The sequence below is a fragment of the Devosia faecipullorum genome, assembly GCF_015158295.1.
In the GTDB taxonomy this organism is placed as follows: domain Bacteria; phylum Pseudomonadota; class Alphaproteobacteria; order Rhizobiales; family Devosiaceae; genus Devosia; species Devosia faecipullorum.
In genome coordinates, this window is record NZ_JACDXV010000001.1 from 111,708 (window position 1) to 169,378 (window position 57,671).

The 57,671-nt window shown below is 60.6% G+C and carries 53 protein-coding genes (1 of these 53 only partly in view); 42 read left to right on the forward strand and 11 right to left on the reverse strand.

The annotated features are described in order from the left end of the window. Window positions 1-144: 144 nt before the first annotated feature. A complete protein-coding gene (locus H0482_RS00585; RefSeq protein ID WP_193728098.1) occupies window positions 145-597 on the reverse strand; it encodes an aldose epimerase family protein in 453 nt (150 codons plus the stop codon). A 34-nt stretch (window positions 598-631) separates the two neighbouring features. Here H0482_RS00585 and H0482_RS00590 point away from each other — a divergent pair, with 34 nt between their 5' ends. Continuing rightward, on the forward strand, window positions 632-1,105 hold the full coding sequence (locus H0482_RS00590; protein WP_193728099.1) for a hypothetical protein: 474 nt from the start codon (window positions 632-634) through the stop codon (window positions 1,103-1,105). A gap of 161 nt (window positions 1,106-1,266) precedes the next feature. On the opposite strand, the gene H0482_RS00595 is transcribed toward H0482_RS00590, so the two are convergent. Together H0482_RS00595 and H0482_RS00600 are read right to left on the reverse strand one after the other, a co-directional pair. After that, window positions 1,267-2,313: a lactonase family protein gene (locus H0482_RS00595; protein WP_193728100.1), complete on the reverse strand. Its 1,047-nt coding sequence runs from the start codon at window positions 2,311-2,313 to the stop codon at window positions 1,267-1,269. A 222-nt stretch (window positions 2,314-2,535) separates the two neighbouring features. Further along, the gene (locus H0482_RS00600) at window positions 2,536-2,721 is read right to left on the reverse strand and encodes a hypothetical protein (protein WP_193728101.1); all 186 of its coding nucleotides are present in this window, start codon (window positions 2,719-2,721) and stop codon (window positions 2,536-2,538) included. 30 nt (window positions 2,722-2,751) lie between these two features. On the opposite strand from H0482_RS00600, the gene H0482_RS00605 reads away from it, so the two are divergent. Then, window positions 2,752-3,084, forward strand: a complete 333-nt coding sequence (locus tag H0482_RS00605) for an SDR family oxidoreductase (RefSeq protein ID WP_230989405.1) — start codon at window positions 2,752-2,754, stop codon at window positions 3,082-3,084. Window positions 3,085-3,204: 120 nt separating this feature from the next. On the opposite strand, the gene H0482_RS00610 is transcribed toward H0482_RS00605, so the two are convergent. Beyond that, window positions 3,205-3,552: a DUF4326 domain-containing protein gene (locus tag H0482_RS00610; protein WP_193728102.1), complete on the reverse strand. Its 348-nt coding sequence runs from the start codon at window positions 3,550-3,552 to the stop codon at window positions 3,205-3,207. Between H0482_RS00610 and H0482_RS00615 the strand changes: the two genes are divergently transcribed. The 38 genes from H0482_RS00615 to H0482_RS00800 all read left to right on the forward strand — a co-directional run bounded on the left by H0482_RS00615 (window position 3,536) and on the right by H0482_RS00800 (window position 44,903). After that, entirely contained in the window at window positions 3,536-3,739 is a 204-nt protein-coding gene (locus H0482_RS00615; RefSeq protein ID WP_193729108.1) for a hypothetical protein, read from the forward strand. The two genes, H0482_RS00610 and H0482_RS00615, sit on opposite strands and share 17 nt — an antisense overlap. Before the next feature lie 68 nt (window positions 3,740-3,807). After that, window positions 3,808-4,533 (forward strand): peptide-methionine (S)-S-oxide reductase MsrA, encoded by a 726-nt coding sequence (gene msrA / locus H0482_RS00620; RefSeq protein WP_193728103.1) that lies wholly within the window; start codon window positions 3,808-3,810, stop codon window positions 4,531-4,533. Between the two features lie 99 nt (window positions 4,534-4,632). Next, window positions 4,633-5,181, forward strand: coding sequence for an outer membrane protein (locus tag H0482_RS00625; RefSeq protein WP_193728104.1), 549 nt, complete (start codon window positions 4,633-4,635; stop codon window positions 5,179-5,181). 393 nt (window positions 5,182-5,574) lie between these two features. After that, the gene (locus H0482_RS00630) at window positions 5,575-6,165 is read left to right on the forward strand and encodes an outer membrane protein (RefSeq protein WP_193728105.1); all 591 of its coding nucleotides are present in this window, start codon (window positions 5,575-5,577) and stop codon (window positions 6,163-6,165) included. Between the two features lie 407 nt (window positions 6,166-6,572). Further along, window positions 6,573-6,938 carry an NADH-quinone oxidoreductase subunit A gene (locus tag H0482_RS00635; protein WP_193728106.1) on the forward strand — a complete coding sequence of 122 codons (366 nt, stop codon included), beginning with the start codon at window positions 6,573-6,575 and terminating at the stop codon, window positions 6,936-6,938. After that, on the forward strand, window positions 6,929-7,510 hold the full coding sequence (locus tag H0482_RS00640) for a NuoB/complex I 20 kDa subunit family protein (protein WP_193728107.1): 582 nt from the start codon (window positions 6,929-6,931) through the stop codon (window positions 7,508-7,510). Before H0482_RS00635 ends, H0482_RS00640 begins: the two co-directional genes overlap by 10 nt. A 9-nt stretch (window positions 7,511-7,519) precedes the next feature. Continuing rightward, entirely contained in the window at window positions 7,520-8,137 is a 618-nt protein-coding gene (locus tag H0482_RS00645; protein ID WP_193728108.1) for an NADH-quinone oxidoreductase subunit C, read from the forward strand. Further along, window positions 8,137-9,327 (forward strand): NADH-quinone oxidoreductase subunit D, encoded by a 1,191-nt coding sequence (locus H0482_RS00650; protein WP_193728109.1) that lies wholly within the window; start codon window positions 8,137-8,139, stop codon window positions 9,325-9,327. The genes H0482_RS00645 and H0482_RS00650 overlap by 1 nt, the downstream gene beginning before the upstream one ends. Beyond that, on the forward strand, window positions 9,327-10,637 hold the full coding sequence (nuoE, locus tag H0482_RS00655; protein ID WP_193728110.1) for an NADH-quinone oxidoreductase subunit NuoE: 1,311 nt from the start codon (window positions 9,327-9,329) through the stop codon (window positions 10,635-10,637). Before H0482_RS00650 ends, nuoE begins: the two co-directional genes overlap by 1 nt. Next, window positions 10,638-10,841: a hypothetical protein gene (locus H0482_RS00660; protein WP_193728111.1), complete on the forward strand. Its 204-nt coding sequence runs from the start codon at window positions 10,638-10,640 to the stop codon at window positions 10,839-10,841. Between the two features lie 2 nt (window positions 10,842-10,843). Beyond that, window positions 10,844-12,157: an NADH-quinone oxidoreductase subunit NuoF gene (nuoF, locus tag H0482_RS00665; RefSeq protein WP_193728112.1), complete on the forward strand. Its 1,314-nt coding sequence runs from the start codon at window positions 10,844-10,846 to the stop codon at window positions 12,155-12,157. Between the two features lie 4 nt (window positions 12,158-12,161). Next, on the forward strand, window positions 12,162-14,264 hold the full coding sequence (nuoG, locus tag H0482_RS00670; protein WP_193728113.1) for an NADH-quinone oxidoreductase subunit NuoG: 2,103 nt from the start codon (window positions 12,162-12,164) through the stop codon (window positions 14,262-14,264). 9 nt (window positions 14,265-14,273) lie between these two features. Further along, window positions 14,274-15,371 (forward strand): NADH-quinone oxidoreductase subunit NuoH, encoded by a 1,098-nt coding sequence (gene nuoH / locus H0482_RS00675; protein WP_193728114.1) that lies wholly within the window; start codon window positions 14,274-14,276, stop codon window positions 15,369-15,371. Continuing rightward, window positions 15,371-15,862, forward strand: coding sequence for an NADH-quinone oxidoreductase subunit NuoI (gene nuoI / locus H0482_RS00680; RefSeq protein WP_193728115.1), 492 nt, complete (start codon window positions 15,371-15,373; stop codon window positions 15,860-15,862). Before nuoH ends, nuoI begins: the two co-directional genes overlap by 1 nt. A gap of 11 nt (window positions 15,863-15,873) precedes the next feature. Further along, window positions 15,874-16,482 carry an NADH-quinone oxidoreductase subunit J gene (locus H0482_RS00685; protein ID WP_193728116.1) on the forward strand — a complete coding sequence of 203 codons (609 nt, stop codon included), beginning with the start codon at window positions 15,874-15,876 and terminating at the stop codon, window positions 16,480-16,482. A gap of 15 nt (window positions 16,483-16,497) precedes the next feature. After that, window positions 16,498-16,806 (forward strand): NADH-quinone oxidoreductase subunit NuoK, encoded by a 309-nt coding sequence (gene nuoK, locus H0482_RS00690; RefSeq protein ID WP_193729041.1) that lies wholly within the window; start codon window positions 16,498-16,500, stop codon window positions 16,804-16,806. An 11-nt stretch (window positions 16,807-16,817) separates the two neighbouring features. Further along, a complete protein-coding gene (gene nuoL / locus H0482_RS00695) occupies window positions 16,818-18,851 on the forward strand; it encodes an NADH-quinone oxidoreductase subunit L (RefSeq protein WP_193728117.1) in 2,034 nt (677 codons plus the stop codon). Beyond that, window positions 18,851-20,419, forward strand: coding sequence for an NADH-quinone oxidoreductase subunit M (locus H0482_RS00700; RefSeq protein ID WP_193728118.1), 1,569 nt, complete (start codon window positions 18,851-18,853; stop codon window positions 20,417-20,419). The genes nuoL and H0482_RS00700 overlap by 1 nt, the downstream gene beginning before the upstream one ends. A gap of 9 nt (window positions 20,420-20,428) precedes the next feature. Further along, on the forward strand, window positions 20,429-21,874 hold the full coding sequence (gene nuoN / locus H0482_RS00705) for an NADH-quinone oxidoreductase subunit NuoN (protein ID WP_193728119.1): 1,446 nt from the start codon (window positions 20,429-20,431) through the stop codon (window positions 21,872-21,874). Then, window positions 21,875-22,705 carry a biotin--[acetyl-CoA-carboxylase] ligase gene (locus H0482_RS00710; protein WP_330998147.1) on the forward strand — a complete coding sequence of 277 codons (831 nt, stop codon included), beginning with the start codon at window positions 21,875-21,877 and terminating at the stop codon, window positions 22,703-22,705. 71 nt (window positions 22,706-22,776) lie between these two features. Then, the gene (locus H0482_RS00715; protein ID WP_193728120.1) at window positions 22,777-24,450 is read left to right on the forward strand and encodes a ribonuclease J; all 1,674 of its coding nucleotides are present in this window, start codon (window positions 22,777-22,779) and stop codon (window positions 24,448-24,450) included. Window positions 24,451-24,582: 132 nt separating this feature from the next. Continuing rightward, complete coding sequence (locus H0482_RS00720) at window positions 24,583-24,834, forward strand: DUF1467 family protein (protein ID WP_193728121.1); 252 nt, start codon at window positions 24,583-24,585, stop codon at window positions 24,832-24,834. 486 nt (window positions 24,835-25,320) lie between these two features. Beyond that, complete coding sequence (gene proS / locus H0482_RS00725) at window positions 25,321-26,670, forward strand: proline--tRNA ligase (RefSeq protein ID WP_193728122.1); 1,350 nt, start codon at window positions 25,321-25,323, stop codon at window positions 26,668-26,670. Window positions 26,671-26,678: 8 nt separating this feature from the next. Continuing rightward, entirely contained in the window at window positions 26,679-28,037 is a 1,359-nt protein-coding gene (locus H0482_RS00730; RefSeq protein WP_193728123.1) for an ABC transporter permease, read from the forward strand. Next, window positions 28,030-28,716, forward strand: coding sequence for an ABC transporter ATP-binding protein (locus H0482_RS00735; protein ID WP_193728124.1), 687 nt, complete (start codon window positions 28,030-28,032; stop codon window positions 28,714-28,716). The genes H0482_RS00730 and H0482_RS00735 overlap by 8 nt, the downstream gene beginning before the upstream one ends. Window positions 28,717-29,162: 446 nt before the next feature. Then, complete coding sequence (dnaE, locus tag H0482_RS00740) at window positions 29,163-32,618, forward strand: DNA polymerase III subunit alpha (RefSeq protein ID WP_193728125.1); 3,456 nt, start codon at window positions 29,163-29,165, stop codon at window positions 32,616-32,618. 210 nt (window positions 32,619-32,828) lie between these two features. Beyond that, window positions 32,829-33,602 carry a 30S ribosomal protein S2 gene (gene rpsB / locus H0482_RS00745; RefSeq protein WP_193728126.1) on the forward strand — a complete coding sequence of 258 codons (774 nt, stop codon included), beginning with the start codon at window positions 32,829-32,831 and terminating at the stop codon, window positions 33,600-33,602. Window positions 33,603-33,731: 129 nt separating this feature from the next. After that, complete coding sequence (gene tsf / locus H0482_RS00750) at window positions 33,732-34,658, forward strand: translation elongation factor Ts (protein WP_193728127.1); 927 nt, start codon at window positions 33,732-33,734, stop codon at window positions 34,656-34,658. A 184-nt stretch (window positions 34,659-34,842) separates the two neighbouring features. Further along, window positions 34,843-35,571: a UMP kinase gene (gene pyrH / locus H0482_RS00755; RefSeq protein ID WP_193728128.1), complete on the forward strand. Its 729-nt coding sequence runs from the start codon at window positions 34,843-34,845 to the stop codon at window positions 35,569-35,571. 96 nt (window positions 35,572-35,667) lie between these two features. Next, window positions 35,668-36,225 carry a ribosome recycling factor gene (frr, locus tag H0482_RS00760; protein WP_193728129.1) on the forward strand — a complete coding sequence of 186 codons (558 nt, stop codon included), beginning with the start codon at window positions 35,668-35,670 and terminating at the stop codon, window positions 36,223-36,225. Window positions 36,226-36,258: 33 nt separating this feature from the next. Further along, window positions 36,259-37,011: an isoprenyl transferase gene (locus H0482_RS00765; protein ID WP_193728130.1), complete on the forward strand. Its 753-nt coding sequence runs from the start codon at window positions 36,259-36,261 to the stop codon at window positions 37,009-37,011. Between the two features lie 5 nt (window positions 37,012-37,016). Next, window positions 37,017-37,877, forward strand: coding sequence for a phosphatidate cytidylyltransferase (locus H0482_RS00770; RefSeq protein WP_193728131.1), 861 nt, complete (start codon window positions 37,017-37,019; stop codon window positions 37,875-37,877). Between the two features lie 30 nt (window positions 37,878-37,907). Next, window positions 37,908-39,044: an RIP metalloprotease RseP gene (rseP, locus tag H0482_RS00775; protein ID WP_193728132.1), complete on the forward strand. Its 1,137-nt coding sequence runs from the start codon at window positions 37,908-37,910 to the stop codon at window positions 39,042-39,044. Between the two features lie 143 nt (window positions 39,045-39,187). After that, window positions 39,188-41,380 (forward strand): outer membrane protein assembly factor BamA, encoded by a 2,193-nt coding sequence (gene bamA, locus H0482_RS00780; RefSeq protein ID WP_193728133.1) that lies wholly within the window; start codon window positions 39,188-39,190, stop codon window positions 41,378-41,380. Window positions 41,381-41,452: 72 nt separating this feature from the next. After that, window positions 41,453-42,481, forward strand: coding sequence for a UDP-3-O-(3-hydroxymyristoyl)glucosamine N-acyltransferase (gene lpxD / locus H0482_RS00785; protein ID WP_193728134.1), 1,029 nt, complete (start codon window positions 41,453-41,455; stop codon window positions 42,479-42,481). Continuing rightward, the gene (fabZ, locus tag H0482_RS00790; RefSeq protein WP_230989408.1) at window positions 42,478-42,954 is read left to right on the forward strand and encodes a 3-hydroxyacyl-ACP dehydratase FabZ; all 477 of its coding nucleotides are present in this window, start codon (window positions 42,478-42,480) and stop codon (window positions 42,952-42,954) included. The genes lpxD and fabZ overlap by 4 nt, the downstream gene beginning before the upstream one ends. Continuing rightward, complete coding sequence (gene lpxA, locus H0482_RS00795) at window positions 42,951-43,760, forward strand: acyl-ACP--UDP-N-acetylglucosamine O-acyltransferase (RefSeq protein ID WP_193728135.1); 810 nt, start codon at window positions 42,951-42,953, stop codon at window positions 43,758-43,760. Before fabZ ends, lpxA begins: the two co-directional genes overlap by 4 nt. Before the next feature lie 15 nt (window positions 43,761-43,775). Next, complete coding sequence (locus H0482_RS00800; RefSeq protein ID WP_193728136.1) at window positions 43,776-44,903, forward strand: lipid-A-disaccharide synthase; 1,128 nt, start codon at window positions 43,776-43,778, stop codon at window positions 44,901-44,903. On the opposite strand, the gene gltA is transcribed toward H0482_RS00800, so the two are convergent. Next, window positions 44,900-46,189, reverse strand: coding sequence for a citrate synthase (gene gltA / locus H0482_RS00805; protein ID WP_193728137.1), 1,290 nt, complete (start codon window positions 46,187-46,189; stop codon window positions 44,900-44,902). The genes H0482_RS00800 and gltA overlap by 4 nt on opposite strands. Before the next feature lie 183 nt (window positions 46,190-46,372). Next, entirely contained in the window at window positions 46,373-47,788 is a 1,416-nt protein-coding gene (gene gltX / locus H0482_RS00810) for a glutamate--tRNA ligase (RefSeq protein ID WP_193728138.1), read from the reverse strand. Between the two features lie 51 nt (window positions 47,789-47,839). Here gltX and H0482_RS00815 point away from each other — a divergent pair, with 51 nt between their 5' ends. Continuing rightward, on the forward strand, window positions 47,840-49,993 hold the full coding sequence (locus H0482_RS00815) for a ComEC/Rec2 family competence protein (RefSeq protein WP_193728139.1): 2,154 nt from the start codon (window positions 47,840-47,842) through the stop codon (window positions 49,991-49,993). Here the strand turns inward: H0482_RS00815 and H0482_RS00820 are convergent. The 4 genes from H0482_RS00820 to H0482_RS00835 are packed head-to-tail and all read right to left on the reverse strand — an operon-like array spanning window position 49,962 to window position 54,329. Then, window positions 49,962-51,917, reverse strand: coding sequence for a beta-galactosidase (locus H0482_RS00820; protein ID WP_193728140.1), 1,956 nt, complete (start codon window positions 51,915-51,917; stop codon window positions 49,962-49,964). The genes H0482_RS00815 and H0482_RS00820 overlap by 32 nt on opposite strands. Window positions 51,918-51,927: 10 nt before the next feature. Continuing rightward, window positions 51,928-52,803 carry an SMP-30/gluconolactonase/LRE family protein gene (locus H0482_RS00825; RefSeq protein WP_193728141.1) on the reverse strand — a complete coding sequence of 292 codons (876 nt, stop codon included), beginning with the start codon at window positions 52,801-52,803 and terminating at the stop codon, window positions 51,928-51,930. After that, on the reverse strand, window positions 52,800-53,411 hold the full coding sequence (locus H0482_RS00830) for a 2-dehydro-3-deoxy-6-phosphogalactonate aldolase (protein WP_193728142.1): 612 nt from the start codon (window positions 53,409-53,411) through the stop codon (window positions 52,800-52,802). Before H0482_RS00830 ends, H0482_RS00825 begins: the two co-directional genes overlap by 4 nt. A 12-nt stretch (window positions 53,412-53,423) precedes the next feature. Next, window positions 53,424-54,329 (reverse strand): 2-dehydro-3-deoxygalactonokinase, encoded by a 906-nt coding sequence (locus tag H0482_RS00835; protein WP_330998204.1) that lies wholly within the window; start codon window positions 54,327-54,329, stop codon window positions 53,424-53,426. A 303-nt stretch (window positions 54,330-54,632) separates the two neighbouring features. Between H0482_RS00835 and H0482_RS00840 the strand changes: the two genes are divergently transcribed. Then, the gene (locus H0482_RS00840; RefSeq protein ID WP_193728144.1) at window positions 54,633-56,441 is read left to right on the forward strand and encodes an IlvD/Edd family dehydratase; all 1,809 of its coding nucleotides are present in this window, start codon (window positions 54,633-54,635) and stop codon (window positions 56,439-56,441) included. An 804-nt stretch (window positions 56,442-57,245) separates the two neighbouring features. On the opposite strand, the gene lexA is transcribed toward H0482_RS00840, so the two are convergent. Next, window positions 57,246-57,671, reverse strand: the 3' portion of a protein-coding gene (lexA, locus tag H0482_RS00845; protein WP_193729044.1) for a transcriptional repressor LexA. 288 nt of this gene lie beyond the right edge of the window; the window shows 426 of its 714 coding nt (coding positions 289-714); its start codon lies off the right edge, out of view; the stop codon is at window positions 57,246-57,248.

Consider the following 57,671-nt stretch of genomic DNA (forward strand, 5'->3'; position numbering starts at 1 on the left):
GCCCCATGAGAGGCACTAGCTGCGCTCGTTGGGCCGCCTAATCCATACTGCGATCGAGTTGCCTGAGATCCTTTGTAATTTGAATCGCGGTCGAGACACCCGCAAGGGCAGCGACCCAGTCAACCATGACCATCCTCCGAAACCCTAGACATGAGCGCTTCGCCCTGGCGCTCGCCAAGGGCAGCCGTCTGCTCCGGCGGGCAAGGTCAGCGTCTTTACAATTTCGGGTTCCACCCATTCGTACATGCCGACTTGGCGGTGTTGACTGAAGTCTGCGCAGGCCCGCTCATGCCAGTCATGGGCGCTTTGCGGCGTCGTGCTCGGCTGTGGAGGCTTGGTCAAGGTGTAGGTTGCGCCGGTCGCGGTATCGATCGGCACAGCGCCGGAACCGGGCGCAAAATTGACGTGACCAAGATACATGCAGGGCATGTGGTCGCCGCCTACATTTTCGACTGAAATCGTGCATTCGACTTCTGCACGCTGTTCGAAAAATCTTAGGCTGGGTGCGAATTCAACGGCATGCGAAAAAGCTTCGCGATCATTGGCAGTTCCGCCCAATTCGGCAGAATGCTCGCCATCGCTGATCGCCAGGCCCAATGCGCGCGATCGAACGGGATATTGGGGAGTTCTCATGCGGCCGATGATCTTCGCCCGCCTGTGGAGAGCCCATTGCGGTGCCGCCGCAATGGACGAAGAAGGCGCCGTAGGTTTTGCGGAAGGAGCGCGTATCGAGCGGCGCGTCAAACACCGATCGCATCGTCAGCCGCCTTTCACCCACCCAGGCATCCCAGATCTGCTGTCCTTGAGCGGCAACAGGATGAAGCGAGCCATTCCGGTGGAGAGCTCAAGCGCCTCAACGCCGGAAGCGTATCTGAAGGCGAGAACACGGACTGCACCGTGCTCGATGAACCGCTTCCTCGGTCGTGGCGGCAAGGCTGTTGATGATCGGCTGAGCGACATCCACCGCCGGCGGAAAGGCGGAAAGCAGGTCGCCAGACCATTGAGCTGCGTCGAGAGCACCAGCGGCTCGGTGCCCGGCGGTCGCACTAAATATCCCCTTGCCTCGAGGACATCGAGCGCCTGTTCCCGCGCTGGAACAGAGTAAGACGATTCCAGGCTTCTGCCGCGGGTTCTGGCCGCAGCATTATTCGACCTATGAGAACCGATCCTGCCCTGTTCCGATGCCGCTTGATTGCTCCGCCCTATAGCTTCCGTCGAACTTTCTATGGCCTTAGCTTGGCCGTTGTCCGCTTGGCGAGCCCGGCGTCAGCGCATGCGGTGGACGTGCAACCAGCTAGCGCCCGCGCAGTCAAAAATCGGCACTGCCTGCTGGGGACTGCCCTTCTCTAGCGGCAGCATGACAACGCGGGAGGAATCCCAACCGGCAACGAGCACGCAATCGGGCCGCACAGCGATGTGCTGTGGCCAATGCACGCCCGTATCGACTTCGCCGATCAGTTTCGGCTCTTCCGCGCTCACATCGAAGGTGGCGAGTGTATCGTAGGAGCGATTGGCCAAATACACATGCCGGCCATCGGCGCTGCGCCGGATGTCGCCGGGGTAGTTGCGTTCCCAGCGCGATTTCGCAGGGCCGGTGCACTGGGTGCTGCGGATATTCGCCCAGTCCCCAGCCGTTCCGCCAAGATGTCCGGTGATCAGGATTTCGCCCAGTTCACCACTTACGGCGAGGCGGCCATCTTCCAGAATGACGCCGTGGCGCGGACCTGTACCTGGCGGCACGGGCGTCGTCCGCACTTCGGTGAGGATTTCGGAATTGTCCTTGGTGAGGTCCAGGGTGAACTCGCGCACGCAATCTGCGCCCAGATCGATGACAATGAGCGTTTCGCCCTTGAAAAAGGCCTGATGGGGATGGGCGTCCTCCTGCCGGGACGCGTCGGGTCCGCTGCCGGACAGTTTGACCAGCGAAACGGGACCATCGAATGTCCCGTCCGGGCCGAGCTTTTGTAGCGTCAGCGTGCTGGTAGTGTAATTGACTGCAATCAGCAGGCGACCGCTGGGATCGACGGTGAGATCGCAGGGCTCGACCCCCATGCTCAGCGTGGCGGCGATGCGTTCCTCGCGGCTGGAATCGATATGCCACGCAAAAAGCCGACCTTCTTCGACGCCTGCGGTGCCATAAATCACGGGAATTGAGGGATGTGCGGCAAGTGAGGATAACTGCCCCACAGTGTCGATCTGGTGGCCGGACCAACCCGCATCGCCTTCCGTCCACAGCCAGAGACCATGTTCGTCCCCCACGCCGCGAGAGGCGACAAGCAGAACTTCATTCGATTCGAAAACTTTGCCACTCATGCTTTTACTCCGATGAGCCTGCCCCGAAACCTTCCCAGGTTGCCACGATTTCGCCCTTGGCGAGGATTGAAGCTTTTCTCAGCAAAGCGAAGGGCATGCAAACATGATTTGGATGATCTCGAGCCGGCATCCCACCGGCAGCGGTGGTGGCTCACCTCTGGCTCGATAACGCGGCCTGCCGCGCTCTTCCGACATGCGTTTCAGAACTCACCCTGGGCGCGTTCACCAAATGCCATGGCCGGGATAATCATCGCGATGGGGGCCGGCGGGAGCAAGGTCCGTCGACAAGGACTTCGAGCCTGCATCGATGCAGGCACGGTGGGGGTCGGGATGGCTGGTGACGGTGGCAATGACCCGCACGGCGGTGTTGAGCGTGGCATTTGCAGTAGATTCACCGTAAGGGCGCATGTGCGGACGAAAAGACACGTTCTGCGGCAAATGCTTGAGCGCCGGGACGGCAGAAGCATCAACATGGCGACGGTGGCGTCTTCGCTGAAGATCGTCCCCAGCCTGGCCGCCGATCCCATCTCAGAGGCCGCTGTCGTCGGACTGACCAAGTCGCTCGCAGCGGATTATACGGCCAGCAATATTCGCGTAAACGCGATCTGCACCGGTACTGTGGACAGCCCCAGACTGCACGAGAGATGGCACATCACCGTCGACTTCGAAGCGGCAAGGCGGGCGTTCATCGGCCGGCAGCCGACCGGTCCATCGCGCGGGCGGGAGAGGGTGCTGATATCGCCGTTTATCTGGCTGACGCAACCTATATGACCGGCCAGGCCCACATCATCGACAGCGGCTGGACCGCCTGAGGTCCGGCTTGCCGGAAGCCGTACGCGGCGTTGCCGGGTGCAGCGGCATGTGCTGGCACGTTCATATGTTCGGCTATGATCACGTTGAGGCATCTGAGCTGTTGGCAATTTCCAGCAGCGCGTCGGCATGGCATGGGCCTCCCAGCGGGCACCAGCAGGCAAGGTTCTTGCCCGACAGAGCCGCGCGTATCTCGGCGTCGCTCGGGTATCCGGCGGCCTCTCGCATCTTGGCGTCGGCCAGCATGGCCCTGAACATCCCAACGGAGCTGGCCCGGTCGGGAGCCACCTTTCCCAATGCGCCCGCTTTGCCGATGGGAAAGGGATTGCCCCATTTGCTCGGCCGGCAGACCTTCAATGTGTGCTCAGGCATTCGCCATCCCTTGTGGCGGGAGAGTTGAACACGGACTGGCTTGGATTCTCTCGACATGCAAGGCTCCGAGGCTGCGCTGACGACGACAAGCACGATAAACCCACCCGTCGCGACCTGTCTCGAATTCTATTGGCTCGAATTCGAGCGGCGCGCTGTGCAAGTTTTTGCGGATAAAAACCCTCCTGCCGAACCGGAGGCCATCGGTTTCGCGCGTTCGATCGCCAGAGGCTTCATTTCGTTGTGAACCGGGTGATCTGGTCCCGGAGCAGGATCATATTAGACAAGTGGTTCCCGATCTCATGAGGTGTCGCAATGCCCCGAACGCTTGCCGCTCCAGTCGATCGCCTCCGTCGCCGCTTGCTGGCAGCGATTGCTGTCACGCCCGTGCTCGCATTGCAGCTACCGGCGCAAGGACAGGAGGCGCCCGTGGTGATCCCGCCACCACAATCCGATTTGGACGAAAGCGGCGACAATGCCGTGGCCGTTTTGGCCGGGGGATGCTTCTGGGGTGTGCAGGGGGTATTCCAGCGGGTGAGGGGCGTGAAGAGCGCTGTTTCCGGCTATGCCGGCGGATCGGCCGAAACCGCCACCTATGACTTGACCACACGCGGCGATACCGGCCATGCCGAGGCGGTCGAGATCACCTACGATCCCCGAGAAGTCAGCTTTGGCACGCTTCTGCAAGTCTATTTTTCTGTCGCGCATAACCCCACGCAACTGAATTTTCAGGGACCGGATCGCGGCACGCAATATCGCTCCGCAATTTTCGTGCTTGATCAGGCGCAGGAGAAAATCGCCCGTGCCTATATTGCCCAACTCGACGATGAGGGTCTGTTCGATGGGCCGATCGTCACCACGCTCGAGCCCTTGGACGTGTTCTATCCGGCCGAACAATATCATCAGGATTTTTTGACCCTGAATCCGACCTGGCCCTATATTGTCATCCACGATCTTCCCAAGATCCAGGCGCTGGAGCGGCTATTTCCCTCCCTGTTTCGGGCCGAGCCGATATTGGTGGGCATGCTGCCGCCGGCTTAGGGCTGCAGCCGTGAGGAGCGGACGACGGCAATACCCTTCCGGAACCGGTCGCACGGATGAACGTTGCCATTTTTGAGACCCTGAAATGGGAGAGACGGCATGCGCATGACCGGCACGATCGTTTTCGTCAGTGTGGTTTCCGGACTGCCCATCGGCGCGGTCGGCGCGGCCGACATCATAACCGTTCCAGTTTCGACCCAGTCGGCGCTGCCTCTATACCAGGACGCCGCATTCGACTGGGGCGGCTTTTATGCCGGAATTTATGGCGGGATTCAGAACAGTGGGGCTGGAGGGCAGCAATTTGGCGCGGGGCTCAATGCCGGCGTTAACGCCCAATTCGACTTCTATCTCTTCGGCGCCGAGGTGGCGGTAACCGGTTTGGCCGATAACGGGGCCGGCGAAACAGCCTATGGCCAGATCCTTGGCCGGGCAGGGCTCGTCGTAACCGATGACGTGTTGCTTTACGCCGCCGGAGGTTACGGCATCGATCTGGGTCCGCCTGCCGAAGAAGACGTGCTGATCGGCGGAGGTGTCGAATTCGCGGTAGCCGATTCCGTGTCGGTGCGCGCCCAATACCTGCATGGCTTCCCGACCCTGGGCGGAAATCCCAAGGACCAAGTGGCCATTGGCGCGAACTTTCACTTTTAACGCCCTGTCCCGTGCCGATGAAGGAAGTTGCTACCGAATGGCGGCGTCCAATGGCCTGATTCCCATTCGCACGCGAGTTGAGGTCTCGATTCGCTTAGGCTGGGCGGTGGAAGGCCTTGCCGATTGCGTTTGCGGCCGGAATGTGGCAGCGTCCGCCTCATTCCGGCGACAGGATTGACTGCCACGATCGCAATTTGCTCAATGAAAGACGCCTGGAAGCTGGCTTTTGTATCAAATTGAACCAATTCCGGGGCATTCCTGCAACAGGTGCCTGAAAATGGTCATCAAATTTTATCCGCACTTCTCAATTTGAGAGGTGGTGGGGTTGTCAGCCCCGCGCCTGTGGGGCATTTATCGGATCGACTACGGTTAACTCTATTGGGAGTGCAAGATATGTTTGTACGTTCTCTCGCTATCGGCGTTTCCGCCGCAGCTCTTATGGTTGGTGGCGCTCAGGCCGCTGACCTGATCATCCCGACCACCCCGCAGCCGGTTTACACCGCTGCTGGTTTTGACTGGGAAGGCCTCTATGCTGGTGTCCGTCTGGGCGGCCAGTTCATTGGTGCCAACGCAGGTCAGTATGCTGGCGCCTCCAACAGCACCACCTATGGTGTTATCGGTGCCGCCGTCGGCGTGAACTTCATCCCGGTCGACCCGGTCCTGCTCGGTATCGAAGTTACCGGCGACTACAACTGGAACAGCGCTGCAGCTGTGACCTCCACCAGCGAATTCTTCGCGAACCTGCGCGTTGGTGCCATCGTCACCGATAACGCCATGGTCTATGCACTGGGCGGCGTTGGTATCTCCAATGACGGCGTCACTTCTCAGGGCGTGTACCAGCTGGGTGGTGGTGTTGAGTTTGCCGTTACCGACGCTGTCACCGTCCGCGGTGAAGTCGTTGGCCAGGGCGACTTCCGCTCGGAAGTCGGCGACACCTTCTTTGAATCCGCCAAGGCAACTGTCGGCGTGTTCTACCACTTCTAAGAACGTTGCGTGGCGGGGCGACATCGCCCCGCTGCCAGTTTCTTGCAGCCCATTTCGGCGGACCGATCATATCGGGCCGCCGTTTTGGTTTTTTGGCGAGAATCACGGGATGCACGGGAGGCGGGCTGTCGGCGCATTCGGCTGGACCTGGGGAACTGCTGTGCGGTTACCAGAACTCCCGATTGATGTGGAAAATCTGATCGTCTCCTGCAAATTGCCGGGTAAGTCAGTGCAGAAGTGCCGCCTTTGTTACATGATAATTTTTATCATATTTTCTTTCCCTTGAAACGTTTTGGGGGAAGGTCTAAGCCCTTCGGCATCACCTGTGCGTCGGCTGGTTTGCCCCAATTGCAGACGAGCCCGCGCCCATCACGGCCGCCTCGGCCGCTTGAACTTTAGGCTGCCGCATGACCGATCTGCTCAGCAATTATCTGCCCATCGTCATCTTTATTGCACTTGCGGCAATTATTGGCGGTGCGCTTCTGGTTGCGCCTTTCCTCGTGTCGCTGAAGCGCCCCGACCCCGAGAAGCTCTCCGCATTCGAAGCGGGCTTCGAGGCGTTTGGCGATGCGCGCATGAAGGTGGATGTGCGCTTTTATCTGGTCGCTATCCTGTTCATCATCTTCGACCTGGAAGTGGCGTTCCTCTTCCCCTGGGCCGTCGCCTTCCGTGAAGTGGGCTGGTTCGGTTTCTGGTCGATGATGATCTTTCTCGGCGTGCTGACCATCGGCTTTATCTATGAATGGCGTAAGGGAGCTCTGGAATGGGATTGACCCCGTCCAGTTCGACACTGGTTACCCCGCGTCCCTCGGGCGCGCTCGATCCTGCGACCGGCAAGCCTGTTGGCGCCGATGATCCGTTCTTCGCCGGCGTCAATAACGAGCTTGCTGACAAGGGTTTTCTCGTCACGACCGTGTCACAGCTCATCACTTGGGCGCGCACCGGTTCGTTGATGTGGATGCAGACGGGTCTGGCCTGCTGCGCCGTGGAAATGATGCAGATGTCGATGCCGCGCTACGACATCGAACGTTTCGGTACGGCACCGCGCGCTTCGCCGCGCCAGTCTGACGTGCTGATCGTCGCGGGAACGCTGACCAACAAAATGGCTCCGGCCCTGCGCAAGGTCTATGACCAGATGCCGGAGCCGCGCTACGTCATCTCCATGGGCTCCTGCGCCAATGGCGGTGGCTATTATCACTATTCCTATTCCGTGGTGCGGGGCTGTGACCGCGTGCTGCCGGTGGACGTCTACGTTCCTGGCTGCCCGCCGACGGCCGAAGCGCTTCTCTACGGCATTTTGTTGCTGCAGAAGAAAATCCGCCGCGACGGCACGATCGAACGATAGGGCAGGGGCATGGACGAGACAATTGTTATCGACCCGCTCGTGGCGCTCGGCGAACACATCACCACGTCCCTGGGTGACGCGGTCCTGGGCTTCGAAGTGGCGTTCGGCGATCTGGCGGTCACCGTGCAGCGCGATTCGATCGTCAATGTGGCGACATTCCTGCGCGATGATCCGAAATGTCGTTTTATCGGCTTCGTCGATGTCTGCGGTGCCGACTACCCGGCGCGGGAATTCCGCTTCGACGTGGTCTATCATCTGCTGAGCCCGCATCTGAACCAGCGCATCCGCGTCAAGCTCGAAACCGACGAGGCCACTCCCGTGCCCTCTATCTGCGACGTGTTCTCCGGTGCGGACTGGTTCGAACGCGAAACCTACGACCTATATGGCGTGCAATTCTCGGGTCACCCCGACCTGCGGCGCATCCTCACCGATTATGGCTTTGACGGGCACCCGCTGCGCAAGGACTTCCCGCTCACCGGCTTCGTGGAAGTCCGTTACGACGAAGAACGCAAGCGCGTGGTCTACGAGCCCGTCAAGCTGACGCAGGAATTCCGCTCGTTCGATTACCTGTCGCCTTGGGAAGGCACCGACTATGTGCTGCCCGGCGACGAGAAGGCGAAGAACTGATGTCTGAAGTCGAAGTCCGCAACTTCACGCTCAATTTTGGTCCGGTTCATCCGTCGGCGCACGGCGTGCTGCGCATGATTCTGGAGCTGGACGGCGAACTGGTCCAGCGCGTAGATCCGCATGTCGGCCTGTTGCATCGCGGCACAGAGAAGCTGATCGAATCCAAGACCTACCTTCAAGCGGTGCCTTATTTCGATCGCCTCGATTATGTGGCTCCGATGAACCAGGAGCATGCTTTCGCGCTGGCCGTGGAGCGAATGCTGGGGATCGACGTGCCGCGTCGCGGCCAACTCATCCGCGTGCTCTACTCCGAAATCGGGCGCCTCTTGGCCCACCTGATGAACGTCACGACGCAAGCCATGGATATTGGCGCGCTGACCCCGCCGCTCTGGGGATTCGAACAGCGTGAAAAGCTCATGGTGTTTTATGAGCGCGCTTCAGGTGCCCGCATGCATGCTGCCTATTTCCGCCCCGGTGGTGTCCATCAGGACTTGCCGCAAGCGTTGATCGACGACATTGCGGCGTTCTGCGAGGAATTTCCCAAGGCACTGGACGATATTGATACGCTGCTGACCGAAAACCGCATCTTCAAGCAGCGCAACGTCGATATTGGCGTCGTGAGCCTTGAAGAGGCATGGGGGCAGGGCTTCTCCGGAACGATGGTGCGCAGTGCCGGCGCGGCGTGGGACTTGCGCAAGGCGCAGCCCTATGACTGCTATGCCGAAATGGAGTTCGACGTTCCGGTCGGTTCCAGTGGCGATTGCTATGACCGCTACCTGATCCGCATGGAAGAAATGCGCCAGGCGAACCGCATCATGCAGCAATGCATCGCCAAGCTGAATGCGGCAGACGGCAAGGGGCCGGTCGCGTCCACTGACGGCAAGGTCGTTCCGCCCAAGCGCGGCGAGATGAAGCGCTCGATGGAAGCGCTGATCCATCACTTCAAGCTCTATACCGAGGGCTACAAGGTGCCGGCCGGCGAGATCTATGCCGCCGTGGAAGCCCCCAAGGGCGAATTCGGGGTCTATCTGGTGGCCGACGGCACCAACAAGCCCTATCGCTGCCATATCCGTGCTCCGGGCTTCGCGCACCTGAGCGCCATGGATCGTCTGTGCCGCGGCCACATGCTGGCCGACGTGACGGCGATCCTGGGTTCGATTGATATTGTGTTCGGAGAGGTTGATCGCTGATGGCTACGCGACGCCTTGCAGACGAGTCGGTGCAACCGGCAAGTTTTGCCTTTACCGCAGAAAATCAGGCCTGGGCTGAAAAGCGCATCGGGCTCTATCCGCCCGGCCGGCAGCAATCGGCTGTCATTCCGCTGCTGATGCGTGCGCAGGATCAGGAAGGCTGGGTCACTCGCGCGACCATCGAGACAATCGCGGAAATGCTGGGCATGCCATATATCCGCGTGCTGGAAGTGGCCACCTTCTACACCCAGTTCCAATTGGTGCCGGTGGGTAAGCGGGCCCATATCCAGGTCTGCGGCACGACGCCTTGCATGTTGCGAGGCGCCGAAGGGCTGATCGATGTTTGCAAGAACAAGATTCACCCCGAACCGCATCACCTCAATGAAGATGGCTCGATGAGCTGGGAAGAAGTGGAATGTGCCGGCGCCTGCGTGAATGCGCCCATGGTTGCCATTTTCCACGACACCTATGAGGATCTGACACCGGAACGCCTGGAAGAAATCATCGACGCTTTCCAGTCCGGAAACGGCGCCAGCATCAAGCCAGGACCGCAGGTCGATCGGCAATTTGCTGCGGCGGAAGGCGGCCAGACGACATTGCTGGAACAGCCCAGCGCCAAGCGGGAGAAGTTCGTGCCGCCGCCGGCTGCCGACGCACCCGCCGTGGCCGCACCTGCCGCACCAGCACCTACTACAGCAGGCAAGCCCAAGGATGTCGCCGAGGAAAACGCTCCGGCGCTCAAGGGAACGCCGGCGGATGCCAAGGTGTCCGTCGCCAAGGCCGAAGGCGAACGCAAAGCCGCCGCGCGCTCTGCCAAGGCGGAAAGTGGCGAGCCGAACAAGGCCATGCGCGAAGATGCCGTGGGCGCCGAAGTGCCTGGCGGCAAAGTTGATGGTGGCAAGGCGGTCGGCAAGGCCAGCGCGGTCGCACCCGCCGAGGGTGGCACCTCGACTTCGGCCAAGAAGGCCAAGAATGCTGCCAAGCCGGTAGAGGCCAGCCCAAGGGAAGTGACGCCGACCGCCGAGAAGGGCGGGCCTGCACAGCCTCTATTCGAGCGCCCCGCTGGCGAGCCCGACGACCTCAAGCTCATTTCAGGCGTCGGTCCCGTGCTGGAAGGCCGGTTGCATGCTTTGGGCATTACCACCTATGCGCAGATCGCCGGATTCAAGCAGACCGATATCGCCCGTGTCGATGAGGTGCTGAATTTCCGAGGCCGTATCGAGCGCGACGAATGGGTCAAGCAGGCCAAGGCGCTCGCCAAGGGCGGCGTCGAGGAATACCGCAAGGTGTTCGGGAAGGACCCGCGCTAAATGGCCAGTCGCAAGATCAACTTTGGCACGCTGACCCTGATGGACTACGCGATCGGCGTGATCCTGACGCTGGTCGCCACTGCCATGGTGACGGGTCTTGAGATGGCTGCAAATCTCACCCTGCCGAGCTTTATGGCTTCGGCAGCCGGGGCGGCGATCGGTATTGCCGCCTGGTTCACTTATCTGTTGAAGCGGAAAAGCTGATCATGCTCGCTGACAAGGATCGCATTTTCACCAATCTCTACGGCCGTCACGACTGGACGCTCGAAGGCGCGCGCCAACGCGGCGCTTGGGATGGGACCAAGGGATTCATCGACAACGGCCGGGACTGGATCGTCAACGAGGTCAAGGCCTCGGGCCTGCGTGGTCGCGGCGGCGCGGGGTTCCCCACAGCGCTCAAATGGACCTTCATGCCCAAGGAAGGCGCCGGCGACGGCCGTCCCTGCCAGCTTCTGGTCAATGCCGACGAATCCGAGCCCGGCACCTGCAAGGACCGCGAGATTTTGCGGCACGATCCGCACCATCTGGTCGAGGGTTGCCTCTTGGCCGGCCGCGCCATGGGCGCGCACATTGCCTATATCTACGTGCGCGGCGAGTTCATCCGTGAGCGGCAGAACTTGGAAGCAGCCGTTCAGCAGGCCTATGATGCCAGGCTGATCGGCAAGAACAATATCCATGGCTGGGACTTCGACATCGTCGTTCATCATGGCGCCGGCGCCTATATCTGCGGCGAAGAGACCGCGCTGATGGAAAGCCTGGAAGGCAAGAAGGGCCAGCCGCGCCTCAAGCCGCCATTCCCGGCCGCCATGGGCGTCTATGGCAATCCCACAACCGTCAACAACGTCGAATCCATCGCCGTTGTGCCGGAAATTCTGCGCCGCTCTGGCGCCTGGTTCGCCTCCATTGGCCGCGCCAACAATACCGGCACCAAGTTGATGTGTGTGTCGGGCCATGTGAACAGGCCCGCTACCTTCGAAGAAGCCATGGGCCTTACCTTCGAGGAAATCATCGAAAAGCATTGCGGCGGTATTCGCGGTGGCTGGGATAACCTGCTGGCTGTGATCCCCGGCGGCTCTTCGGTGCCTTGCGTGCCGGGCGAGAAAATCCGCAATGCCGTCTACGACTTTGATGGCTTGCGCGACGTCGGCTCCTCAATGGGCACGGCTGCGATCATCGTCATGGACAAGTCCACCGATATCATCAAGGCCATCTGGCGCCTGTCGGTTTTCTACAAGCATGAAAGCTGCGGCCAGTGTACGCCCTGTCGCGAAGGCACCGGCTGGATGATGCGCGTCATGGAGCGCATGGTGCAGGGCCGCGCGCAGAAGCGCGAGATCGACATGCTGTTCGAAGTGACCAAGCAGATCGAAGGCCACACCATCTGCGCGCTGGGTGACGCCGCTGCCTGGCCGATCCAGGGATTGATCCGCAACTTCCGTCATGTGATCGAAGAGCGGATTGATCAATATACCTATTCGTCCACCAGCGACGGCGCCGTGCCGTCGATCGCTGCGGAGTAAGTCGATGGCTTCCATCAAGGTTGACGGCCTGCTCGTCGAAGTTCCAGACCATTATACCCTCATGCAGGCCGCCGAAGCAGCCGGCGCTGAAATTCCGCGTTTCTGCTACCATGAACGCCTGTCCGTGGCCGGAAATTGCCGCATGTGCTTGGTGGAAGTGAAGGGCGGCCCGCCCAAGCCGCAGGCCAGCTGCGCCATGGCCGTACGCGACCTGCGCCCCGGTCCGAACGGCGAACCGCCCGAAATGTTCACCAACACGCCCATGGTCAAGAAGGCCCGCGAAGGCGTGATGGAATTCCTGCTGATCAACCATCCGCTCGATTGCCCGATCTGCGATCAGGGCGGTGAATGCGATTTGCAGGACCAGGCCATGGCCTATGGCGTCTCCGGCTCGCGCTTTTTCGAGAACAAGCGCGCCGTCGAAGACAAATATATGGGCCCGCTGATCAAGACCTCGATGAACCGCTGCATTCACTGCACGCGCTGCGTCCGCTTCACCACCGAGGTCGCCGGCATTTCCGAACTCGGCCTGATCGGTCGTGGCGAGGACGCCGAGATTACCCCTTATCTGGAACGGGCGCTGACCAGCGAATTGCAGGGCAATGTCATCGACCTCTGCCCGGTCGGCGCACTGACCTCCAAGCCCTATGCGTTCAACGCGCGTCCCTGGGAATTGACCAAGACCGAGAGCATCGATGTGATGGACGCCGTTGGTTCGGCCATTCGCGTCGATAGCCGTGGCCGCGAAGTCATGCGCGTTCTGCCCCGGATCAATGAGGCCATCAACGAGGAATGGATCTCGGACAAGACCCGGTTCATCTGGGATGGTCTCAAGAGCCAGCGCCTCGATCGCCCCTATATCCGCAAGGCCGGCAAGCTCCAGTCGGCGAGCTGGGACGAGGCGCTTGCCGCCGTCGCCACCCGCATCAAGAAGGCCGGTAACAAGGTTGGCGCCATTGCCGGCGATCTTGCTGCCGTCGAGGAAATGTATGCGCTCAAGGCGCTGCTGGCCTCGATCGGCTCAGGCATGACCGACGTTCGCCCCGCCATGTCGGGGATCGACCCATCCATGCCGCGCTCGGCCTACATCTTCAATCCCACCATTGCCGGTATCGAAGAAGCCGACGCCATTCTCATCGTCGGTTCCAATCCGCGCAAGGAAGCGTCGCTGATCAATGCCCGCATCCGCAAGTCCTGGCGCGCAAAGGGATTGCCGATTGCACTGATCGGCGAACAGGCCGACCTCACCTATGATTATGCCTATCTCGGTTCGGGCTTCGAAACCCTGGCCGATCTGGCCGCTGGCAATGGTGATTTCGCAGACGTGTTGAAGAATGCCCAGCGCCCGCTGATCATCGTCGGCGAGGGTGCAGTTTCCCATGCTGCGCTCGGCAAGCAGGCGGGTCGCGACACTATCGCCCTGTCGGCCAAGCTGGCGACGGGCGCCAATGTCGCCGAAGGCTGGAATGGCTTTGCGCTGCTGCACAATGCGGCGAGCCGCGTCGGCGGCCTCGACATCGGCTTCGTGCCGCATGACGGTGGTGTCTGCTCGGCCGACCAGATCGCTCTGGCCGGCAAGGGGGAACTCGACGTTCTGTTCCTGCTCGGAGCCGACGAATACGACACCGCTGCCATGGGCAAGGCTTTCGTGGTTTATATCGGTTCGCATGGCGACAGGGGTGCTCACCGCGCCGACGTCATTCTGCCGGGCGCGACCTATACCGAGAAGTCGGGCACTTATGTGAATACTGAAGGCCGGGTGCAGGTCACCAATCGTGCTGTGTTCCCTCCGGGCGACGCCAAGGAAGACTGGGCCATCGTTCGCGCGTTGAGCGGCGCTATGGGTCAGGCTCTGCCCTATGGCTCATTGGCCCAGCTGCGGTCGGCGCTTTACGCTGACTTCCCGCATCTGGCCCGCATCGATGAGATCAGCGCCGGATCCGTCACTGATGTCGCCAAGCTGGCCAAGGCTGGCATCAAGACCAAGAGCGCGCCCTATGCGTCGCCGGTCGCCGATTTCTATCTCAGCAATCCGATTGCGCGCGCTTCCGCCGTCATGGGCGAATGTGCCGCAATGGCCGCCGGCCTCCAGCAGGCCGCGGAATAGGGGAGCATTATGGACTTCATTCTCGCTGCCCTCGATTATCTGCTCGGCATCCCGTTCCTTGGCTGGGGCGTGCAAGTCGGGTTCATCTACAAGGCGCTTGCGCTTCTCGTATTCCTGCTGCTGTTCACTGCCTTCATCCTGCTGGCCGACCGCAAGGTCTGGGCAGCGGTGCAGATGCGTCGCGGTCCAAACGTCGTCGGCCCGTTCGGCCTGCTCCAGAGCTTTGCCGACTTGCTGAAATTTGCAGTGAAAGAGCCGATCATTCCTGCGGGCGCCGACAAGGTATTGTTTCTTGCCGCGCCGCTGATCACGGCAACCCTTGCCTTGGCGGGCTGGGCCGTCGTGCCGGTCTTCGATGGCTGGGCCATGGCCAATATCAATGTGGGTATTCTTTACCTGCTGGCGATTTCCTCGCTTGGCGTCTATGGCGTCATCATCGGCGGTTGGGCCTCGAACTCGAAATATCCGTTCTTCGGCTCGATCCGTGCTGCCGCGCAGATGGTTTCCTATGAGGTCTCCATCGGTCTCGTCATCATCACCGTGCTGCTCTGCGTCGGGTCGTTGAACCTCAACGACATCGTCATTGCGCAGCGGGAAATGGGTCTGGCTCACGCCCTGGGCGTGCCGTGGCTCAGCTTCCTCAACTGGTTCTGGTTGCCGCTCTTCCCGATGTTCGTGGTGTTCTACATTTCGGCCCTGGCCGAAACCAACCGCCCGCCTTTCGACTTCGCCGAAGGTGAATCCGAACTCGTCGCCGGCTTCATGACAGAATATTCGGCCACGCCCTACATGCTGTTCATGCTGGGTGAATACATCTCCATCCTGTTGATGTGCGCCATGACCACGATCCTGTTCCTGGGTGGCTGGGCCGCGCCCGTCGACCTGCCGCCCTTCACCTGGATTCCGGGCGTCGTCTGGTTCTTCCTGAAGGTCAGTCTTGTCTTCTTCATGATCGCCATGGCCAAGGCCATCGTGCCTCGCTACCGCTATGACCAACTCATGCGCATTGGTTGGAAACTGTTCCTGCCACTGTCGCTGCTGATGGTCGTGATCGTTGCTTTCGTTCTCCAGCTCACCGGCTGGGGCTGGCACGGAGGAATCGCCTGATGCGCACCGCCGGACAAATCCTCAATACCCTGCTGCTGCGCGAATTCGTTTCGGCCTTTTTCCTGGCCATGCGCTATTTCTTCGCGCCCAAACCCACGGTGAACTATCCGTTCGAAAAGGGGCCGGTGTCTCCGCGCTTTCGGGGAGAGCATGCCCTGCGCCGCTATCCCAATGGCGAAGAGCGCTGCATTGCCTGCAAGCTCTGCGAAGCTATCTGCCCGGCCCAAGCCATCACCATCGAAGCTGGCCCGCGCCAGAATGACGGTACTCGCCGCACGATCCGCTACGACATCGACATGGTGAAGTGCATCTATTGCGGCTTCTGCCAGGAAGCTTGCCCGGTGGACGCCATCGTCGAGGGGCCGAACTTCGAATTCGCAACCGAAACGCGTGAGGAATTGTACTTCTCCAAGGAGAAGCTCCTCAGCAATGGTGATCGTTGGGAGCGTGAAATTGCTGCCAACCTCGCCGCCGACGCGCCCTATCGCTGAGAGGGAAGAGCATGACCCTTCCACTGTTCTTCTTCTATGTGTTCTCGGCAGTCGCCGTCGCCGCGGCCTTCATGGTCATTTCGGCGCGCAATCCGGTCCACGCCGTACTGTTCCTCATCCTGACTTTCGTCAATGCGGCGGGCCTGTTCATGCTGGCCGGCGCGGAATTCCTCGCGCTGCTGCTGATCGTGGTCTATGTCGGCGCGGTCGCGGTTCTGTTCCTCTTTGTCGTCATGATGCTGGACGTCGATTTCGCCGAACTGAAATCGGGTCTGCTGCAATATGCGCCCATCGGTATTCTGGTCGGCCTCGTCCTGCTGCTCGAACTGCTTCTGGTGGCTGGCAGTACCTTCATCTCTCCGGAGATTGGTGGCGGAGCCGCTCTGCCGATCGACAATACGATCGAGAACACAAGGGCGCTCGGACAGGTCCTCTACACGCGTTACGTCTTCCTGTTCCAGGGTGCTGCAGCAGTACTGCTGGTGGCCATGATCGGCGCCATCGTTCTGACATTGCGGCATCGGCCCGGCATCAAGCGGCAGAGCACTGCCGCCCAGATCGGCCGCAAGCCCAGCGAGACGCTCAAGGTCGTCAAGGTCAAATCGGGTCAGGGGCTATAGGGGGTTATCATGGGTCTGGACATCGGGCTCGGTCATTACCTGACCGTCGCAGCTATCCTGTTCACGCTTGGCGTGGTCGGCATCTTCATCAACCGCAAGAACGTCATCGTCATCCTGATGTCGGTGGAGTTGATCCTCTTGGCCGTGAATCTCAATCTGGTGGCCTTCAGTGCCCAACTCAATGACCTTCAAGGTCAGGTCTTCGCGCTGATGATCCTCACCGTTGCTGCCGCCGAGGCCGCTATCGGTCTCGCCATCCTCGTTATTTTCTACCGCAACCGTGGCTCCATCGCGGTTGAGGACGTCAACATGATGAAGGGCTAGGGGCACCCGCTATGATCATTCAGGCGATTGTTTTCCTGCCCCTTATCGGGGCGCTTATTGCCGGTCTGCTCGGCCGCTCGATCGGTCACCGGCCCAGTGAGTTCATCACGACGGGTCTGCTGATCGTTGCGGCGGTGCTGAGCTGGGTCGTTTTCATCCCCGTGGCATTTGGCGACGGGTTGGCCGGTGCTGTGGGCGACGGCAATGCCGCCGTCCTCAAGATCGAGGTCATGCGTTGGATTCAGGTCGGCGACATGGACCTGCGCTGGATCCTGCGTGTCGATACGCTCACTGCCATCATGCTGGTGGTGGTGAACACGGTGTCGGCGCTCGTCCACGTCTATTCCATCGGCTACATGAACGAAGATCCGCATCGTGCGCGGTTCTTCGCCTATCTCTCGCTTTTCACCTTCGCCATGCTGATGCTGGTGACCGCCGACAACTTCCTCCAGATGTTCTTCGGCTGGGAGGGCGTGGGCCTCGCTTCTTATCTGCTGATCGGGTTCTGGTACACCAAGCCCTCGGCCAGCGCGGCGGCGATGAAAGCCTTCGTGGTCAACCGCGTCGGTGACTTCGGTTTCCTGTTGGGCATTTTCGGCTCGTTTCTGGTGCTGGGCCAGATCGGTTTCGACGGCGCTTTTGCCGCCGTGGACGAATTCGCCAATAGCGGCATGCCGACCATCCAGTTCCTGGCCTGGAACGTGGATGCCATGACAGTAATCTGCCTCCTGCTGTTCATGGGCGCCATGGGCAAGTCGGCGCAGTTCCTGCTGCACACCTGGCTTCCGGACGCCATGGAAGGCCCGACCCCCGTGTCGGCGCTGATCCACGCCGCGACCATGGTGACGGCCGGTGTGTTCATGGTGGCGCGCCTGTCGCCGCTGTTTGAAACTTCGCCTTTCGCGCTCAATGTCATCATTGTCATCGGCGCCATCACGGCCTTCTTTGCGGCAACAGTCGGTCTCGTGCAGAACGACATCAAGCGCGTCATTGCCTATTCGACCTGTTCGCAGCTCGGTTACATGTTCGTGGCGCTTGGGGCAGGGGCCTATTCGGCCGGTGTGTTCCATCTCTTCACCCACGCCTTCTTCAAGGCCCTGCTGTTCCTGGGCGCGGGCTCGGTCATCCACGCGATGCACCACGAGCAGGATATGCGGAACATGGGCGGGCTGCGCAAAAAGATCCCCATCACCTATGCGATGATGATGATCGGCACGCTCGCACTTACGGGTGTTGGTATTCCGGGCACGAATTTCGGCTTTGCCGGTTTCTTCTCCAAGGACGCCATCATCGAAAGCGCCTATGCCTTTGGTGGCAATATCGGCTCATTCGCCTTCTGGATGCTGGTCATCGCGGCCCTGTTCACCAGCTTCTATTCCTGGCGTCTGGTCCACCTGACATTCCACGGTTCGCCGCGCGAGCCGCAGCACGCCGACGACCACGGCCATCATGACCATCACGGTTCGGCCTATGACAACGCTCATGAATCGCCCAATGTCATGCTCGTGCCGCTCTACGTGCTGGCTGTTGGTGCGGTCCTGGCGGGCGTGGTGTTCTACGGCATGTTCTTCCACGACGTGGAGCATATCGAGCATTTCTTCGCGGGTTCGATCTTCGTGGATCACCAGATCATCGAGGACGCGCACCACGTGCCGACCTGGGTGAAGTGGAGCGCCACGGTCTCGATGGTTCTGGGCTTAGTCGCCGCCTGGTACATGTATATCAGGCGCCCCGACATGCCGGGCCGGCTGGCGGCGTCCAATCCGGGACTCTACCAGTTCCTGCTCAACAAGTGGTATTTCGACGAGCTCTACAACACGATCTTCGTGCGTCCCGCGCTCTGGATCGGCAATGCCATCTGGAAGGGTTTCGACGACTGGTTAGTTGACGACAAGATTGCCGGTGGCCTTGGCCGTCGCGTTCAGAATGTCACGAGCTGGATGGTCAAATTGCAGTCCGGTTATCTCTATCACTATGCCTTCGCCATGCTGATCGGCATTGCGGCGCTGCTGACCTGGGCCATTACGGCCGGGGGGCTCCTCTAATGACCTTTGATAATTCAATTCTGACGATTGTTACTTGGCTGCCGCTGCTGGGAGCCGCAATCCTGCTGGCCACGCCGAAAAATGCCATTGGCGCTATCCGCTGGATTTCGCTGGTGGTGACCCTATCGGTCTTCGGGCTGTCGCTTGCACTCTGGCAGGCCTTCGATCCATCCAATGCCGGCTTCCAGTTCGTCGTCAACATGCCCTGGATCGGCGATTCCATCGGCTATCGCGTCGGCGTGGACGGTATTTCGGTGCTGTTCGTGGTGCTGACCGCGCTGCTCATGCCGGCGGTCGTGGTGGCGAGTTGGGAGGTGGAGACGCGCCTCAAGGAATACATGATCGTGTTCCTGGTGCTCGAAACGCTGATGATCGGCGTCTTCACCACTCTCGACCTGGCCATGTTCTACGTCTTCTTCGAAGGCACGTTGCTGCCGATGTTCCTGATCATCGGAATCTGGGGCGGTTCGGCGCGTATCCAGGCGGCATACAAGTTCTTCTTCTATACCTTCATCGGCTCGGTGCTGATGCTGCTGGCCATGATGGCGATGTATTGGGATGCCGGCACGACCGACATCACGCGCCTTCTGGGTCATGAATTCCCGGTGGGCATGCAGACCTGGCTGTGGCTGGCCTTCTTTGCCTCGCTGGCCGTCAAGATGCCGATGTGGCCTTTTCATCGCTGGTTGCCGGAAGCGCACGTGCAGGCTCCGACGGCGGGTTCCGTAGTGCTGGCCGCCATCCTGCTCAAGCTCGGCGGTTATGGTTTCCTGCGCTTCTCGCTGCCGATGTTCCCCGATGCCTCGGCTCAGTTCGCCAATTTCATCTTCGTGCTTTCGGTCGCGGCGATCATCCTGACTTCGCTGGTGGCCCTGGTGCAGACGGACATGAAGAAGCTGATTGCCTATTCGTCCGTCGCCCATATGGGTTTCGTGACCATGGGCATCTTCGCGGGCAATGCGCTGGGCATTCAGGGCGCCATGTTCCAGATGATTTCGCACGGTATTGTTTCTGGCGCGCTCTTCCTCTGCGTTGGCGTCATCTATGACCGCATGCATACGCGCGACATCGACGCCTATGGCGGATTGGTGGAACGCATGCCGCAATATGCCTTTGCGTTCATGGTCTTCACCATGGCCAATGTCGGCCTTCCTGGCACGTCGGGCTTCGTGGGTGAATTCCTCACCATGATCGGCGTGTTCCAGGTCAATACGTGGGCCGCTTTCGGTGCCGCCTTCGGCGTGATCTTCTCGGCCTGTTATGCGCTCTGGCTTTATCGCCGGATCATTTTCGGCGCGTTGACCAAGGAAAGCCTGAAATCCATACTCGATCTCAACCTGCGTGAGAGGGTTGTCCTCTATCCGCTCCTGGTGCTGACCTTGGTGTTCGGTTTCTACCCGGCTCCGATCCTCGACACGACGGCCGCTGCAGTGGACAATCTGGTGTCGCATTATTCGGCCGCCATCGGTCGCGATCCCTTGGTCGATCTTGCCGAACAGCGCATCCAACTCGAATACACCGCGCCCTCGGGCGAGGTACAGCCGGCCACCGCGCCAGCGTCGCACTAGGAGAGACTCGTGAACTCTGACATTACCGATTTTGCGAGCCTGGCTCCGGCCTATCCCGAACTGCTCATGGCGGCGGGTGCTCTGGTGCTTCTGCTCGTCGGCATTATCGTCAACAAGGAAAAGTCGAGCCTGGTCAGTTGGCTGGCCATCATCCTCGTCGCCGCTGCAGGTGTGCTCGTCGTGATGCAGCCCACCGACGGCGTGATTTTCAACGGCCTCTTCATCGCGGACGGCTTTGCCCGCTACATGAAGGTGCTGGTGCTGGGCGGTGCGGCCTTGGCCTTGATCCTCAGCCTCTCCAATGCTGAAGAAAACGGGCTGCATAAGTACGAATATTCCATCCTCGCCGTTCTTGCGACTTTGGGCATGATGGTCATGGTTTCGGCCAATGACCTGATGAGCCTTTATGTCGGCCTCGAATTGCAGTCGCTCGCCCTTTATGTGATGGCGGCGATCAAGCGCGATGATAGCCGTGCAACGGAAGCTGGTCTCAAGTACTTCGTACTCGGCGCACTCTCCTCGGGCATGCTGCTCTATGGCGCCTCGCTGATCTATGGCTTTACCGGCCATACCAACCTTTCCGAAATCGTCATCGCCATCGCCAATGAAGGCCGCTCGATCGGGTTGATCTTCGGCATGGTCTTCCTGCTCGCAGGCATTGCCTTCAAGATTTCCGCAGTGCCGTTCCATATGTGGACACCCGACGTCTATGAAGGCGCACCGACCCCGGTAACAGCCTTCTTCGCCATGGCACCCAAGGTTGCAGCCATGACCCTGATGGTCCGGCTGGTCATGGACACCTTTGCGCCGATCACCAGCGACTGGCAGCAGATCGTCATCTTCCTTTCCATCGCTTCCATGGTGCTGGCCGCCTTTGCCGCCATCGGCCAGAAGTCGCTCAAGCGCCTCATTGCCTATTCCTCTATCGGCCATGTGGGCTTCGCCTTGGTTGGCCTGTCTTCGGGCACGCAGGTAGGTGTCGAGGGCGTGGCCGTCTATATGGCCATCTATGTCGGCATGACCGTGGCTTTGTTCGCCTGCATCCTGGCCCTGCGCACCGACAAGGGCTATGTGGAAACCATCGATGACCTGGCCGGAGCCTCCAAGGCACGTCCATTCGTGGCCGCGATCATGGCTATCGTCATGTTTTCGTTGATTGGCCTGCCTCCGCTTGCCGGGTTCTTCGCCAAATGGCAGGTCTTCCTTGCAGCGATCGAAGCCAATCTCTATGTTTTGGCAGTCATCGGCATGCTGGCTTCGGCGATCAGCGCCTTTTACTATCTGCGCATAGTCAAGGTGATGTATTTCGACGAGCCCAAGGACGAGTTCGTGGCGGTGCCCGGCGAACTTAACATCGTCATGGCGGTGTTCGGCTTCCTGATCGTGACGTATTTCTTCACCATCGGCAGCCCGCTGACGACCTGGGCTAGCAACGCCGCCGGAAGCCTGTTCTAGGTGGCTGATTTCCTGCTTGGCGCCAAGGCGAAGTCAGCCGGATACCGGCTGGCCGGTTTTGACGCCATAGGCTCCACAAATAGCGAGGCACTTGCGGCGGCTGCCGCTGGCGATCCGGGGGGCATCTGGTTCGCCGCCTTGCAGCAGACGGCTGGTCGCGGTCGGCGGGGCAGGGAATGGCACAGTCCGCAAGGCAATCTGGCGGCCAGCCTTCTCATCGTGCCGGATGCTGCGCCGGAATTGATCGCCACGCTTGGTTTCGTTGCCGGCGTTGCGCTCAATCGAGCTTTGTCTTCTATTCTGCCCGATGGCATGGTTCGGATCGGCATTGATGGGGCCGATGGCGCTGACGGAAAGTCACGCATTGCGCTCAAATGGCCCAACGATGTGCTGGCCGATGGCGGCAAACTGGCGGGCATTCTGCTTGAGGCCACGAAGACGGGTGATGGCCGCAGCGCCATCGTCATCGGCTGCGGCGTCAATATTGTTGCCGCGCCGCAGGGAACGCCCTATCCGGCTACCTCATTGGCCAATCTCGGCACCAAACGAACTGCCGAGGATGTTTTCGAGGCCCTTTCCGACGCCTGGGTGGATGCCTTCAGCCTCTGGGACGACGGACGCGGCGTGGGCAAAGTCCTTGAAATTTGGCGTGGCTCTGCTGCCGGCATAGGTGCGCCAGTCGCTGTCTCGCAGGACGGAATCGTCCGGCGCGGCATTTTTGAAACCATCGACTCCGCTGGTCGATTGATTATCCGCGACGATGACGGTTCGCGGTTTCCGATCACGGCGGGCGATGTGCATTTTGGGGCAACGGCCAGCGCCCGAAGCTGACCACAACAGAGCGTGGCGACCGGCGACCAGAGTTCGCCCGGCGTCGCGCGATTTAAAAGAAAGAAAAACCCATGGCTAAGAACCAAAGGGACGAATTTGTCTTCGTGCCGCTCGGCGGCGTCGGTGAAATCGGCATGAACATGGCCGCCTATGGCTTCGGTCCGGAACGCAAGCGCAAATGGATCGTCGTCGATTGCGGCGTGAGCTTCGGCGGGCCGGATCTGCCGGGTATCGAGCTTGTCATGGCCAATCCCGAATTCCTGGAAGAAAATGCCGACGACGTTCTGGCGCTGATCCTCACCCATAGCCACGAAGACCATTACGGCGCCGTGCTCGACCTCTGGCCGGTCTTTGACCAGCCGGTCTATGCGACTCCGTTCACTGCCGCGATGCTGGCGGCCAAGCGGGCAGGGGATGGCATCGTCGAAAATGTCGATATCACCATCATGCAGCCGGGCAAGCCGTTCACGGTGGGCCCTTTCACCATCGAGCCCATCAACGTTGCGCATTCGATCCCCGAATCAAACGCATTGCTGATCACCACGCCGGTTGGCCGGGCGCTGCACACCGGCGACTGGAAGCTCGATCCGACCCCGACGATGGGCGCGCCGACCGATTTTGCACGGCTCGAAGCCATTGGCGGCGAGAGCGACTTGCCGCTGGCGCTGATCTGCGATTCCACCAATTCGATGAAAGACGGCGAAAGCCCGAGCGAGCAGGAAGTTGGAGATAATCTCGCCAAGCTGATTGCTGAAGCGCCAAATCGCGTTGCGATCACGACCTTTGCCTCCAATGTCGGTCGTGTGGTCTCCATCGTTCGTGCTGCTCACAAGGCCGGCCGCGAAGTGGTCATGTCCGGGCGTTCGCTGCACCGGATCATGGGCATTGCCAAGGAATTGGGCATGCTCGAAGGGCTGCCGACGCTGCATGACCAAGACATGTACAAGTCCATCGCCCGCAACAAATGCGTGCTGATCTGCACCGGCAGCCAGGGCGAAGCGCGTGCTGCTATTGCACGCATTGCCCGGGGCGATCACCCAGTGATCGATCTCGCGGCGGGCGACCGCATGATTTTCTCGTCATGGGCCATTCCGGGCAACGAGCGGGAAGTGCAGAACATCCATAACCTGTTGATCGACAAAGGCGTCGAGGTCATCAATGCCGGCGATGCCCTGGTTCACGTCACCGGGCATCCGCGCCGGGGAGAGTTGCGGAAGCTCTATTCCTGGGTGAAGCCGCAGGTTCTTGTGCCGGTGCATGGCGAGGCGGCGCATCTCGACGCTCATGCCAAGCTGGGGCGCGAGGCCGGCATTCCCCAGGTGCGTGAAGTGCGCAATGGCGACCTGGTTCGGCTCTTTCCGGAATCAATGACCTTTCCCGGCGAGGTGCGTACCGGCGAGCTTTATCTCGATGGTCTTGTGCTCTGCACGCCTGAAGAAAGTGGCGTCAAAGGCAGGCGGCGTCTTTCGTTTGGCGGCATGATCATTGTTAGCCTTGCGGTCAATTCCAGCGGCTATGTTGTATCCGGTCCTGAAATGGTGGTTGAAGGATTGCCCGAGACCGACGAGGAATCGGTGGCGGACCTGGTGGAAGACACCATTGCCGGCGTCATCAAGTCGATGCCACCGAAACGCCGTTCGGATAGTGAAGTGCTGAATTCGGCGCTGTTCAAAGCCATCCGCAACGAGGTCAATGCTTTCTGGGGCCGCAAGCCCAATGTCAGCGTCTTCGTTCATCGGGTTTGATCGGGACAGATTTGGCCGTCGCCCATCGCCCCTCGCTCCGGCTTGATCCGGAATGAGGGGCAGGGCGAGGCACCTTAACCCGCGACACGTTGGCGACTTTCTTTCCGTCTCCAGTCCAGGCTAGATAGACCAATGCAGATCGGCTCCCTCATCGCTGTCTATTTCATAGTCTGGTGGCTCACCTTCGTCATGGTGTTGCCCATCGGCAGTCAAAGCCACCACGAAACGGGCACGCAGGTCGTCGCCGGTTCCGATCCCGGCGCGCCGGTCAAGCCGAGGCTGATATTCAAGGCCCTCCTGGCCACCGGGCTAGCTGCGGTGTTTACAGCCTTGGTGCTGTGGGGCTTGTCGAATGAAACGCTGCACCACTACTGGAACCGCTGAGCAAGCGCGGCTGACTGCCTCAGCCGGCTTCTTGCACTTGCATGTCTTCAGGTCATGACAAGCGCGGTTTTCCGGTCGTCGTCTTGATGGCGTAAATTGCCAAATCCTTCTTCACGGCTGTTTCCCAACCTCACAAAACAAGGCGAAGCGGCAGGCGCATCATGCTTGTCTAAAGGTTTTGGACTTGGCCATATTTCTTTGTTCTAAAACAAAAAAGCGGGGCACAGGGCCCCGCTAAAATGAGTTTATTCGACAATACGTTGGTCTTAGGCGCGCTTTGAAGCGGCTGCCAACGCTCCTCCCTTGACGTTGTCGACGTCCGGCGGTTTGGGCCGCCTTTGTTTTATTGCGCTGGACCCTAACAACACTTTTGGGGTCTGCCAAGTAGATTCTGCATAGCTTGCATGCTTGAATCGAATGGGCCTTTAGGCTTTGAGTGGGCAACAACAATCCCTACGAGTCGAAGCACCAGTTTTCGGAGTTATCATGCGTCTTTCCCGATATTTTCTGCCGGTGCTGCGCGACGTTCCCAAGGAAGCGGAGATCGTTTCGCACCGGTTGATGCTGCGTGCCGGCATGATCCGCCAGCAGGCGTCCGGCCTCTATTCCTGGCTTCCCCTGGGCTACAAAGTCCTGATGAAAGTGCAGAAGATCATCGAGGAGGAGCAGAACCGCTCCGGCGCGGTTGAACTGCTCATGCCCACCATTCAGTCGGCCGATCTCTGGCGCGAATCCGGGCGCTACGATGCCTATGGCAAGGAAATGCTGCGCATCGAGGATCGGCACGAGCGGGAATTTCTCTATGGCCCGACCAATGAGGAGATGATCACCGACATCTTCAGGTCTTATGTTAAGTCTTACAAAGACCTGCCTCTCAACCTCTACCACATTCAATGGAAGTTCCGCGACGAAGTGCGCCCGCGCTTCGGCACCATGCGCAGCCGCGAATTCCTGATGAAGGACGCCTATTCGTTCGATCTCGACAAGGACCGCGCTGTCGCCGCCTATGAGCGCATGTTCGTCGCCTATCTGCGTACCTATGCGCGCATGGGACTGACGGCCATACCGATGCGCGCCGATACTGGCCCCATCGGCGGCGACCTCAGCCACGAATGGATCATCCTGGCGGAAACCGGGGAGAGCCAGGTTTTCTGCCACCGTGATCTGCTCGACAAGCCCATCCCTCCCAAGGATGTGGACTTCCGCGGCGACCTGAAGCCGATCTTCAACGATTGGACTTCGCTCTACGCTGCCACCGAGGAAATGGTCGATAAGGCCGAATACGAAGCCGCCGTGCCCGAGGACAAGCGCGTCTCCGCGCGCGGGATCGAGGTTGGACACATCTTCTATTTCGGGACCAAATATTCCGAACCGATGAAGGCTAGCGTCACCGGCGCCGACGGCAAGGAGACCATTGTTCATATGGGATCTTATGGCATCGGCCTTACCCGCGTCGTCCCCGCCATCATCGAAGCCAGCCATGACGAGAACGGCATAGTCTGGCCGGTTTCCGTCGCGCCCTTTGAGGCCGTGCTGATCAATCTCAAGGCTGGCGATGCCGATACTGACGCGGCCTGTGATGCTCTCTATGCGGAACTTTCCGCCGCCGGCCTGGACATGCTCTATGATGACCGTGACCAGCCCGCTGGCAGCAAGTTTGCCACTGCCGATCTTGTCGGAATCCCCTATCAGCTGATTTTGGGGCCGCGCGGCCTTAAAAACGGCGAAGTCGAAATCAAGCATCGCAAGACCGGCGAGCGCGAGACTCTGCCGCTTGCCGGGGCGGTCGAGCGCCTGAAAAGCCTGATCGAACCGCAACGGATGACCGACATTTGACCTCCACCATGCAAGAGTCGCCGGCGAACCGGACACGTCCCTTTGCCCGGTTCGAATGGATGATTGCCGGGCGCTATCTGCGCGCGCGCCGCAAGGAAGCCTTCATTTCGGTCATTGCCAGCCTCACCATGGTCGGCGTGGCCATCGGCGTGGCGACGCTGATCGTCGTCATGTCGGTGATGAACGGATTTCGCGGGGAATTGCTGGACAAGATTCTTGGCCTTAATGGCCACTTCACCGCCTATCCCATTGAGAGTGAGTTCACCGACTACAAGGAGACGATTGCGGCGCTCGAACAGGTCGATGGGGTGTCTTATGCGGTCTATTTCGTAGAGGGCCAGGTCTTGGCCTCAGGACGGGGCAGTTCGACCGGCGTCACCGTGCGCGGCATGGATGAGGAAAATCTCAAGAAGCTGGCATTGCTCTACGACAGTGCCGAACAGGGCGGTTTTGATCAATGGGACAATAGCCGGGGCGTCGCCATCGGCTATCGCCTGGCGCAGACGCTGGGCGTCGGCCTTGGCGACCAGGTGCAGATCATCAATCCCGAAGGCACGATGACCCCCTTCGGCTCGACCCCGCAAATCCGCTCCTATCCGGTCAATGTCATTTTCAATCTTGGCATGGTCGAGTTCGATTCCTTCTTCATGTACATGCCGCTCGAACCGGCACAGGACTTTTTCAAGCTGGTCGATGAAGTGTTGCGGCCCGGAATGGGGCCGCTTGACCCACTGGCCAGTGACGAAGAAATCGACGCTGCCTATGAACGAATTCCGCGCGCCTCCGCGGCTGAAATCTTCATCAAGGATCCAGATGCGGTGAGCGCCATGCGCCAGCGCCTGCAATCTGCGCCCGGCATTCGCCCGATGATCCTCACCTCCTGGCAGGAGCGCAACCAGACTTTCTTCTCCGCCCTGCAGGTGGAGCGCGTGGTCATGTTCACCATCCTGTCGATGATTATACTGGTGGCGGCATTCAACATCATCGCCAGCCTTATCATGCTTGTGAAAGACAAGAGCGCCGACATTGCCGTGTTGCGCACCATGGGCGCGACGCGAGGATCGATCATGCGCATTTTCTCGATCACCGGGACTGCCATTGGCTTTATCGGAACCTTGCTCGGCTTCGTGCTCGGCCTGGTTGTCGCTTCCAATGCCGAGGCGATCCGCGCCTCGATTTCCGATTTTTTGGGCGTGACCTTATTCCCGCCGGAAGTGTTCTTTCTCTCGTCACTGCCCAGCCGCGTCGACCCCGTCGAGGTGACCGTGGTGGTCTGCATGGCCCTCGGGCTTTCCTTCCTGGCCACACTTTATCCGGCTTGGCGTGCCGCCCAATATGATCCGGTGGAGGCCCTGCGCTATGAGTAAGCCGCATCTACGCCTTGCCGGCGTCCACCGTCACTACGGCGAAGGCGAGCGCATGGTGCGCGTGCTGGAGGCCGCCGATCTGGTTGTCGAAAGCGGCGAAATGGTCGCGCTCGTTGCCCCCTCGGGTGCCGGAAAATCCACTTTGCTGCATCTCTGTGGCCTGCTGGAATCCCCACAGGCGGGAGAGATCGAGATTGTCGGCCAGCCCACCAGCAAGCTCAATGATCGGGGCCGCACGCAATTGCGCCGCTCGACCGTGGGCTATGTCTATCAGTTCCATCACCTCCTTCCCGAATTCACCGCACTGGAAAATGTGGTCATGCCGCAATTGATCGCCAGCAAGGATCAGAAGGCGGCCGAGAGCAGGGCAATGCAATTGCTCGATCTGCTCGGGGTGGCGCCGCGCGCCACCCACAGACCGGCGGAACTTTCCGGCGGCGAACAGCAACGCATTGCCATCGCGCGCGCTGCCGCCAACCATCCGCGCGTCGTGCTTGCCGACGAGCCGACTGGCAATCTGGACCCCGAGACCAGTGATCGAGTTTTTGAGGCGCTGAAGAGCCTGATCCGCAACGAAGGCGCTGCGGCCCTGATCGCCACTCACAATTACGACCTGGCGCGGCGAGCCGACCGGATTGTGACCATCAAGAATGGCCTTGTGATCCCGCACAGCCTGTAATCCGGTCCCACCAAGGACCGACCTGTCCGGCACGCCGGTTCTGCTCAGTCGCGGGACCGGCGTTGCGCTTTTGTGGCGGCAAAACTCTTTCCAAAAAGCTCTGCGTCGCCGGCTGCTTTCAGCGGCGGAATGCGCCCGAATTCGGCCACGCGCCAGATCAGTCCTAACGATTTCCTAACCAGTTGGCGCCTGTGCCCGGTTTCACCGGTGTTCCTGTCTAGACGTGAACAAAAATCGAACATATAAGAACATTACAGAAACACAGGAGATAGAGATGCTCGATTTCGTCAAGGACTTCGCCGCTTTCGTGACCTTGGGTGTCTTCACCATCGGTTCGCTGACCTGGATGGACATAATTACCAAGCTGGTGTGATCGCCTGTGGATTGAGCGCTCTGTGGTTTGACCTGGCCAGGCCCTTGCCACAGAGTCTGCCAAGGAGATGCATATGCGCGGCCCCGGCTTCATTCACCTTCACGTTCATTCCGCCTTCTCGCTGTTGGAAGGCGCGCTGCAGCTTGAGACCATTCTCAAGCTCGCCACCGAGGATGCGCAGCCGGCACTCGGAATTGCCGACACCAATAATCTGTTCGGCGCTCTCGAATTTTCCGAGAAGGCGACCAAGAAGGGCATCCAGCCGCTGATCGGTGTCGAGCTGGCGGTGGATTTCGCCGCGGCCGAGGAACGATTGAGCGAGCGCGGCCATATAGCCTGGGCGGGAAAATCCAGTGTCGTGCTGATGGCCCAGTCGGAGCGAGGGTTTTCAAACCTTTCACAACTGGTCTCGCGGGCTTATCTCGAGGGCGAGGACGGACTGGCCCGGGCCAGCCTGGGCTGGCTGAGCAGGGAAAGCCTCGACGGAATCATCTGTCTGTCAGGTGGGCCCGAAGGTGCGATCGATATGGCATTCGCCCATGGCCAGGACGCGAATGCCGTTCGACGGCTCGATCTGCTGACCGATTTTTTCGGCGATCGCTTTTATATCGAATTGCAACGCCATGGCCGCGCCATGGAAGCCGGGGTCGAACCTCGGCTGATTGACTACGCCTATCGCAAGGGCATTCCCCTGGTGGCGACCAATGAGCCTTTCTTCAAGACTGAGAAGGAATTTGAAGCCCACGATGCGCTGCTGGCAATCGCCGGCAGTTCGGTGCTGGCGCAGACCGAACGCCGCAAATTAAGCGACCAGTATTATTTCAAGACCCGGGCCGAGATGGCGGAATTGTTCTCCGACCTGCCCGAAGCTCTGGAATCGACAGTCGAAATCGCCCGGCGTATTTCCTATCGCCCGCGCACCAGAGGCCCCATCCTGCCCAAGTTCGCCGCCGGCTCGCATGACAGCGAGGATGAGGTGGTGGCAGCCGAGGCCGAGGCGTTGCGCCGCATTGCCGTCGATGGCCTCGATGCGCGGCTGAAGATTGTCGGCATCGCGCCGGGCAAGACCGAAGCGGAATATCGCGAGCGGCTCGACTTCGAGCTGGGCATCATCGAGAAGATGAAGTTTCCCGGCTATTTCCTGATCGTGGCCGATTTCATCCAATGGGCCAAGGCTCACGATATTCCCGTCGGTCCCGGGCGCGGTTCGGGCGCCGGCTCGCTGGTGGCCTATGCCACCACCATCACCGATCTTGATCCGCTGCGTTACAATCTGCTGTTCGAGCGCTTCCTCAATCCAGAGCGCGTGTCGATGCCCGACTTCGACATCGACTTCTGCCAGGATCGCCGCGAAGAAGTCATTCGTTACGTGCAGGACAAGTACGGATCGAGCCAGGTCGCGCAGATCATCACTTTCGGTACGCTTCAGGCTCGCGCCGTGTTGCGCGACGTGGGGCGCGTACTGCAAATGCCCTATGGGCAGGTGGATCGCATCTGCAAGCTCGTCCCGGCCAACCCCGCCGATCCGTGGTCCATCGAGCGGACCATGAAAGAGGTGCCACAGTTCCGCCAGATGGCGGAGGAAGACGAAACCGTCAGCCAATTGGTCGAGATCGGGCAGGCGCTTGAGGGGCTTTACCGTCATGCCTCGACGCACGCTGCCGGTATCGTGATCGGTGACCGGCCCTTGCAGCAATTGCTGCCGCTTTATCGCGATCCGCGCTCCGACATGCCGGTCACCCAGTATAATCTCAAATGGGTGGAACCGGCGGGTCTGGTCAAGTTCGACTTCCTTGGCCTTAAGACCCTGACCACCATTCGCTATGCCGTGGACATGGCGAAGAACCGGGGCGTGGAACTCGATATTGACGCCATCCCCATAGAGGACGCAGCGACATACAAACTCTACGCGCGTGGCGATACCTACGGCATTTTCCAGTTTGAAAGCGCCGGCATGCGGCGGGCGCTTATGGAGCTCAAGCCCGACCGTATCGAAGACCTGATCGCCATGAACGCGCTCTATCGGCCCGGCCCGATGGACAATATTCCAAGCTTCATCAATCGCAAGCACGGCACCGAGAAGGTGGTCTATCCCCATCCGGCCTTGTCCGAAGTGCTCGACGAGACCTATGGCATCATCGTCTATCAGGAACAGGTGATGCAAATTGCCCAGCTTCTGTCCGGCTATTCGCTGGGTGAAGCCGATATGTTGCGTCGCGCCATGGGCAAGAAGATCAAGGCGGAAATGGACGCGCAGCGCGTTCGTTTCCGCGATGGCTCGGGACCGCAGGGAGTCAGCGAGGCGCTGGCCGACGAAATTTTCGACCTGCTCGCCAAGTTCGCCAATTATGGCTTCAATAAGAGCCACGCGGCCGCCTATGCCTGGGTCTCCTATCAGACCGCCTATCTCAAGGAGCATTTCCCCCACGAGTTCTACGCGGCGTCGATGACCCTCGACATGGCGCAGACTGACAAGCTTTCGGATTTCCGCCGGGAAGCGGGCAAGAAAGGCATCGAGGTGGTGCCGCCCTGCGTCAACCAGTCCGAGGTTGTGTTTTCGGTGAAGCAGGACCGCATCCATTATGGCCTTTCGGCGGTCAAGGGCGTGGGGCGGGCTATGGCCGAACATATCGTCGAGGTGCGCGGCGATACCCCGTTCAAGGATCTCGGTGATTTTGCCCGCAGAGTCGATCCCCGCGTCCTCAACAAGCGGACGCTGGAAACGCTGGTCAATGCCGGCGCCTTTGATGGCTTGGCGCCGCGTCGCGAAGTGGCCTTTGCCGCCGTTGAAACCATAATCGGCACGGCGCAGGCGCTGACGGCGGATCGTAGCAGCGGTCAGGTATCCATGTTCGACAGCGTGGAGGAGGAGCCGTTCCGCCTGCCGACGAGCGTGCCGGTGTGGAATTCTACCGAGCGGGCAGATCGGGAACTTTCGGCTATCGGGTTTCATCTTTCGGCCCATCCGCTCGATGCTTATGCGGACCTGTTCGAGAAGGTGCGGGTGCAGCGCTGGAGCGATTTTGAGCGGGCGGTAAAGGATGGCGCGGGGGCAGGGCGGCTGGCCGGCACGATCTCATCGCGTAACGACCGGCGAACGCGAAAAGGCACGCCGATGATGATCCTGACCCTGTCCGATCAGAGCGGCACCTTTGAATGCATCGCTTTCTCCGAACAGATCAACGAATTCGGTGCGATTTTGCAGCCTGGCAATTCGGTGATCTTGCAGGTGGGCGCCGACGAGCGCGCGGAGGGCATCAGCCTGCGCCTGATTTCCGCCGAAGCCATCGAGGGATTGGCCGAGCGGGTCGATCGGCAATTGACCATTTTCATGTCCGACGCCAAGGCTCTCGGCCCGACAAGCATGCAATTGCGGCGTGGCAGCAATGGTCGCGTGAATTTTGTGGTCATTCGCGATGGCGGGGCGCGGGAATATGAGATCGAGCTGCCCGGAAAATACAATGTCACCGATGAAGTTGCCGGTGGCATCAAGGCGCTGGACGGTGTGATGGACGTGCGATTCGCTTAAATTGGCCGTCTTGCGCCGGAGTGGAAGGCGACCAGCCCTGCATGTGGCTTGCGCATCCGGCATGCTTGGCTTATAGCAGCCCCGCGTCCGATATCGTATCGGATGTGATCACACACACGAAGCAGGCTTTCCTTGAGGGAAATCCATCCGGTGGCGGTTCTCCGCTGCAAGGCTTCGTGGAGGCATCAACCGGTTAAGGAGCAGCCCATCATGGCACTGCCAGAATTCTCCATGCGTCAGCTTCTCGAAGCTGGCGTTCACTTCGGTCACCAGAAGCATCGCTGGAACCCGAAGATGGAACGCTATATTTTCGGCGTTCGCAACGACATCCACATTCTCGACCTCAGCCAGACCGTGCCGGCTTTGAGCCGCGCCCTGCAGCTGGTCAGCGACACCGTTGCCGATGGCGGCCGCGTGCTGTTCGTCGGCACCAAGCGCCAGGCCGCGCCGCTCGTTGCGGAAGCCGCCAAGCAGTCGGCCCAGTATTATGTCAATTCCCGTTGGCTCGGCGGTACGCTGACCAATTGGCAGACCATCTCCAATTCCATCGCTCGCCTGCGCGAGCTGGAATCGATGAGCGAAGCCGATCTGGCCCTGCGCACCAAGAAAGAGCGCCTGATGATGTCCCGCGAGCAGGAGCGTCTTGAGCGCGACCTGGGCGGCATCAAGGACATGGGCAATGTGCCGAGCCTGTTGTTCGTGATCGACACCAACAAGGAAGCCAACGCCATCAAGGAAGCCCGTCGTCTGGGCATTCCGGTCGTTGCCATTGTTGATACCAATTGCGATCCTGACACCGTTGATTACGCCATTCCGGGCAATGACGACGCCAGCCGCGCTCTCGAGCTTTATGTTTCGCTGATCTCGCGCGCTGCCATTGACGGCATTGGTCGTTCCTCGAGCGCCCTTGGCGCCGATCTCGGCTCGTCGTCCGAAGCGCCGGCTGAAGACCTGCCGGCCGAAGACGAAGCCGCTGCCAACTAAGCGTCTTATTGACGCGCTTTCGATGGGAAAGGCGGTCTCCGCCTTTCCCGAAGGCGTTTAAGGCCCGGATTTGGGCTGAATCCTGAGAACAATGCCCCTGACATCAGGGGCCGCCAAGAGGTGAACCCCATGGAAATCACTGCCGCAATGGTCAAGCAGCTCCGCGACTCGACGGGTGTCGGGATGATGGACTGCAAGAAGGCCCTGGCCGAAACCAATGGCGACATGGAAGCCGCAATCGACTGGCTGCGCACGCGCGGCCTCGCGAAGGCCGCCAAGAAAGCCGACCGCGTCGCCGCCGAGGGTCTCGTCGGTGTCGTCACCGCTGGAACCAAGGCTGCCGCGGTTGAAGTGAACTCGGAAACCGACTTCGTGGCCCGTAACGAACAGTTCCAGGGCATTGTCAGTGCCGTCGCCAAGCTGGCGCTCGACGCCGACGGCGATGTCGTCAAGCTCGGCGAAATGCCGTTCCCCGGCACCGGCCATTCCGTTTCGGCAGAACTGACCGAAGCCATCTCCAAGATCGGCGAGAACATGAATCTGCGTCGTACGCAGACGGTGGAAGTGTCTGATGGCGTGGTTGAAAGCTATATCCACAACGCGGTGAAGCCGGGCCTCGGCAAGATCGGTATTCTGGTTGCTCTGGAATCGACCGGCGACAAGGCCGCCTTGTCCGCGCTGGGCAAGCAGCTTGCCATGCATATCGCCGCAGCCCAGCCCCAGGCAATCTCACCCGAAGAACTTGATCAGGACATTGTTGCCCGCGAGCGCGCCATCATCCTTGAGCAGGTCAAGGAAAGCGGCAAGCCAGCCGACATCGCCGAGAAAATGGTCGATGGTCGCATGCGCAAGTATTTCGAGGAAGTCACCCTGCTCAGCCAGGTCTTCGTGATCGACGGCGAAACCAAGGTTTCCGACGCCATCAAGAATGCTGAGAAGGATGCCGGCGCTCCGATCAAGCTGACTAAGTTCGTGCGCTTTGCGCTCGGCGAGGGCATCGAGAAGGCCGAGACCGACTTTGCCGCTGAAGTCGCGGCCACTGCTGGCGTGAAATAAGCCGAATATTTACCAGGCGGGCCCTTGGGCCCGCCTGTTGCTCTCCGCCAATTGGCGGATCGAGCCTTTTCAGTCCGTTCATTTCTGAACCAACTTCGCCTTCTTTCCATGGCTATTTTGCCATAGGGTCATTCAGGTCTGCCGGATTCGGCGGTCTCCTATTTTGTGAACACGAGGTCCATTCATGTCGTCTGCCTATAAGCGCATATTGCTCAAGGTTTCGGGCGAGGCGCTGGCGGGAGACAATTCTTTCGGCATCGAGCCGCCATTCCTGCAAGGGATCGCCGCTCAGATCGCCGACGTTGCGCGTAGCGGCACGCAGGTGGCCATCGTGGTTGGCGGCGGCAATATCTTCCGCGGCATGGCGGGAGCGGCCGACGGCACCGATCGGGTGACCGCCGACCTTATGGGCATGCTTGGCACCATGATCAACGCGCTGGCGCTCAGCAATGCCATTTCCCGGCAGGGCGTGAAGTCCAAGCCGTTCAGCGCCGCCACCATGCCTTCGGTCGCCGACACCTTTACTGCGCGCGACGCCAAGCTGGCGCTCGAGGAGGGATTCGTTGTGGTGCTGGGCGGTGGCACGGGCAATCCGTTCTTCACCACCGACACCGCATCCACATTGCGCGCAATCGAGCTGGAATGCGACGTCGTGCTCAAGGGCACCAAGGTTGATGGTGTTTATTCCGCGGATCCAATGAAGGATCCGAATGCGACCCGCTATAGCCAGATCAGCTATGACGAAGTGATTGGCAAGAATCTGAAGGTGATGGATACGGCGGCTTTCGCACTTGCCCGCGACAATGCCATGCCGATAATCGTATATGCCTTGGACGATGCGGCGGGGCTGGCGGGCGTTTTGGAGGGCAGGGGCCGTTCAACGCGTGTGGGCCAGCCGCTCGACAACGAATAATAATTCTTTTGACGGGACATTGAACCCGTCGGGGACATGTAAAGCTGACAACCGAGGCCTTGCCCGGAAACGTCAGGGACTGGAAGGACGAAAGCCATGGCCAGCTATGATCTGAACGATCTCAAGACACGCATGCAGAAAACCATTGCGTCGCTCAAGGACGAACTGAGCGGCCTGCGGACCGGCCGCGCCAGCGCCAGCCTGCTGGAGCCGGTGACTGTTGATGCCTACGGTTCGCGCACGCCGCTCAATCAGGTAGCCACGGTCACAGTTCCCGAGCCGCGCATGTTGTCGGTGCAGGTTTGGGACCGCTCGCTGGCCAATGCGGTCGAGAAGGCTATTCGTGACAGCGGGCTCGGTCTCAATCCGATGGGCGAGGGACAGGTGATCCGCGTGCCGTTGCCCGAACTCAATGAGCAGCGCCGCAAAGAACTGGTCAAGGTTGCCCACAATTACGCCGAACAGGCCCGTGTTGCCGTGCGCCACATCCGGCGCGATGGCATGGACGCCTTGAAAAAGTCCGAGAAGGACGGCGACATGAGCCAGGACGACGCCAAGAAGCAGTCGGATCTGGTGCAAAAGGCGACGGACGACGCTGTTTCCGAGATCGACAACATCGTGGCAAGCAAGGAACAGGAGATCATGCAGGTCTGACCGGCCCGCTGATCCCGCGCCGGGAGGGCGTCGATGGCAGGGGAACCCGCCGCGAGTTTGAAATCGGAAGCTGGGCCGGGATTGCGCATTCCGGTCCATCTCGGCGTGATCATGGACGGCAATGGCCGTTGGGCCAAGCAGCGTGGGAAGCGGCGGACCGAAGGCCATGTCGAAGGCGTCAAGGCGCTGCGCGGCCTGGTCGAAAACTGCATCAATTACGGCGTTTCCTATTTGACGGTCTTCAGTTTCTCGTCAGAGAACTGGACCAGGCCGCCGGATGAAATCTCATTCATTTTCAGTCTTTTGAGACGGTTTGTTGCATCGGATTTGCAGCGATTGATCCGCAACAACGTCAAGGTGCGCATCATTGGTGCTCGTGCAGGGCTCGAACCGTCTCTCCTGCGACTGATCGACGACGTCGAAGCCAAGACCGCACGCAACACTGGCCTGACGCTGATCGTCGCCTTCAACTATGGCGGCAAGGCCGAGATCGTCGCCGCGGCACGGCATCTGGCGCGTGAGGCCGCTGCTGGGCGTCTTGACCCTGAGGCGATTGACGAAGCAAGCGTCGCCGACGCCCTGACCACGGCGGGAATGCCCGATCCAGACGTCATTATTCGTACCAGCGGCGAGCAACGGCTATCCAACTTCCTGCTCTGGCAAGCGGCCTATTCTGAATTCGTCTTTGTCGATGAGAATTGGCCGGATTTTGACGAGGCCAGTTTCGTTAGGGTTCTGGAAATATACACCACGCGCGACAGGCGCTTTGGCGGCATAGGAGTTTAGGCGTCTTGGGCGAATCTGGCGGTCCCGTTTCTGATCCGAAAGCGTCCGGCCGTCGTTCCTGGTCCGATGTCGGTCCGCGCTTCGCGTCTGCGATAGTGTTGATCGCGTTGACGGCAACTGCGCTCTATATCGGCAGCTATCTGTTCGCAGCTGTAGTGGGTGCGGTCTATGGCGGAGCCTACCGCGAGTGGGAGGCCATGGTCTCCCGCGCACCGCTCACGCCCATGGGCATGGTCCTGGTTGGACTGGTGGCCCTGTCGGGGCTGGTCTATCCACTTCTGGGAATCATCGCGTCACTGGCGGCCATCCTCTTGGCCTGTCTTCTGGCTCTGACGATGGGGCGCGAGGGCCTGACCTGGCGGATCGGCGGGCTGGTGCTGTTTGGTCTGCTGATTGTTTCGGCGCTGGCCATGCGGGGCGAGGGGGACCTGGGTATCTGGGCCGGGGTCTATCTCGGAACCGTGGTGTGGATGACCGACTCGGCCGCGTTCTTTACCGGACGTCAGATCGGCGGTGAAAAGCTGGCGCCAGATATTTCTCCGTCCAAGACCTGGTCAGGCGCGCTGGGCGGCCTTGCACTCGGAACGGGGGCGGGACTGATTGTGTGGATGTTTGTCACTGATTCTCCGATCTGGATCGGTGTTCTTCTGTCGGCTGCCATCAGCATTCTGGGCCAGTCCGGCGATCTCGCGGAAAGCGCCATCAAGCGCTATTTTCGCATCAAGGACAGCGGCGACATCATTCCCGGCCATGGCGGGCTGATGGATCGCCTGGACAGTCTCACATTCGGCGTTTTCTTCGTGGTTATCCTGGGCGGTCTGCATGCGGGATTCGGCGCCGTGGCGGAAGGTCTGCTTTATTGGTAACGCCCGGCCGGTGTTGTATTTGGAAGATTCATGTTGGATTTCGTCTTCTGGCTCCTGTCCTACGCCGTGCCTTTCCTGGTGGTCCTCACTGTGATCGTGTTCGTTCACGAGATGGGGCATTACCTTGTCGCGCGCTGGAACGGGGTGGCGATCCAGACCTTTTCCGTCGGTTTCGGACGTGAGTTGATCGGTTGGAACGACCGCCATGGTACGCGCTGGCGCATCTCGGCCATTCCCCTGGGCGGCTATGTTCGGTTCCTGGGTGACATGAACGAAGCGAGCCTGCCGGACCCCGAGATTGCCTCGAAAATCGACCCAGCCTTGGCCCCGAGCCTGTTCGTCAACAAGTCAGTGTGGCAGCGCATCGCTGTCGTTGCCGCAGGCCCGATCGCCAATCTCCTGCTGACATTTTTCGTGCTCTACGCGCTTTTGCTTGGTTATGGGCGCTACACGATACCGCCCGTGATCGGTGAGGTCGTGGCCGGCTCCGTGGCGGAGGCGGCGGGTTTCGAGGCGGGAGACCATGTGGTGGCCGTCGATGGTTACGCCGTTCACGGTTTTGAGGATTTTCAACGCTATGTGGCCACCAGTCCGGAGCGGGAAGTGGCGGTCGAGATCGAGCGCGCCGGAGGCGCGTTGACGTTGAAATTGATTCCCGAAGCCGTGCAGATTGAAGATCGCTTTGGAAACAATCAACGAATCGGACGCATCGGCGTAACCCGCAATATTGAGGAAACCGACATCGTGCTCTATCGGCCTGGGCCGGTGGAGGCGGTCGGCATGACGGTCGAAGAAATCCGTTTCATTATCCAGCGTACAGCGGCTTTTATTGGGGATTTTTTTGTCGGGCGAGGGGATGTCGAGCAATTGGGCGGGCCGGTCAAGGTTGCCAAGGTGTCCGGCGAAGTCGCAACGCTGGGCATTGTGGCGTTGATCAATCTGATGGCGCTGCTTTCGCTCAATATCGGCATCTTCAATCTTCTGCCCATCCCCATGCTGGATGGCGGACATCTGCTCTATTACCTCGCCGAAGCGGTGCGCGGTCGGCCGCTCAGCATGCGTGTCCAGGAGATTGGATTTCGCTTTGGATTTGCGCTTGTGATGGCGCTGATGGTATTTACCCTGTTCAACGATACCATATTCGCTTACTTCGGAATTCTCCGCTAACCCCTTGTTAACCTTGGTTCGCAAGGTGTTGCACGAATACAAGGGCGCCAATGAATTGCTAACTGCAAGGCAAGTGGCGACTTGTTCCTGGTTAAAAAAACAGTAAAACACTCCAATGGAGTTAGCTTGGGGGAGCGCTGTGCATGGCGATTCCCTGGGCCGGTGCAGAAGGCAATAACAATATGATCCACCCAACCAAGCTGATGCGTGGCGCGGTTTCCGCGATCGCCATTCTCGGGGCCGCTCCCATGGCGGCAGGCCTTCCCGTTCTTGGCGTCACGATTGCGAACGCTCAGGAACAATTGGTTGCGGCGGTGCTGTTCGAGGGCAACAGGCGCTTCCCCGATTCCCAGCTTCTGACGATGGTCGATATCTCGACCACGGGAATTTTCAGCCAGCAGCGTCTCGCCGCGGATATCGAAAGCATCCGCCAGGCCTACGACCGCGATGGTTTCATGTCCGTTTCGGTTACGGCCCGCACCGAGCAGACCAGCGATGGTCGTGTCCGTGTCATCTTCACCGTCAACGAAGGCGAGCGCGCGGGTATCGCGGCGATCAATTTCACCGGCAATAACGCTATTGGGGCGAATAACCTCAAGGGCGCCATGCTCACCAAGGAAACCGGCATCCTGAGCTGGCTGGTGCGTGACGACAGCTATGACGAACAGAAAATGGCCGTCGACCGGGAGCGTATCCGCCTCTATTACGCCAATCGCGGTTACCCCGATGCGCAAGTCAATTCGGTTGCCGAGTATGATGCTTCGCGCAATGCCTATTTCGTCAATGTCACGGTAAACGAAGGCCAGCGCTACAATTTCGGTAACGTCGCCATCGAGACCAGCATTGATGGCCTCAATACCGATGTGTTGCGCGGTACGGTGCGGACCGGCCAGAACGACCAGTTCTCCAATGCCGACCTGCAAAAGAGCATCGAAGATATGGCCTATGAGGCCACGGCTCAGGGCTATTCCTTCGCCGACGTTCGGGCGCGTCTTGATCGTGACGTGGCCACCAATACGTTCAACGTCACCTATCTGGTGGACGAAGGTGCTCGCGTCTATGTCGAGCGCATCAACATCACCGGCAACGTCAAGACCCGCGATTTCGTGATCCGCCGCGAGCTGGCTTTTGCCGAAGGCGATCCGTTCAATCGTTCCATGGTCATTCGCGGCCGTAACGCCATTCAGGCGCTGGATTTCTTCTCGCGCGTTGAAGTTTCGACCGCCCCGGGTTCGTCGGCCGACAAGATTGTTCTCAACGTCAATGTCGTTGAGAAGTCCACCGGCGAATATGGCGCCACGGCGGGATATTCAACGTCGGACGGTATTCTTGGTGAGCTGTCGCTGACTGAGCGGAACTTCCTTGGGCGTGGTCAATATCTGCGCGCCGCCATTGGCGCGTCCCAGTCCGGCCGTACTTTCGACTTCTCCTTCACCGAGCCTCGCTTCATGGGCCTCAAGGTCGCGGCGGGCGTCGATGCCTATCGTCGTATCAACGACGAGACCACTGCGAGCTTCTACGGTACGGAGACGACTGGCGGCCAGTTGCGCTTTGGTATTCCAGTCACCAGTGCGCTGACAGCCAATGTCTTTGGTGGCTACGAATACAAGCTGATTAAGGATGGCGACGCCAGCGCGACGCCGCCGGTACCGGCCGATTCCAGCCTGGTGACCGACGGTCAGGAATTTCACAAGGTCTTTACGGGCTATACTCTGACCTGGAACGGCGTTGATGATATCAAGAAGCCGACTGAAGGACTCTATGCCACCTTCAGCCAACAATATATAAACCTTAACTATTCCGGCACGACCGATCACTTGCTCAAGTCTGAAGCGCGCGCGCGTTATTTCATGCCGCTCCTTCAGGATAGCGGCATGGTCGCCAGCGTGCGTGGTCAGGCCGGGGTGATCAACAATATAGGCGGTGGTGCCGGTGTGCACGCCGTCGAAGCATTCACCCCCGGCTCGCAGCTTGTGCGCGGCTTCCAAGGTCGCGGCTATGGCCCGCGTCTGGGCTCAGGCGAGTATCTCGGCACCACGATGTTTGCCGGCATTTCTGGCGAAATCGAGTTCCCGATCCCTGGCCTTCCGGAGAATTACGGCCTGTCCGGCGCGGTCTGGGTTGATGCGGCCTGGATTGGCGATGCGAGCGATATCATCGGTGGCGGAGCAGCCGTTGCGGCGAGCAATGATGATCCGTGGCGCGCTTCGGTTGGCGCCTCGCTGATCTGGGCTTCGCCGTTCGGTCCGCTGCGTGGCGATTTCGCCCACGTACTCAACAAGTCCACGGACGACCGCACGCAGGTATTCCAGTTCACCATCTCCACCTTGCTGTAATTCTGCTGGCGTGAGAGACTTTTTAGAGCCGCGGGGCGGTAGCGCCGCGGCTCTCTTGTTTTGAGTGGCGTCATGGTCGATACCCGTTTCCACCGCTTTGCCGGCCCCATCGCCATAGGCGTCTTGCTCGCCAGAATCGGGCGGGCGGATCTGGCGGAAACAATTTCCACTCCTGATCACCTGTTGACCGGGGCCGATGAACTCGACCGGGCCGAAGCGGGCGATGTCGCACTGGCTGCCCAGCAGAGCTATGCAGACGCATTGCGCAGCACGTCGGCAGGTGTCGTGGTGGTCAAGCCCTCATTGCTAGACCTCGTCCCCCGGGGCAGCATCGCCGTTCCGGCCGATCATCCGCATGAAGTTTTCGTCGAGATTCTGGACGCGCTCTACCCGTCCAGTACCAGATCGGTCATCGCTGCCGACCGCAATGACCTAGGCGCACCTTTCTATGAGCGGGACGTCGTCCTAGGTCCGAACGTGTCGATCGGACCTGGTGTCGAAATCGGCCGAGGCACGGTCATCGGCGCCAATACGGTTATTGGCGCCGGGGTTACGATCGGACGCAATTGCGTCATCGCCGCCAATTGCACCATCGACTGCGCCCATATCGGCAATGACGTTGTGATTCATTCCGGCGTAAGAATCGGCACAGAAGGATTCGGCTGGCTGGATTTGGGGCGATCCAACCGCAAAATTCCACAGCTGGGACGGGTGATCGTTCAGGACCGCGTTGAAATCGGCGCCAACAGCACCATCGACCGCGGGGCACTGGGCGACACGGTGATCGGCGATGGCACCAAACTGGATAACCTGGTGCAGATCGGTCATAATTGCCGAATTGGCCGCAATTGCCTGATTGCTGCCATGAGCGGCCTGGCGGGCTCCACCGTTGTTGAAGATGGAGTTCTCATGGGCGGCAATGTCGGCACGTCTGGTCATCTGACCATCGGGGCCGGATCGGTGATCCATGGCCGGGCCGCGGTCACCAAGGACTGGCCCGCCGGCTCCAAACTTGCCGGGGCGCCGGCACAGGATATAAGAGATTTCTGGCGAGAACTCGCCGTATTGCGGAAACTGTCTAAAGGGGACAAGCGGGGATGAACGATACCGTCAGCAGCGCCACAGAACTCGATGCGATGAGCATTGCCGAGATTTTGGAAGCTTTGCCGCACCGCTACCCCTTCCTGATGATCGACCGCATCATCGATATCAATGGCGACGAATCTGCGGTGGGGATCAAGAACGTCACGTTCAACGAACCTATCTTCCAGGGGCATTTCCCGGGCAATCCTATCTTCCCCGGCGTTTTGATCATCGAAGGCATGGCCCAGACGGCCGGTGCTATTGTCATCAAGCACGATGCCAATGCGGGCGGAAAGAAGATCGTGCTCATGTTGGGCGTGGACAATGCGCGCTTCCGCAAGCCGGCGGGCCCCGGTGATACGCTGGAATTCCATATTTCCAAGATGCACCGTCGGCGCAATGTCGGCCGCTACAAGGCTGAAGCCAAGGTCAATGGCGCAATTGTCGCCGAAGCTGAGATCACCGCGATGATCGTGAGTGCCGATTCGTGAGTTCTGCGGACATTCATCCCACCGCCATCATTGCCGATGGCGCCGTGATTGGTGCCGGCGTTCGCATCGGCCCCTATTGCATGGTGGGACCGAAGGTCGTTCTGGGCGACTATGTGGAACTGATCTCCCATGTCGTGGTGGAAGGCAAAACCGCGATTGGTGCGGGAACCCGTATCTTTCCCTTCGCGTCGGTGGGGCACCAGCCGCAGGATCTCAAATTTCACGGCGAGGATTCGCGCCTCGAGATCGGTGAACGGTGTACGATCCGCGAATCGGTGACCATCAATCCGGGTACCGAAGGCGGCGGTATGCTGACCAAAATCGGCAATGACTGCCTGATCATGGCCAGTGCGCATGTCGCCCACGACGCCATTTTGGGCAACAATGTCATCATGGCAAATTATGTCGGTGTCGCGGGCCATGTGCACGTTGGAGACAACGTGATTTTTGGTGGCACCTGCGTTATCCACCAGTTCTCGCGCATTGGCGCTCACGCCTTTATCGGCGCCCAGTCTATGGTTGACGGCGATGTCATCCCCTATGGCATGGCCGTGGGGAACCGCGCCGTGCTGACCGGACTCAATCTTGTCGGCCTCAAGCGCCGCAAATTCGACCGCGAAGCTATTCACCGTCTGCGCGCCGCCTATCGGCAGATCTTCGCCAGTGAAGGGACGCTTATCGAGCGGGTCGAGGACGCCGCCGAACTCTTCAAGGACGATTCTCTGGTGCAGGAGGTTGTCGGCTTCATCAGGCAACCCTCCAGTCGACCCATTCTGTTGCCGCGCAACGGGAACGAAAGCGAGTAAGAATCGGGAGCCGGGATGGCCGAGCCAGTGCGCCTTTTTATCCTGGCGGGAGAGCCTTCCGGCGATCGCATCGCCGCCGATCTGATCATGCGGCTGCGCCGGCAGATCGAGCTGGACCTGTCCGGTGTCGGCGGCGTGGAACTTGCGGGGCAGGGGCTTGCAACGCTCTACCCAATGTCCGACCTGGCGGTCATGGGTGTGACTGATGTCATCCTCAATTTGCCGCGTCTATTGTGGCGGCTCGAACAGACTGCCCGCTTCATCCTCAAAAATCAGCCGGATACCGTGATCCTGGTCGATTCCCAGGATTTCTCACGGCTCCTGGCGCAGCGCCTGCGCAAGCGCAGCTATAGGGGGAAGCTTGTGCTCTACGTAGCGCCCTCCGTCTGGGCTCGGCATCCCGAGCGCGCAGGAAAACTCACGCCGCTCTTCGACGCGGTTTTGGCCGTGCTGCCCTTCGAACCCGCGGTGATGGCCGAACTCGGCGGGCCACCAACCTATTATGTCGGCCATCCGGCGCTCGCGGGGCAGAACAAGGCCCCAGAAGCCGTAGAATCCGGACCATTACTGCTATTGCCTGGCAGTCGGGACGGCGAATTGCGGCGCCATCTGCCTTTGCTGAGAGCACTCGCACCCACGCTCGCCGCGCTCCCGCATGTCACCGAAATCGTCATCCCGACCTTGCCGTCACTGCGCATGAGACTGGAGGCGGACCTCGCCGGCTGGCCTGTTGCCGTAACGTTGATGGATCGCCGAGAGGATCGGCCTGCGCTGTACGCCAGCGCCGTGGGGGCGATCTGTGTGTCGGGAACGGTAACGTTGGAACTCGCGCTGGCGCGTGTTCCCATGATGGTGCTCTACGCACTGGATGGGCATCAGGCCCGCATGTTCGACCAGCTGGGGCGACCGCCGGTGTCCCTGCCCAATATAATCCTCGGCCGGACGGCCGTTCCCGAACATGTCGCCGCGCAGTTTTCCACTGCCGAACTGGAGCAAGCCGCGCTGGAGCTACTGGGTAATAAAAAAGCCCGCCAGCAGCAGATTGATGCCTTTGGCGAGCTTTCGAATTTGATGGAGGCGGGGCAGCCTCCGCTTGGACGCCAGGATCCGGCAGAGCGGATCCTCAGCATCCTGGCCGCTTAGCGCGAGGCAATCGGCGCGTAGTCGCGCGCCGTTGCGCCATTGTAAAGCTGGCGCGGACGGCCGATCTTCTTCTGCGGATCGCCGATCATTTCCTTCCACTGGCTGATCCAGCCCACAGTGCGGGCCACGGCGAACAGCACGGTGAACATCGAGGTCGGAAAGCCGATCGCGTCGAGGATCACACCCGAATAGAAATCAACGTTCGGATAGAGCTTGCGATCGATGAAATACTGATCTTCAAGCGCGATGCGCTCGAGTTCCTGCGCCACCTGCAGGGTTGGATTGTTGCCGACGCCGAGGATTTCCAGCACTTCCTTGGCGGTAGCCTGCATCACCGTGGCGCGCGGATCGAAGTTCTTGTAGACGCGGTGACCGAAACCCATCAGACGGAACGGATCGTTTTTGTCCTTGGCCCGCTCGATGAATTCGGGAATCCGGTCCACCGTGCCGATCTCGCGCAACATGTTGAGGCAGGCCTCGTTGGCGCCGCCATGGGCCGGGCCCCAGAGGCAGGCCACGCCCGCCGCGATACAGGCGAACGGGTTGGCGTCGGACGAACCGGATAAACGGACCGTAGACGTGGACGCGTTCTGTTCGTGATCGGCGTGCAGGGTGAAGATCAGGTCCATCGCACGGGCGATCTTCGGATTGACCTTGTAATCCTCTGCCGGCACCGAGAAGCACATATGCAGGAAATTGGATGCGTAATCGAGGTCGTTGCGCGGATAAACGAAGGGCTGGCCCACCGAATATTTGTAAGCCATGGCTGCCAGAGTCGGGATCTTGGCAATCATGCGGATCGAGGCGATCTCGCGCTGGCGCGGATCGTTGATGTCGGTGCTGTCGTGATAGAAGGCGGCCATGGCGCCGACCACGCCGGTCATGATGGCCATCGGATGCGCATCGCGACGGAAGCCGCGATAGAAATAGTGCATCTGTTCATGCACCATGGTGTGGCGCGTCACCAGCTTTTCGAATTCGGCAAACTGGGTCTTGCTCGGCAATTCGCCATAGAGCAGCAGATAGCAGACTTCGAGATAGTTCGACTTGTCTGCCAATTGCTCGATCGGATAACCCCGATAGAGAAGCTCACCCTTATCGCCGTCGATATAGGTGATGGCGCTGTCGCAAGCGGCCGTAGACGTGAAGCCGGGGTCATAGGTGAACAGGCCTGTCTTCGCATAGAGCGAACGGATGTCCATTACGTCCGGACCCACCGATCCGCTCAATATCGGGAATTCGTGGGTCTGGTCTCCGATGACGAGTTTGGCGACTTTGTCGGTCATTGAGCTCTCCTCGTTTCACCTGCGCGCCCGCCAATGCAACAGCGATTTAAACGGCGCGAGGGACGGCGCCTTGGAAGCGCCGGATTGTGATGCAGAGGTATCAGGTCTTGGCGGCCCCAAGCAACTGATAGGTAAGTATGACTTATCCAGAAGATGGCGCCGGATGGGACGCCATCGTCAAGTTCAGGCGGGGGCCTGGTCGCCGAGTCGGGCCATGCTTTCTTCGCGTCCGATCAGCACCATGACCTCGAAAATCCCCGGAGATACGGTACGTCCCGTGAGGGCGGCGCGCAGTGGCTGAGCCAGCTTGCCCAGCTTGACACCCTTTTCTTCCGCCAATTGCCGCATGGCCGCGTCGATAGCAGGCACTGACCATTCGGCAAGCCCCCCTAACGTATTGGCAATGCTGGACAGCAGCGCGCGGGCGTTATCGGTCAGCAGCGCGGCCGCCGCTTCATCCGGCTGGATGGGGCGAAGGGCATAGATGAACTGCGCCAGGTCGATCAGTTCCAACACCGTCTTGGCGCGCGGCTGCAATTCGGGCAGGGCCGCGAGCACGGTGTTGTGATTAGTGAGGAGGCCCTGGACGTCGTTGTCGCGACCGACTTCCCGGGCGGTCTCGACCATCACATTATAGAGGTAGGTCGGATCGGACTCCCGGATGTAATGGCCGTTGATGTTTTCCAGTTTCACAAAATCGAAGCGCGCCGCGCCCTTGTTGAGGGCTTCGAGGCTGAACCATTCCACCATCTGCTCGGTGGAGAAAATCTCGTCGTCGCCATGGCTCCAGCCGAGGCGCGCCAGATAATTGCGCACGGCGGCGGGGAGATAGCCCAGCTGCCGATATGCCTCGACGCCCAGTGCTCCGTGACGCTTGGAGAGCTTGGCCCCGTCAGGGCCATGGATGAGCGGGATATGGGCCATTTCCGGCACGGACCAGCCCATGGCATTGTAGATGACGATCTGGCGCGCGGCATTGGTCAGGTGGTCATCGCCGCGAATGATATGGGTGACGCCCATGTCATGATCGTCCACCACCACGGCATGCATATAGGTCGGCGTTCCATCCGAGCGCAGGATGATGAAATCGTCGAGGTTTTCGGTCTTGAACACCACGTCGCCCTGCACATGGTCATGCACGATGATTTCGCCGGAGAGCGGCGACTTGATGCGGACCACGGGCTTGACGCCTTCGGGCGCCTCGGCGGGATCGCGGTCGCGCCAATAGCCATTGTAGCGCGGTGGCTTGCCGGCGGCCCGGGCCTCCTCGCGCATCTGGTCCAGTTCCTGCGGCGAGCAGTAGCAATAGTAGGCATGGCCCATTTTCACCAGCTCATGGGCCACTTCGGCATGGCGCGCGGCACGAGCGAATTGGCTGATCGGCTCACCGTCCCAGTCGAGCCCGAGCCATTTCAACCCGTCTATAAGCGCGGTAACCGCTGCCTCGGTCGAACGTTCCCGGTCCGTGTCCTCGATGCGCAGCAACATCTTGCCGCCCTGGTTCTGGGCATAGGCCCAGGAGAACAGCGCCGTACGGGCTCCGCCGATATGGAGATAGCCGGTGGGCGAGGGAGCAAAGCGGGTAACGACCTGGGACATGGCAACCGAGACATTTTGAGGAATTGCGGGCCGTGTGTAGCATAGGCCCGCTTGAGCGCAAGGGTGGGGCGCATCGTGGCCGGGCAGGAGGCATGGACAGTCAGGACCAATCGGTCGGCGCGGCAGCAATGGCCGCCCCGGCCTGAAGATGGTGCGGGCTTGGTCTCGGCGGGGCGCAGTTTTCTGACCGCATTCACGCATGCCGCTGAAAATCGACGCCTTTTCGTCGTGCTGCCCTTCAGCATGATCGCAGGGCTGGTTCTTTATGCCCTGATGTACGATGAACCGACCTCGCCGCTCCTGTTGGGCGGCGCGGGTATCGTTGTGTTCCTGCTGCTGACGGCCGGGCTGACGCATTCGCTCAATGTCCTGCGCATTGCCGTGCAACTGAGCGCCTTCTGGTTCGGCTTCTGTCTGCTGCCGGCTCACGCCGCCCTCTTTGGAACACCCATGCTCGCCTTCCCTGCCTATGGCGTTTACGAGGCGCATGTCGATGAGGTGCTGTCCGCCGATGACAGCCAGCGGCGGGTGGTGGTTTCGCAAATCGTGCCACGGGAGGGCGCTCGACCGCTCGATATCAGGCGGGCGCGTCTGTCGCTGCCGGCGGAACCGGAACTGCGGCCCGGTGACCGCCTGCGCGCCGCGCTGCGGCTGGCACCGGTGCCCGGCCCGGTCCTGCCCGGATCGCATGATGGTCAATTCCATGCCTATTTCATCGGCGTGGGAGCCTATGGCGGCGCCACGGGCGCGGTTGAACGCATCATAGAGGGAAGCGACAGTGATCTCGGGCGGAAGGTGCAGGGCCTGCGCGATTTTATCGCCGCCCGCATCGACCTCGCTCTGCACGGGTCCAGCGCCGCCATCGGAAAATCCATGGTCATGGGCGACCAGAGCGATATTTCCGACGAAACCCGGGACGTAATGGCCGCTTCGGGCCTCGCTCATATCTATTCGATTTCGGGACTGCATCTCTCCATCGTCGCGGGGGGGCTCTATTGGCTGGTGCGGCTGCTGCTGGCCTCGCTGCCGGCGCTGGTGACATGGCCGATCAAGCAGATTGCCGCGCTGATCGGCATCGTCGCGGCCTTTCTTTATCTGCTATTGGCCGGCGGGGTGGATAACGTTCCCGCTTTCCGGTCCACCCTGATGCTCGCCCTGATCTTTGGCGCCGTTCTGGCGGGAAGGCAGGCGCTGACCATGCGCAATGTCGCCATCGCCGCGATTGTGGTCATCGCCATCGACCCGGCCAGCGTTTTCCGCCCCAGCTTCCAGCTCTCTTTCGCCGCCGTGATCGGGCTCATCGGCATTTACGAACTGCCCCGGCCCTTCGCGGCGGCCAGCACCAGGCTGGAGCGGCTGTGGCATCTGGTGGCGGCTACGGCCTGGACAAGCTTTATCGCGGGGCTGGCGACACTTTTGTTCTCCGCCTACCACTTCCAGCAGACCGCTCCGCTCAGCGTATTGGGCAATGTCATGGCCCTGCCATTTGTCGGGCTAATCATGTGGGCCGGCGTGGTCGCCATGCTGGTCATGCCGCTGGGGCTCGACGGATTTTTCTTCCAAATCATGGGGTGGGGCATCGACGGCATGCTCCTGGTGGCCGAAATTGTGGCCCATTGGAGCGAAGGGCTGACCGGTAACCCATTGCTTGCCAATTGGACGCTGATAGGCGGGCTGGTGGCGCTGGCCTGGTTCGGCTTTCTGGAAAACCGCTGGCGCCTGCTGGCTCCCGCGCTGCTGGTGCCTCTCGTCTTCCTCTTCGGTCTTGAGCCGCGTCCCGACGTGTTGATCGCAGATTCCACTCAAGCCATCGCCGTGCGCGACGGTGAAACTATGGCATTGGCCAGCGGCAGGGCGGGCAGCTTTGCGGTCAATGTCTGGAGCCGCAATTACCAGACCGAAATCGCCGCGAACCATTCCGGCACGGTCTGCGACAGCCTTGGCTGCATCGTTCAGACCCCCGATTTTTCGATCGCCATCATACGCAATGCCGCAGCTTTTGCCGAGGATTGCGGGCGACACGATCTGCTGGTCGCCCGCATCTATCCGCCCGCCTCCTGCTTTGCCGGCGCAGACGTGATCGGACCGGCGCAATTGGCTGCCGGGGGCGTGCATTGGCTGCACTGGAACGCGCATGAAGGGCGGTTCGATATTCGCCCGGCAATGGTCAATCTCAATCGGCCCTGGCGAGTTTCGCCACGCTGATACCGGCGGGGGCCATCTCGGTGTCGCCCAACACATAGCCGGTTTCATCGGCGGCGAGGGCAATCGTCTGCGGGCCCGAGGAATAATTCACATAGATGCGGAATTTGCCGCGCCTGCGGCAGCGGACGCCGGCGGGCAGGGTGAGGATCGATGTGTCGGCCTCGGCCAGCAGATAATCGGCTACGCGCTGGATCAAGGCCCGATCGCCGCTGGCGGTGAGGTAGAACAGCTTGCCTTGCGACAACAGCACCGGCACGCCTTCCACGTCCTCCATGATCACCTCGGCGCCGCCTTCGGTTTTCTCCCGCCATAGCCGCGCTGCGCCGCCACCCTTGACCGCGACATCCACTCCGGCGGGCAGGCTGTCCACCCGCATTACCCGAGCGTCCAGAAGGTTCTGCGGCAGGTCGGGACCGAGTTTGGCAGGAATGGCGAAGTTCTCGGTTTTGGATCCGGTTCGCGGCCCGATCAGCACATGGCCTTCGAAATTGGCCACGGCTTCTCTCAATGCATCCGTCCAGAACAGCAGCGCGGGGATGGCGACGATGTCATAGCCGGCAAAATTCGAGGTCGAGGGAGGCAATATATCAACATCCAGCCCATGCTTGCGGAAGGCGGAATAAAGCGCTCGCACATGATCGCCATGGCGGAAGCCCGCCGCCTGCGGCTGGATTTCCCAGGCCCATTCGCTCTGATAATCATAGATCAAGGCGATGCTGCCCTGAAGGGCTTTGCCCTCAAGGCCGGTTTCCGCCAGTTCGCGGGCCACCTGCTCGGCTTCGTGATAGCCCGGCGCAGGCTCGCTATCGGGCCGCAACAGGCCGGCATGCATCTGCTCCTGCGCGAATGGCGCCTGCCGCCAGCGGAAATAGGACACGACCTCGGCGCCATGGGCAAACGCCTCCCAGGCCCAGAGTCGCGCCATGCCGGGCAGGGGATCGGGGTTGAACGCACCCCAGTTCACCGGCCCCGGCTGCTGCTCCATGATCCACCAGCGGCCATGCCCCACGGCGCGGTAGAGATCGTGGTGGAAGGCCGCATTGTCGGGATCGCCCTGACGCAGGTAGTGCCGCTTGATCTCGTCGGGTTCATTGCTGGTGGCCAGATGGCCGATCGGGTAGGAATCCCAGGACGCGATGTCGAGCGTCTCGGCCACGTCGTAGTGGTCGAATTCGGCATAGCGACTCATGAAATTATGAATGACCGGCAGATCAGGGCGCTTCGCTTTCAGGATGTCGAATTGCACCTTGTTGAAGGCGGCGACCTGATCGGACGAATAGCGGCGGAAATCCAGTTCATGAGCCGGCGCCGCTTCGCAGACCAACAGGTTTGGCAGGTCGATCTGCTCGAAGCTCGAATATTCCATCGACCAAAAGACATTGCCCCAGGCCCGGTTCAGCGCCTCGATGGTTTGATACTTGTGTTGCAGCCAGAGGCGGAAGCCGTCACGTGCCGCCGGCGAATAGGAATAGGTGGTGCCGTGACAGCCATATTCATTGTCGGTCTGCCAGCCTGCCAGGGCCGGATGATCGGCCAATGCCTCGGCGAGAATATGGGTGATGCGCGCACATTCTTCCCGATAGCCGAGATGGGAGAAGTCGTAATGACGGCGCGAGCCGAACCCCTTGCGCCGACCTTCCCGGTCCATGGCCAGCATGTCGGGGTGCTTGTCGATCATCCAGCGGGGTGGCGTCGCAGTGGGCGTGCCGACGATGACTTTGAGCCCATGCCGGCCCAGCACATCCATGGCGCGGATTATCCAGCCGAGCTGTAGCTGGCCGGGGGCAGGCTCCAGCCGCGACCACGCGAATTCGCCGATGCGCACGATCCTGATGCCGATTTCGGCCATGCGCCTGGCGTCATTGTCCCACCACTCCTCCAGCCAGTGTTCGGGATAATAACAGACGCCGATGCTCGGATTCATGGGACTGGTCTCAGAGTTTGATCCTGGCTTCCGGGAGGCCCGGAACATCCAGATCGATGAAGAACACGCCGCCAGCGACCTTTTCGGCTGCAAGTTGCTCGGCGGAGAGGGTCTTGTTGGCGGTGGTGATGAACAGGCGCTTCAGATCCTTGCCGCCAAAGGCGGGGCAGGTGGCCTGGCTGACCGGCACCTCGACGATGCGATCGATGGAGCCGTCCGGCGCGTAGCGGATGACGCAATTGCCGCCCCAGCGTGCGTTCCAGATATAGCCCTGGCTATCGACCACGGCGCCATCGGGATAGCCGCGATGCTCCGAGACATCGGCAAACAGTGTCCATTCGCCGATGGGCATGCCGGTCGCCGGGTCGGTCTCGCATTTGAGGATTTTCTGCGTCGGTGTGTCGGTCCAATAGGCAATGCGGCCATCGGGGGAGAAACAGGTGGCGTTGGGAATAGCTGCCTCTGTCCGGATCCGCGTCAGTTTCCCGGTCCGATAGTGATAGACCGCCCCCTCCCTTGGCCCCTCGTCCTTGACCATGGTGCCGATCCAGAAGGCGCCGGAGGGATGCACGCGGCTGTCATTGGTCCGGTTAGTGGGGATGTCGGCCTCGATATCGACGATAGTCTGCATCGCGCCACTGGCCAGTTCGAATCGCTTGAGACCAGTTTCAGTGGCCAGCGCCAGACTGGTGTCATCGATGATGGCCGCAGCGGCCACGATCTCCTCGAAATGCCATTCTTTCGCGAGCACTCCGTCGGCGCCGGCAGCGAACAGCGTTCGATTGTTGATGTCGAACCAGAACAATTGCTGGCGGCCATCATGCCAGATCGGGCCTTCGCCCAGCGCGCATTGGCTGTCGATGAGCAGCTTCGCCGTGTCACTCATGCTTTGGCACCCCTGTCATAAGCGGCGACGGCCAGTGCCGCGCGCTCCGCCACGTCGTCGGCGTTCATTCCCGGTTTGTAGAGATAGCTGCCGAGGCCGAACCCGCTACAGCCGGCGGCGAAGAATTCGTGGAAATTGTCGGGATTGGCGCCGCCCACGGCATAGAGGGGCAGGGCAGGCGGCAGCACCGCTTTCATCGCCTTGATGCCCCTGGCGCCCAGCACCTCGGCAGGAAAGAACTTGAGGCCGGTCGCCCCGGCGCGAATGGCCGTGAACGCATCGGTCGGAGAGAACACGCCGGGATAGGATTTCAGGCCGAGCTGCACCGTTTCCGTGATGACATCCACATTGGTATCCGGCGAGACGATGAATGTGCCGCCGGCTCCGGCAACGGCTCGGACGTCCTCCGGCGACAGCACCGTTCCGGCACCGATCTCCGCGCGGGCCGACAGCGCCTTGGCCGCAAGTGCAATACTGTCCACGGCATTGGGCGAATTGAGCGGCACCTCGATCAAGGTGATCCCGGCTTCGGCGAGCACGGTGCAGACCGGAACCGCTTCGTCGGTGCGGATACCGCGCAGGATGGCGATGATATGGCGATGGTTCATGCTCTGCAGTCCTCAGGAAAAATGCTGGCGCGCGGCCTTAAGCCCGGCCAGAACGATCTCGGTCGCATCGACGGTGCGGCCGCTGGCGCCGGACATACCCAGCACCTCTTCATAAAGCGCGCAGAGCGTAGGCGATCCGATCAGCGGCACGGGATCGGTGCTGATCCGGTTACGGTTTGCGGCGATCTCGGTGCCGATCAATAGACCGGACAGGTAGCCGGCGCTCCAGTCCGGTTCCCGCCCTGACAGCAGGGCGCCGGCGCGGACACGAAACAATTGGCCGAGCAGATCGTCGGGTCGTTCCAGCCCGTCCGCAGCGCCAGCCTTGAAGCCTTGGGTGCGGCCCGGACCATCGAGTGGCCCCGTCAGGGAATGACGCAGCACCGAATGGGTCTTGAGCAGTTCGAACAATTCCCCGGTCATGGCGGTGGAGAAGTGCTCGATGCGGGTGCCCTCAAGTTGCGCCCATTTCGAATGGGTGCCCGGCATGCAGACAAGGCCGGAATAGTCTGGGTTGAGAGCGGCGAGGCCCAGAAGCTGCGTCTCCTCGCCACGCATGACGTTTTCGCCATTCTGGCGCTGGCAGACGCCGGGCAGGATGGCGACAGACAAATCCGACCCCGCCATGTCCGGGCGCACCGCATTGGCCGCGAGGTCGCGCAGATCGGCGGGGGCTTCGAGATAGGGCGCTTCGAGCCAGCCCTGGCGCGCGCCGGCCATGCCGCACACAAGCACCTCCATGGGGCCGGGCGGCAGCGTCAGCCGGCCGGCAATTTCGGCCAATGCGGCGGGAAATTCGGCCTGGCTCAGCTTGCCCATGCCCTTTTCCGAACTGGCGGACGACAGAATTGCGCCATCCGCACCGACTCCCCATGCTCGAAGATTGGAGGTGCCCCAATCCACTGCCACCCATGTCACATTCTTTGTCAAACTCGTTCCTCACTTGGCGCTGTCGTCCCGGCGGTGCGCGACCCTATCGGCGATGCCGGGATGAGGCCAGCCGATTCCAGCTCGCCGCGACAGTCATAGCGCGGGCCGCTTGCGCATGCTGCCGGGCCGGTAAGATCGGCTGCTCCCCAAGGCAGATTTTTAGCATCGCATCGCTGAATTTGGAATTGTATGATTTTTTCGGCAATTGGCGTTCACACAGCAATCTGGCGTGCTACACCTGTTTCAGCTTGGCCTCCAAGTCCGCCGGGCGGACATATTAGGATAAAGATGATGAGTGCAGACAATGGCGGCGCAGATGGCCGCAAGCTGAGATCGCGCGCCTGGTTTGATAACCCGGACAATCCCGACATGACGGCGCTCTATCTGGAGCGCTACATGAATTACGGCGTCTCGCGCGAAGAATTGCAGTCGGGCAAGCCGATCATCGGTATCGCCCAGACCGGCTCCGATCTCAGTCCGTGCAATCGTCATCACATGGTTCTGGCGGAGCGAGTGCGGGAAGGCATCCGCGAAGCCGGCGGCATCGCCATCGAGTTTCCGGTGCATCCGATCCAGGAGACCGGCAAGCGTCCGACGGCGGGCCTCGACCGCAACCTCGCCTATCTCGGCCTCGTGGAAGTGCTCTACGGCTATCCGCTCGACGGCGTGGTGCTGACCATCGGCTGCGACAAGACCACCCCGGCCATGCTGATGGGCGCGGCGACCGTCAATATTCCGGCCATCGCGCTCTCGGTCGGGCCCATGCTCAATGGCTGGCATAAGGGCGAGCGCACCGGCTCGGGCACCATCATCTGGAAGGCGCGGCAGATGCTGGCGGCCGGCGAGATCGACTATCCCAAATTCATCGAACTAGTCGCGTCTTCCGCGCCCTCCGCCGGCTATTGCAACACGATGGGCACGGCGACGACGATGAATTCGCTGGCCGAGGCGCTGGGCATGCAATTGCCCGGATCCGCCGCCATTCCGGCACCCTATCGCGACCGCCAGGAGATGGCATGGCGGACCGGCAAGCGTATCGTCGAGATGGTGCATGAAGACCTCAAGCCCTCCGATATCCTGACTAAGGACAATTTCCTCAACGCCATCGTGGTCAATTCCGCCATCGGCGGCTCGACCAATGCGCCGATCCACATCAATGCCATTGCCCGCCATATCGGCGTCGATCTCAATATCGAGGAATGGCAGCAGCACGGGCTGAAGGTGCCACTCCTCGTCAACCTGCAGCCTGCCGGCGAATATCTCGGCGAGGACTATTATCATGCTGGCGGCGTGCCGGCGGTGGTCAATGAATTGATGCAGCAAGGGCTCATTCACGAGGATGCGCCGACCGTCAATGGCAGAACCATCGGCGAAAATTGCCGCCAGACGGTGATCGAGGACGACAAGGTCATCCGGCATTTCGACAATCCGATGAAGGCCGAGGCCGGATTCCTGGTGCTGCGCGGCAATCTCTTCGACAATGCCATCATGAAGACCAGCGTGATCAGCGCCGAGTTCCGCGAACGCTATCTTAGCGATCCGGCCCATCCCGGCATGTTCGAGGGCAAGGCCGTGGTGTTCGACGGGCCGGAAGATTACCACCGGCGCATCGACGATCCTGCGCTGGAGATCGACGAGCATACCCTGTTGTTCATGCGCGGCGCCGGGCCGATCGGCTATCCGGGCGCGGCGGAAGTGGTCAACATGCGGCCGCCCGATTACCTGATCAAGCAGGGCGTGTCCTCGCTGGCCTGTATCGGTGACGGGCGCCAGTCCGGCACTTCCGGTTCGCCCTCGATCCTCAATGCGTCGCCCGAAGCGGCGGCCGGTGGCAATCTTGCCATCCTCAAGACCGGAGACATGGTGCGCATCGACCTCAACAGGGGCGAGGCCAATATCCTGATCTCCGATGCCGAAATCGAACAGCGCCGTCGTGTATTGGACGAAGCTGGTGGGTATCAATATCCCCGGCATCAGACGCCCTGGCAGGAAATCCAGCGCGGCCTGGTCGATCAACTCGGCAGCGGCGCCGTATTGCGGCCCGCGGTCAAGTATCAGCGCATTGCCCAGACGGAAGGCCTGCCGCGCGACAACCACTGATCATTTGGCTGTCTGCCTTGGGTCGGCCCTGTCGTTCGGGCCGGTCTTTTCGGGATGGGACAGAGGCATGACGAAACGCCGGCCGGCGAAGTGCCTCCGGGTTTGCTGTGGAGAGAGACCGCCATTCGAGCTTGGCGCTCATGGCCTTCTCGTTTCATATCGGTCCACCGGACCGATATGTCGGCTTCGCCGCACAACTCGAAATGGTTGCGGCGTGGGGCGAAATTCGCCTCGGTGCCGGTGGTCCGGCAAAGGTATAGGTTGAGGAAAACCTCGCCCCACGCACCGGCGGCTCGTTCGACGCGCTGGGCCCGGCGGAATTACGTCCGCTCCGATCCATGAGGGACTGCTTCGTCTTCGCCCTGCTGGCGACGTGGCAGCTGCCGATCCGGTGCAGCCGGAAGGGCCCGACATGGTTCCCCGGGGAGAGTACCGGGGGTCCGTCCATAGGCGCGAACGGAAGAAAGGCGACCCCTTCTCCATCCGGTCCCCCACACCGATTGTTCGTCGCGACCGCGCAGCCTGTGCAGGAGTGCGGATAATGTGCCTGAGGTTTCGGGGGAGGGGGATAGAGGGGATAAGTCTTGTTTCAATTCACGCAAGCCCGAGGATGACGAGCGAGGGTGAGAGTGTTTGTGAGTCCGATGGGACTCGGTGTTTTTTGAAGCTGCGGCCCCCCCCACCCTCGTTCCCTCCCCTCAAGGGGGAGGGAGGCGCGGGAGCGGCTGGAGCGAGAGAAGTTACGCCATCACAAGCAAAGAGGCAGCGAGCCGAGCGCGCTGAAGCGGCGCGACACTGGCTCGATCAATATTTCCGCAGCAATCCCACGAGTCGGCCTTGGACCTTGACGCGGTCCGGCGGGAAGATGCGGGTTTCGTAGGCGGGGTTGGCCGCTTCCAGCGCAATCGTGTCGCCCTTGCGACGGAGGCGCTTGAGAGTTGCTTCCTCGTCATCGACCAGGGCGACAATAATCTCGCCGGTCGATGCGCTTTCCTGCTTCTTGATCAGGACCGTATCGCCATCGAAAATACCGGCATCGATCATCGAATCGCCGCGCACTTCCAGGGCGTAATGCTCGCCCGCGCCCAGCATTTCGGGCGGCACGGCAATGGTGTGGGAATGGGTCTGGATCGCCTCGATCGGCGTACCGGCCGCGATCCGGCCCATGACCGGAATGGAAACCGGACGGGCATAATCGTCCTGCGCGCTGGCGCGGGATGGTGGTGAGGC

What these genes read in the sequence shown, in the direction of transcription:
- H0482_RS00590 (WP_193728099.1), top strand. Translation starts at nt 632, where the DNA reads ATGCGGCCGATGATCTTCGCCCGCCTGTGGAGAGCCCATTGCGGTGCC.
- H0482_RS00595 (WP_193728100.1), bottom strand. Translation starts at nt 2,313, where the DNA reads ATGAGTGGCAAAGTTTTCGAATCGAATGAAGTTCTGCTTGTCGCCTCT.
- H0482_RS00600 (WP_193728101.1), bottom strand. Translation starts at nt 2,721, where the DNA reads ATGCGCCCTTACGGTGAATCTACTGCAAATGCCACGCTCAACACCGCC.
- H0482_RS00605 (WP_230989405.1), top strand. Translation starts at nt 2,752, where the DNA reads ATGCTTGAGCGCCGGGACGGCAGAAGCATCAACATGGCGACGGTGGCG.
- H0482_RS00610 (WP_193728102.1), bottom strand. Translation starts at nt 3,552, where the DNA reads ATGTCGAGAGAATCCAAGCCAGTCCGTGTTCAACTCTCCCGCCACAAG.
- msrA (WP_193728103.1), top strand. Translation starts at nt 3,808, where the DNA reads ATGCCCCGAACGCTTGCCGCTCCAGTCGATCGCCTCCGTCGCCGCTTG.
- H0482_RS00625 (WP_193728104.1), top strand. Translation starts at nt 4,633, where the DNA reads ATGCGCATGACCGGCACGATCGTTTTCGTCAGTGTGGTTTCCGGACTG.
- H0482_RS00630 (WP_193728105.1), top strand. Translation starts at nt 5,575, where the DNA reads ATGTTTGTACGTTCTCTCGCTATCGGCGTTTCCGCCGCAGCTCTTATG.
- H0482_RS00635 (WP_193728106.1), top strand. Translation starts at nt 6,573, where the DNA reads ATGACCGATCTGCTCAGCAATTATCTGCCCATCGTCATCTTTATTGCA.
- H0482_RS00640 (WP_193728107.1), top strand. Translation starts at nt 6,929, where the DNA reads ATGGGATTGACCCCGTCCAGTTCGACACTGGTTACCCCGCGTCCCTCG.
- H0482_RS00645 (WP_193728108.1), top strand. Translation starts at nt 7,520, where the DNA reads ATGGACGAGACAATTGTTATCGACCCGCTCGTGGCGCTCGGCGAACAC.
- H0482_RS00650 (WP_193728109.1), top strand. Translation starts at nt 8,137, where the DNA reads ATGTCTGAAGTCGAAGTCCGCAACTTCACGCTCAATTTTGGTCCGGTT.
- nuoE (WP_193728110.1), top strand. Translation starts at nt 9,327, where the DNA reads ATGGCTACGCGACGCCTTGCAGACGAGTCGGTGCAACCGGCAAGTTTT.
- H0482_RS00660 (WP_193728111.1), top strand. Translation starts at nt 10,638, where the DNA reads ATGGCCAGTCGCAAGATCAACTTTGGCACGCTGACCCTGATGGACTAC.
- nuoF (WP_193728112.1), top strand. Translation starts at nt 10,844, where the DNA reads ATGCTCGCTGACAAGGATCGCATTTTCACCAATCTCTACGGCCGTCAC.
- nuoG (WP_193728113.1), top strand. Translation starts at nt 12,162, where the DNA reads ATGGCTTCCATCAAGGTTGACGGCCTGCTCGTCGAAGTTCCAGACCAT.
- nuoH (WP_193728114.1), top strand. Translation starts at nt 14,274, where the DNA reads ATGGACTTCATTCTCGCTGCCCTCGATTATCTGCTCGGCATCCCGTTC.
- nuoI (WP_193728115.1), top strand. Translation starts at nt 15,371, where the DNA reads ATGCGCACCGCCGGACAAATCCTCAATACCCTGCTGCTGCGCGAATTC.
- H0482_RS00685 (WP_193728116.1), top strand. Translation starts at nt 15,874, where the DNA reads ATGACCCTTCCACTGTTCTTCTTCTATGTGTTCTCGGCAGTCGCCGTC.
- nuoL (WP_193728117.1), top strand. Translation starts at nt 16,818, where the DNA reads ATGATCATTCAGGCGATTGTTTTCCTGCCCCTTATCGGGGCGCTTATT.
- H0482_RS00700 (WP_193728118.1), top strand. Translation starts at nt 18,851, where the DNA reads ATGACCTTTGATAATTCAATTCTGACGATTGTTACTTGGCTGCCGCTG.
- H0482_RS00715 (WP_193728120.1), top strand. Translation starts at nt 22,777, where the DNA reads ATGGCTAAGAACCAAAGGGACGAATTTGTCTTCGTGCCGCTCGGCGGC.
- H0482_RS00720 (WP_193728121.1), top strand. Translation starts at nt 24,583, where the DNA reads ATGCAGATCGGCTCCCTCATCGCTGTCTATTTCATAGTCTGGTGGCTC.
- proS (WP_193728122.1), top strand. Translation starts at nt 25,321, where the DNA reads ATGCGTCTTTCCCGATATTTTCTGCCGGTGCTGCGCGACGTTCCCAAG.
- H0482_RS00730 (WP_193728123.1), top strand. Translation starts at nt 26,679, where the DNA reads ATGCAAGAGTCGCCGGCGAACCGGACACGTCCCTTTGCCCGGTTCGAA.
- H0482_RS00735 (WP_193728124.1), top strand. Translation starts at nt 28,030, where the DNA reads ATGAGTAAGCCGCATCTACGCCTTGCCGGCGTCCACCGTCACTACGGC.
- dnaE (WP_193728125.1), top strand. Translation starts at nt 29,163, where the DNA reads ATGCGCGGCCCCGGCTTCATTCACCTTCACGTTCATTCCGCCTTCTCG.
- rpsB (WP_193728126.1), top strand. Translation starts at nt 32,829, where the DNA reads ATGGCACTGCCAGAATTCTCCATGCGTCAGCTTCTCGAAGCTGGCGTT.
- tsf (WP_193728127.1), top strand. Translation starts at nt 33,732, where the DNA reads ATGGAAATCACTGCCGCAATGGTCAAGCAGCTCCGCGACTCGACGGGT.
- pyrH (WP_193728128.1), top strand. Translation starts at nt 34,843, where the DNA reads ATGTCGTCTGCCTATAAGCGCATATTGCTCAAGGTTTCGGGCGAGGCG.
- frr (WP_193728129.1), top strand. Translation starts at nt 35,668, where the DNA reads ATGGCCAGCTATGATCTGAACGATCTCAAGACACGCATGCAGAAAACC.
- H0482_RS00765 (WP_193728130.1), top strand. Translation starts at nt 36,259, where the DNA reads ATGGCAGGGGAACCCGCCGCGAGTTTGAAATCGGAAGCTGGGCCGGGA.
- rseP (WP_193728132.1), top strand. Translation starts at nt 37,908, where the DNA reads ATGTTGGATTTCGTCTTCTGGCTCCTGTCCTACGCCGTGCCTTTCCTG.
- bamA (WP_193728133.1), top strand. Translation starts at nt 39,188, where the DNA reads ATGGCGATTCCCTGGGCCGGTGCAGAAGGCAATAACAATATGATCCAC.
- lpxD (WP_193728134.1), top strand. Translation starts at nt 41,453, where the DNA reads ATGGTCGATACCCGTTTCCACCGCTTTGCCGGCCCCATCGCCATAGGC.
- fabZ (WP_230989408.1), top strand. Translation starts at nt 42,478, where the DNA reads ATGAACGATACCGTCAGCAGCGCCACAGAACTCGATGCGATGAGCATT.
- H0482_RS00800 (WP_193728136.1), top strand. Translation starts at nt 43,776, where the DNA reads ATGGCCGAGCCAGTGCGCCTTTTTATCCTGGCGGGAGAGCCTTCCGGC.
- gltA (WP_193728137.1), bottom strand. Translation starts at nt 46,189, where the DNA reads ATGACCGACAAAGTCGCCAAACTCGTCATCGGAGACCAGACCCACGAA.
- gltX (WP_193728138.1), bottom strand. Translation starts at nt 47,788, where the DNA reads ATGTCCCAGGTCGTTACCCGCTTTGCTCCCTCGCCCACCGGCTATCTC.
- H0482_RS00820 (WP_193728140.1), bottom strand. Translation starts at nt 51,917, where the DNA reads ATGAATCCGAGCATCGGCGTCTGTTATTATCCCGAACACTGGCTGGAG.
- H0482_RS00825 (WP_193728141.1), bottom strand. Translation starts at nt 52,803, where the DNA reads ATGAGTGACACGGCGAAGCTGCTCATCGACAGCCAATGCGCGCTGGGC.
- H0482_RS00830 (WP_193728142.1), bottom strand. Translation starts at nt 53,411, where the DNA reads ATGAACCATCGCCATATCATCGCCATCCTGCGCGGTATCCGCACCGAC.
- H0482_RS00840 (WP_193728144.1), top strand. Translation starts at nt 54,633, where the DNA reads ATGAGTGCAGACAATGGCGGCGCAGATGGCCGCAAGCTGAGATCGCGC.